Consider the following 56,135-nt stretch of genomic DNA (forward strand, 5'->3'; position numbering starts at 1 on the left):
TGCTGCGCGTAGTAGTCGGTGAAGGCGAGCCCTTCGGCCGCGATGCGGTCGATGTTGGGCGTCCGGTAGCCCATCATCCCGAGATTGCGGTGGCTGATGTTCCAGGTGCCGATATCGTCACCCCAGATCACAAGCACGTTCGGCTTCGAAGCATCCTGGGCATGGGCAGGCCCAGGCATCATCGTAAACGCGGCCAAGCCGACGGCGACCGCCGCCGGCGCCAGGCCGCCAATCAGATTTTTCAGATTCATGAATTCCTCCTCTCGCGGGCGAAGCGTGCATCAAGCTTCGCGATCCCAGGCACCCTGCGCCACCTTGATAGCAGATTGATGACGCAGCGGAAACCGTCGCCACCCCCGGAGCAGGGCGGGCGCGCGAGCAGCCTTCCAGGTGCGCTCAATGCCGCAAATGTTGCAGCGTTGACGCCAGATTTACCGGCGGTTAACCAAACTGCGGCAGCGAGGAGAGGGGTCCCTCGCCTGAGGGAAGCCTGCAATCGGCAGACAAGCGGACAGGCCGGGCGGCATTCCGGACCGCAGTCCTGGATGGGGAGACTATGGAGCTTACGTTCGATCTCGGCCGCGGCGCAGAGGCGCTTGGCCATCGCTTCCTGATCGGCCTTCAGCAGAGCCCTGTCCTGGGCGACCACGACAAGCGGCTGCTGTCACTGCTCCGGCCCGCGGGCGTCGTGCTGTTTCGGGCAAACTTCCTGGCCGGCGCGCCCTACGACGAGTGGCTGGCGAGCCACGAACGGCTGCTCGCCGACGTGCGCGAAACGATCGGCCGCGACGAGGTGCTGGTCTGCATCGATCACGAAGGCGGCGGCGTGCTGCGCCCCCCCGCGCCGGTCACGCCCTTCGCCTACGCCCGGGAATGGCCTGCGCAGGCCGCCGACGTCGGCCGCGCCATGGGCGTGGAACTGCGTTCGCTCGGCTTCAACGTCAACTTCGCGCCGGTGGTCGACGTCAACTCCAATCCTGCAAACCCGGTGATCGGCCCGCGCTCATTCGGCACGACGCCCGACGAGGTTGCCGCGGCGGCGCGGCAATTTCTCGACGCCATGCAGGCCGAGGGCGTGCTGGGATGTCCCAAGCATTTCCCGGGGCATGGCGACGCGGCGGTGGATTCCCACTATTCGCTTCCGGTGATCGACGTCGATCCCGACACGCTCCGCAAGCGCGAACTAGCGGCATTCCGCCATTTCAACGATCCGCGCACCCGCATGATCATGACGGCGCACATCGTGCTCTCGCAGGTCGACCCCGGCGTGCCGGCGACCATGTCGCGCATCATCCTGCAGGATATCCTGCGCGCCGAACTCGGCTTCGGCGGAGTGGTGGTCTCCGACGACCTGGGCATGGCCGCGATTTCCAGCCGGCTCGACCAGCCGGAAACGACCAGGAGCATCGTGAACGCCGGCTGCGACCTGATGTGCATGTGCGCCTACTGGGCGGACACCGGCATCATCCTGCGGATGATCGACCATATCGGCGAGGGCCTGAAGGATGGATCGATAAGCGAGCGGACGATGCACGAGTCCTTCGCCCGCGTGCAGGCGCTGCTGTCGGTCGCGCCGGCCAACAGGGTCGAGCGCCTTAGCGACGAGACTTTCGCCGCGCATGCGTCCCTGGCGCCGCTGCGACCGCGCACCGTTGCCCGGGTCGAGTCCGGCGGTGGCGGCGCCGCCAAGATCTAGGCGCAGCAGACTTCGGGCTGGCGGCCCGGACAGGACCGCCAGCCCGCCAGGGCATCACTTCGCCTTGGCGTCCTCGATGACCTTGAGGTTCTTCTCGCCGTCCGGCGTGTTGGCGACGATCGACGGCCACACGGCCTGCGCCGCCTTGGCGAACTCGGCGCGGTCGGTCTCGACGATCTCGACATTCGCCTCCTTCACCTTGTCGAGGCTCTCGGTGTAGGTGCTGCGGAACGTCGAGATCGAGGCTTGGGCGGCCTCCTTGGCGGCGTCCGCGACAATCGCCTTCTGCTCGTCGCTCAGGGCGTCGAAGCGCACCTTCGACATGACCATCAGCGAAGGCATGTAGTGGGCCTTGGTCATGTTGAGGTATTTGGTGACCTCGGTCATGCGGTCCATCACGAAGGTGTCCGGGGAGTTCTCGGCCCCGTCGACGACGCCGTTCTGCAGCGCCAGGTAGACCTCGGAGTAGGCCATCGGCGTCGGCTGTGCCCCGAATGCCTCGTAGGCCGCCACATAGCTCGGGCTCTGCATCACGCGAAGCTTCAGGTTGCCGATGTCGGCGACGGTCTTGATCGGCTTCTTCGAGGTGTAGACGCTTCGCTCGATGGCCGAGAGGAAGGTCAGGCCGACCAGTCCGCGCGGCTCCATGTAGTCGAGGAAGTGACGGCCGGCGTCACCCTGGAGGACCTTGTCGGCCTCGTCGAGATTGTCGAACAGGTAGGGCAGCGAGAGGATCGCCATCTCCGGCACGGTGTTTTCGAGCGGCGCGCTCGACGTCACCACGAGATCGACGGCGCCCAGCCGCGCCGACTGCAGCATCTTCACCTCGCCGCCGAGCTGGCTCTGCGGGAACAGGCTGACCGTGATGTCACCGTTGGTGCGCGCCTCGACGACCTCTTTGAACTTCTCGGCCGCCTTGTGATAGTGGCTGCTCGGGTTGAGCGTGTGGCCGATCTTCAGTTCCATCTGCTGGGCCTGGGCGGCTCCGCCCACTACCAGCAACAGGGCCGACGCCGCGGCAATGTATCTTGTCTTCAATTTCACTGCTTTTCCTCCTGACTTCATTTGAGCAACATTAGGGATATGCTTGGAACCTGCGTGACGATCATGATGTTCACGATCAGGACGCCCAGAAAGATCAGGAGCGGCTTCGTGAGTTGATCGATGCGCAGTTTCGCGACTTCGCAGACGACGAAGAGGTTGACGCCGAGCGGCGGGGTGACCATGCCGGTGGCGAGGTTGACGATCATGATCATCCCGAAGTGAACCGGGTCGATGCCGTACTGGGCGGCGACCGGGCCGAGTATCGGAGCCAGGATGATGATGGCGGCGAGCGTCTCCATGAACATGCCGACGACGAACAGCAGCAGGTTGACGAGGAGAAGGAAGGTGACGGCCGAACTGGCGACGGCGGAAATCCAGAGGCCGACCTGGTGCGGCACCTGGTTGATCGTCAGCAGGAAGCCGAACGCCGAGGCGAAGGCGACGATCAGCAGCAAGCCGGCCGACGTGAGCGCGCTGCGCATGAGGACCTGTGCCATGTCGGCGAAGCGCATCTGCTTGTAGACGAACACGCTGACGAGGAAGCCGTAGACCGACGCCACCACCGCGGCCTCGGTCGGCGTGAACGTGCCGGAATAGATGCCCCCCAGGATGAGGACCGGCATCAGCAATGCGGGCCCCGCGCCCTTGATCGCGGTGAATACGCCGCGCAGCCATTGGCGGGGGCTGACTTTCGCGACGGTGTCGAACCCCATCAGGTTCGACACGACGATGATCGTTGCGATCAGCGAGAAGCCAATCATCAGGCCGGGCAGCACGCCCGCGAGGAAGAGATCCGCCGCCGACATGTTCATGACGAGCGCGTAGACGATCATCGGCAGGGATGGCGGAATGATCACCCCGAGTTCGCCCGCCGAAGCCACGGCCGCCGCCGCGAACGGCTTGGGATATCCCTTGCGCACCATGGCGGGGATGGTGATCGTGCCGACCGCCGCGGTCGTCGCGGATGAGGACCCGGAGATCGTGGCGAAGAACATGCTGGTCAGGACGGCTGCCGCGCCTAGGCCGCCGCGCACCCAGCCGATGATGGCATTTGCCAGCCCGACGAGGCGTTCGGAAATGCCGCCGGCCTGCATGATGTTGCCGGCCAGGATGTAGAACGGGATCGCCATCAGCGAGAAGCTGTCGAGGCTTTCCATGGAGGATTGCAGGGCGGCAAGAGGCGATATGTCCGCCTCCAGCAACCCCCAGAAGGTGAGGATCGCGAGGGTGACCGCGATCGGCACCGCGATCGTCAGGAGGAGGAAGAAGCCGCCCAGAATCTTGACCATCGGTCGCCCCTACTCGCTCGCCTCGGACCCGGTCTCGACGATGTCGCGGCCGCCGAACAGGCCTTCCAGCAGCAATGCCGAGAGATTGACGACGGCGAGTGCGCTGCCCACCGGCACCGCCAGGTAGACGACGGTCATCGGTATGCGCATGACCGGCGAAGTTTCGATCGATCCCGTCGCCGCGAACTCGACTCCCATCCAGGCAAGCACGCCGAAAAAGGCGATCGTGACCAGTATCGCGGCAATCTTGACGTAGCGTCCGTAGGGGGAAGGCAACGCATGGGGCACGATGTCGACCGCGATCAGCCCCGAATATCGGCAGACCACGCCCGCGCCGACGAACACCACCCAGATCAGGGCGTAGCGTGCGACCTCCTCGGTCCATGGCGCGGCGATGTTGACGCCGAAATGGTCGAGAACGAACCGGATCAGGATCTGGTAGGTCACCGAGATCGTCGCCAGGCCCAGAAGCGCGCCGACGGCGTAGCCGGCCGCCACGTTGACGCGGTCGAGCAAGCCGAGAGCGCGCAGAGCGCGCGCCGGGGTTTCCCGGACGGCTGTCATCGCGCCAACCAGCCGCCGTCGACCGCGACGGAGGCGCCATGCATGTAGTCGGATGCACGCGAGAGCATGAACACGGCGGTGTCGCCGATGTCGGAGGGCTGCCCCCACCGTCCAGCCGGTATGCGGCCGAGGATGGCCTCCGACCTGTCCGGGTCCGCGCGCAGTGCAGCGGTGTTGTTGGTGTCGATATAGCCGGGCACGATGGCGTTCACGTTGATGCCGCGGGCCGCCCATTCGTTGGTCATGAGACGCGTGATCCCGAGCACGGCGCTCTTGGACGCGGTGTAGGCCGCGACCCGCACGCCGCCTTGGAAACTCAGGACCGACGCGATGTTGACGATCTTCGCCCCGCGCTGCTCGGCCAGCGCCCTGCGCGCCAGCGACTGGCACAGGAAGAACATGGATTTCAGGTTGACGTTCATGACGTCGTCCCAGTCCGCCCGGGCCACGTCGACCGCGTCGGCGCGCCGGATGATGCCGGCGTTGTTGACCAGGCCGTCGATCGGACCCGAGGAGTTCCAGCAAGTGTCGAAAGTCGACTGGGCGACCGTTGCATCGGCCAGATCCGCTCGGACGGGCACGAAGGCGCCGCCGATCACATCGACCAGCCGCTCCGTCTCGTCCATGGCCGAGCGGCTGACGCCGATGACGCGGCCGCCGGCGCGGGCTATCGCCAGCGCGATCCCCTGCCCGATGCCGGTGTTCGCACCGGTGACCATCACCGTTCTGCCTTCAAGGCTGAAAGCGGATAGATCGATCAACTTGCCCCTCCCCCGTGGCTGCGGCATCGGCCGCGCCAGTTCCCGGCCGGATCCCGGCCCGGCCGTCGAATTTCAGTTCCGTCGCCGCGGCCAGCCCACCACTTCGGCCTTCGCCAGCGGCGCGGTTCGGCTCTCGATGCCCTGCCTTCGCCCCTCAGGGCCCGACATAGGCGATCGCGTCGATCTCCACCTTCCCCGAGATCATCAGCCTCGACTCCACGCAGGCGCGGGCCGGCATGTGTGCGCCGAAATACTTCAGGAAAATCCGATTGAAGCTGGCGAAGTCGCGCGCATCCTCGAGCCAGACAGTGCATTTCACCACCTGGTCGATCCGCGCGCCGGCTTCCTCCAGCGCGGCGATCAGGTTTAGAATGGTCTGCTCGCTCTGCTCGACGATTCCGCCCGGCACGACCTCGGTGTCCGGTCCGATCGGGATCTGCCCGGCGGCGAACACGTAGTCCCCGGCCCTGACGGCGCGCGAGAACGGCATCGCCCGGTCGCCGGGACCCTTTGTCGCCACGCCGAAACGCTCGATGCCCATCATCCCCTCCATCACCAGACCGCGCCGCGCGCGGCGACGGGAAGAACGTCGACCACCTCGCCCTGGCTGAGGACGTAGACGTTGTCGACCATGTTGGAGACCGCGCAGCAGTGGTTTGGAATGATGTTCACGACCTCGCCGATTTCCGGCTTGCGTTCGCATCGCGACAGATCGATGACGCCATGCTCTTCGGTGACGTTCGAGACGACGGCGTCCGGATACTCGACGATCCGGCCGAAATCCTTCACGTAGTACTGCTCGCGGGTCAGTATCTTCGAACCGGCGTCGACGACGGCGCGGTCCGGTGATGGCCTGCTGACGACCGTGGCGCGCACCTGCAGGGCGCAATCCTCAAGCCTGGCGAGGCCCGACGCCATCATCATCACGTCGTTGTAGACGTAGGTTCCAGCCCGGTACTCCGTCAGCATCGGGAAGTCCTCGATCTTGAGCAGGGCCGGCGACCCACCTCCCGACACGATCGGAACCTCGATGCCCGCCTGCTTGAAAAGCGCCAGCGCTTCGGTGAGGAATACCTTCGCCGCGTCGGTTCCGACCGGAAAAGTCAGGATGCCCTCGAAGCGAACTCCGGGCAGGGTGGCGGCGTACTGTGCGAGCGCCACCGCGGCGGCCGGCGTCTGCACGCCGTTGCGACCGAAGCCGGTATCGCATTCGACCAGGAAGGGCACCACGCGGCCGCGTTCGAGCGCAACCTCGCTGATGCCGCGCAGGACGGCTTCGCTGTCGGCCACGACGGCAAGGCGCTTCACCCGCGCGGAGAGGTCCATCAGCCGCTCGAGCTTCCTGCGACCAACGATGTTGTAGGTGATCAGGATGTCATCGGTGACGCCGGCGTCGATGAAGGCCTCGGCTTCGCTGAGCTTCTGGCAGGTCAGTCCGACGGCGCCCGCCTGGATCTGCATCCTGGCGATCGCCGGGATCTTGTGCGTCTTGATATGCGGGCGGTTGCGGATACCCGCGCCGGCCACGATCGCCTGGACCCGGTCGATATTGGCCTGCACTCGCTCGAGCAGGATCGTCACCGACGGCGTATCGATTTCTCGTGGAAATGTCATGGAATGCACACGCACCTAAAGCGAATTCAAAGGGTTGACGCCAGATCGCCGGGGATAGGCGTACGATTTCGGTTCTTATTATCTTATTATCTGATAATTAGATTCGCGTTGTCAAGCTCACTCAAACGGTATGTCTAGAAAAGATGGCGAAGCTCACCCCGTCCTCCCTGCTCCTCGGCGCGAACAAGAAGTTCAGCCTGTTCGCTCACGTCGTAGAGGAACTGGGAACCAGCATAGTTTCCGGCGAGATCAAGCCGGAGGACCCATTCCCCAACGAAGCGGAACTCGGTCAGCGTTTCCAGGCCAGCCGGTCCGTCATCCGCGAGGCGGTCAAGTCATTGGCCGCCAAGGGATTGCTGGAATCGAGGACGCGGTCGGGCATCCGCGTGCTGCCGCCGCACCGCTGGAACCTGCTCGACGTATCGGTCCTGTCCTGGCGGTACGGCTCGATGCCGCATGAGCTGTTCTTCGACGAGCTCTTCGAAATCCGCTCGATGATCGAGCCGCGGGCTGCGGCCCTCGCCGCGGAACGCGCGACGAAGAAGGAAGTGGCGGCCATCGAGGCCGCGCTCGGTGCGATGGGCGACGCAGAAGCCGACAGCAATGGGGCGATCGAGGCGGACCTCGCCTTTCACCGCGCGATCCTGTCGGCGGCGCACAACCCGCTGCTGCTGCAGATGGGCAACCTTATCGGCATCGGCCTGCTCACCAGCTACCGCATCTCGAGCGAACCCTATGCCGAGATGCTCGCAACGCACGTCGAGATCTTCGAGGCGATCAGGAACCGAGACGCGGGTCTGGCGCAGCAGAGAATGGAGATGCTGCTGCACAACACCCGGACCTTCCAGGCGAGCCACGCCTAGGGCGGCCGGGCGAACGTGCCGGCCGACGGCGAATCCGTCTAGGGTTCCCTGCCGAGCCGGTCGAGTATCGGCGGCAGGCGGGCGCCCGGATGAAGCCGCCTGATCTCCCTGACCACCGCAGCGCCCTCGCCGGGTCGCCCCTCGGCCAGTTGATAGAGCCCCTCGAGGATCATGACCTCGAGCCGCTGCGGTGCGGCTTTGCTCAATGCGTCGATATGAACCCTGGCCGATGTCGGGTCGCCCGTTTGCAGCTGCGCGAAGGCGAGATTGATGCGAGCATCCTGGTCGCTCGGATGCGCCGAGACGACATCCTTCAGCAAGGGAACGGCGTCCGCCAGCCGGCCCTGTCCCAGCAGCAGGCGCGCAAGCTCGACCGCAATCGAGCCGTCGTTCGGATTGGACGCCCTTGCGGCAGTCAGGATCGCCGCCGCCTCCGATGCGTCACCGAGCGCAGCCGCGATTTGCGCACGCGTCAGCCAGATCTGGACCAGTTGGGGATCCATGAGCACCGCTTCGGCGAACGCCGCCTGGGCGGCGGGCCAGTTCCTGCTCGACATCGCCAGCCCGCCGATCGCGATCTGGCCGTCGGGAACGTCCGACTTCGCCCCCATCGAGACGCGCAGTTCGTCCAAGGCCGACGACAGGGATCCGCGCATCTCGCCGGGCAACTGATCGGGCGGTATCGCAGCAAGTTCGAGCGCCGCGGCCACCCGCACCATCCGCGCAGGGTCATCGAGCAGCGGGCGCAGCCGGCCGGCGCGCTCGCCCGGCGGGCTCGTTCGCCACAACCGGACAGAGGCGGCCCTCACCTCGGCGCTTGTGTCCGAAAGGAGGCCTGCAAGCGACACCACGGTGGTGGGGTCGGCCTGGTCGCCCATCGCCTGGATTGCGCTCATCCGGACAATCGCCGGCTTGACCGGGTCGCGTGCGATGGCGACCAATGCGCTCATGCGTTCGGCGCTCAATCCGCTGCCGGCGATTTCGCTGAACAGGATCGCGACACTGCGATCGGCAGGTTTCCTCTCCGGCGCCCATGAGGCGACGGCTGAAGCCGCCCAGGCGTCCGTCTGGCCTGCGTGGCACGACAGGCAGGCGTCGGGCGAGCCAACCTGTCGCGACAATTCCGGATCGGGAACGCGGAAGAAATGGTCCCTGCGGGCATCGACGGTCATGTAGGTGCGCTCGGGCATGTGGCAGTCGACGCATTGGGAGCCGGCCGCTCCCGGTTGATGGTGGTGGTGGTCGGGACTGTCGTAGTCCTTCAGCACCAGCGACGGAAAACCCTCTCGTCCCGTCTCGTTGTGGCATTGCGTGCAGACCGCGTTGCCTTCGGCCACGAGCCGCGCCGAATGGGGCTCGTGGCAGTTGCTGCAGGTGACGCCCCTCTGGTGCATCTTCGACTGCAGGAACGATCCGAGGATGTAGACCTCCTGGTCCTGCTGGCCGTCAGGGAAATAGAGCCCGCCGCCCAGTCCCGAGATCGAGTAGAAGTCCGTAAAATGCGCCCCCGGCGGCGTGCTGTCGGGCGTGAGATGGTCGCGACGGGCATGGCACGGTCCGCACATGTCCTGCTCGATAGCCTGCTTGGAAGTCGACTGCGCTCGCGGAAAGCCGCTTGCCGTGAGGTCCGGCCACGCCCCGAGATCGGCCCAGCCGCCTTTCTGCGCCCATGCGACATGCGCTTGTCCCGGCCCGTGGCACGCCTCGCACCCCACCGTCAGTTCTGCCCAGGCGCTCTGGTAGGTACGGGTCTCGGGCCGATAGTTCTTCCGGAAGTCCGTCTGGTGGCAAACCGCGCACCGCGCCTGCCAGTTCTTGTAGTTGCCCGTCCAGTGCAGCCCGTTTCCGGCCGAGACATCCTGGTCCGGATAGAGGTGGAACCAGCGCTTGCGTTCAGTGTCCCACGCGATGTCGAGCACCTGGAGGCGGCCACCGTCGAGTTCGACGAGATATTGTTGCAGCGGCTCCTTGCCCACCACGTAGCGGATCTTGAACCGGGCGATCTTGCCGTCAGCACCGTCGGTGTCGACGAAATACTCCGCACCTTCACCGTAGAACCGGCTCGTTACCCCCTTGTGCTCGAAGCGGACGTCGCCGAAATCGCCGCGCACGCTCGTCGGATCGGGCTCCAGCAATGCCCAGCCGTGGTGCGAGTCTTTCCAAGCCTCGAATTGCGTTCGGTGACACGTTGCGCAGGCCTGGGAGCCGACATGGGCCGGGCCGTCGACAGGCGGAGCGACCTGCGCTTCGCCCATCTGCGCCACAAGGCAGAAGATCCCTGCCAGTGCCGCCCGCAACCATGTTCCGGACCGCATGGGCGCATCCTTCCGATCAAGTCCCGACAAAAAAGCCGCCCCGCCCATATCGAGCGGGGCGACATCCTTTGTAGTCGGATCAGTTGCCGCTCGGCAATCCGAGGCTAAATCCGTCCTTCGAAAGTTGTTCCTGGACGTATTTGAACCTCTGGTAGTTGGTGATCGTGATCGGCCCGGTATAGACCTCGCTCTGCAGCTTGCGCGGCGGATACTTGAGATAGGTCATCATCAGTTCCTTGACCTGGTCGTTGATCACCGGCAGGTACCAGGTGCGCTCCGTGTAGTTGTTCATGAACATGTCGTAGCGCTCCTGCGGGTCGTCCAGGATGTTGAAGACCTGCGGCACGGTCGCCACGTAGCTTTCCGGACCCTTCCAGCCGAGGTTCGAATCGACTGCCAGGCCACCCGTGGAGGCGCCGTCGTCGCCGCGCAGGTTGAACACCGCCTTGTAGTTGCCGACGCGGGCCGCGCCCGGGGTCAGTTCGTTCTCGGTGAAGTAGAACCAGGCCTTGCGCTCGCTGTCGCCCTTGCCTTCCCACACCGGCGTCATGTCGTAGCTGTCGAAGATGATCGGCTTGCCTTCCCGGTCCTCGGTCGGCAGCTTGATGCCGGCGACAGAGGCGAAGGTCGCCATCAGGTCGAGACCTCCGACAACCGCCGCGCTCTTGGTATCGGCCTTGACGTGGCCCGGCCAGCGGACGATCGCCGGCACCCGGTTGCCGCCCTCGCGCACCGTACCCTTGGTGCCGCGGAACGGCGTGTAGCCGGCATCCGGATAGACGTCCTGCCAGGCCCCGTTGTCCGTCGTCCAGAAGACGATGGTGTTGTCCGAGAGGCCGAGTTCGTCGAGCTTGTCGACCAGATGGCCGATGCGGCTGTCGAGTTCGACCACCGAGTCGGCGTATTTGGTCTTTGAGATCGACTTGCCTTCATAGTCGGGCGCCGGCATGTTCGGCTGGTGCACCTTCATGAAGTTGACGTTGATGAAGAAGGGCGTGCCCGGCTTCTTCGCGGCTTCCTCGAGGAATTCGATGCCGGCCTTTTCGACATAGCCGTCAAAATAGGGGATGCCGACGACACCCTTGTCCGGCGTGTCGACATACTGGCCATTGATCTTGAAGTCCTCTGTCGCCTTCTCGCCGGCCTTGCCGGAAAGCGAACCCTTGGTGACCTTTTCGAACATCTGGCGAAGGTCGGCCGGCATGTCGGGGAACCAGGTCGGGTCGGCATAGGTGTAGGCGTTGAGGTGGTAGAGGCCGACATATTTCATCACGTCGTAGCCCTGGGCGTTGGGCAAGGCGTAGTCGTCTTCGCCCAGATGCCACTTGCCGGTGAAGTAAGTGTCGTAGCCACCGGTCTTCAGCACGGACGCAAGCGTCCATTCGGCAGCCGGCAGGCCGCCGCCCTGGCCCTGGAAGGCCACGGTTGTCATGCCGGAGCGGTTCGGGATGCGGCCGGTCTGCATGGCGGCGCGCCCGGGCGTGCAGCTCGGCTGGGCGTAGAACGAGGTGAACATCATGCCCGCGTCGGCCAGCTTGTCGATGTTGGGCGTCGGCATGCCGCGCGTTTCGCCGCCGAGATAGGGCCCGGTGTCGCCGTAGCCGGTGTCGTCCGAGACGATGAACAGAATGTTCGGCTTTGACTGCTCCTGCGCCAACGCGGGTAGACTGGCGGTCAACGCCAGGCCGGCGGCCAGCAGCCATCCGGACGTTCGTTTCAAGCTCATAGTCGTTCTCCTGCTCTCGAAGTCATTCAGGATGGGTCGAGCCCGAGCATTCGGGTCTCTGGCCTAGCTGCCGGCAGCCGCCGGCCGCCCTTTCGGTTCGTCCAGGAATTCGAGTATTTCGATCTCCAGTTCCCCGATCAGCCTGCGATAGTCGTCCGCTCTCGGAACATCTGCCTCCCACAAGGCGAGCGCTTCAGTCGCCGCTTCGTAGTCCTCGCACACCGCCCGGAATTCGGAATTCGAGGCAAAAAGCCTCCGAATCCGAAACTCGTGCTTCGCGAACTGACGGGCCACAGCGGCAACGCTCGTGTCAGACATCAGTTGAGCCTCGGCTCGACCAACACGGCCGGCATCTTGTCGATGAACACGCGCGCGCAGTAGGTACGAACCTGTTCGTACCGGTGCCGCATGGCCCTTGCGGGCCCGTTGTTTCGGTGACAGCAATACGGGTCAAAGGAGATTGACCTTCCCGTAAGGGAAGGGACCGAATAGAGTCGCCCGGAAGTTCCGCGGCAAGCCTTTCCCTGGCGGCGGTTGGCTGTTTGGCGCCGGTATTCAACGTTGCGCCAATTGATCCAGGTCATCGCGCCGTCGGAAACTGTGCCTATGCTGCGTTTGCCTGACGGTAGCCGGATGGGGTCGTATGCGGTCGAACTCGAATGCGGAAGGCGTCGATGCGAGTCCCGAACCCGCACAGCGAATCCCTCCTGCGGAGGTTCGCGACGAGTTGCAGCGGATCCTTGCAAGCTCCGAATTCCGTGCCTCCACCAGACGCCGCGAGATGCTGCAGTATCTGGTGGAAGAGACCTTGTCCGGGCGGGCGCATGCCCTGAAGGGCTACGCGATCGGCGTCTCCGTCTTTCGCCGGGGCGAGGACTTTGACGCCCAGTCGGACCCCGTCGTGCGGCTGGAGGCGCGCCGCCTGCGTCGCGATCTTGCCAGCTACTACGTCCTTGAGGGTCGCGACAATCCGCTCCGCATTTCCATTCCGAAAGGCCACTACGCGCCGGAGTTCCAGCGCGCCACGCCTCCCGCGCATCAGCCGGGGCAGGCAGCGCCGGTAGGCGAGGCGAGTGAGCCCTCCGGTCACGAAAGCAATCCCGTCGCGCTGAGTGCAGCCCGGCAAAGAAGCGCGTCGGTCGGTAGAAATGTCTGGCTTGCTGCAGGTGCGGCCGCGGTAGTCCTTCTCGCGCTGTTGGTCGGATGGATCGCGGTTCAGCCCGGACCGGTCGCCGACGAGCGGGTCCTGGCCGACGCCCGCGGCCCGAGCGTCATGGTCTTTCCCCTGGTCGCTGCGGGCGAGACCGAAAAGGACGCCGCGCTTGCGGAGGGGCTGGCGAGCCAGATCGTCACGGAACTCTCGCGCTTTTCCGATTTCCGCCTCTACCTGCCTCCGGCCGGCCACGGGCGGGACCCCGAAGAAGATCCGCTGGCGATCGCCAAGCCGTTGGGCGTGTCTTTCGTACTTACCGGTCGCGTCGAATCCGATGGCGCGACGATCAAGATCACGTCAAGGCTGAGCGACGTTGCGACGGGGCGGGTCATCTGGGTCCAGGATTTCGACAGGGCAGCGGCCGTTGAGTCGCTCCTGATGCTGCAGAACGAAGTGGCGGGTGCGATCTCATCGGCCCTGGGTCAACCCTACGGGATCATCAAGACGCAGATCACCAACGGGCTGCCCGACGATTTTCGCCCGAGCATGCCGAGCTACGAATGCGTCCTTCGCGCATTCTCCTATCGCCGCAGCTTCTCGGCAAAAAGCCACGGCCCGGTCTTTGCGTGCCTGAAGGCGGCGGTTGAGCGCGACCCGCAATACGCGGACGCCTGGGCGATGCTGGGCTGGCTCTATCTGGATGCCGGCCGCTTCAACCTGACGGCCGATGCGGCGCGCGCCTACGACCAGGGCCTGGATGCCGCCTCGCACGCCATTCTGCTCGACGGCCGCAATGTCCTTGCCCTCACCGTCCTGGCATCGATCCACCACTACATGGGCAACTACGCGGAGTCGGAGCAGTTCCAGCGCAAGGCGCTCGAACTCAATCCGAACGATCCCGATGTCCTCGCGCAGCTCGGCTGGCGGCTCGCCGCGCGGGGACGCTTCGACGAAGGCATCCCCTACCTGAAGCAGGCGATCGAGCGGACGGTGAACCCTCCCGCCTGGTACTATCACTTCGTGGCCATCGACCACTACCTGCACGGGCGGTATGTTGAGATGCTGGATGCCGCCAAGACCGGAGCGATCGGCGAATCCGGCGCCAGCTGGTCGTTCATCGCGATTGCCTATGGCGCGCTCGGCGACAAGCGCGCCGCCAAGGCGGCGCTCGAGCGGATGGCCGAGGTCGCGCCGAGGACCGCGCGGGACCCGGCGGCGTTCTACAGGTTGCACGGCACCATCGAGAGCACGGTGCAAGCGCTCGTCGAAGGGCTGAGGAAGGCCGGCTGGACCGGACCCGAGGGTTCATAGAACCCATCAAGACCGAAATGGCCCAGGCTGGCGGCGGCGCCGAAGGGCGCCCCGCCTCACCAACCGATCCTCATCAGTGGACCCTGGTCATCTCCAGTCCGAGCATGTCGTAGCGGACGCCGAGGAATCCGCCCGGCATTGTCGATACGGCTTCGGGGAAGACCTCCAGCACATCCTGGGCCATGACGCCCCGATACACCGCGTCGCTCCAGAGATAGCGGAAGGTGTAGAGCGGCAACCCGTTCGGCGCTGAGCCTACCCGTTCGATGTCCCTTTTCAGGCGGACATCGCTTTCCTTCACTTCGGCCGCACTCGCCGCGGCTACCGCCGAGGCTGCCACCCGGGTCAACATCGCGCTCTTCACCAGTTCCGGCTTCACATAGGTCTTCTTCATCTGACCGCTCCAGACATGGTTCGCTCACGGCACTTTTGACGAAGCCGTATCACAATCGGCGATTCGGTGGAGACCTCCCAACCGATCCGTCTCAGTGGACCCTGGTCATCTCCAAGCCGAGCATGTCGTAGCGCACGCCGAGGTAGCCGCCCGGCATCGTCGATACGGCTTCGGGGAAGACCTTCAGCACGTCCTGCGCCATGACGCCCTGATAGACCGCGTCGCTCCAGAGATAGCGGAAGGTGTAGAGCGGCAACCCGTTCGGCGCGGCCCCGACGCACTCGACGTCCCGCTTCAGCCGGATGTCGCTTGTCTTCGACTGAACCACGCTGGCGGCAGCCACCACCTGCGACAGCAAGGCGGACTTGATCGCCTCTGGCTTCACATATGCCTTCTTCATCGACCTCTCCCAGCTATGACCCTAACGAAAGGCGACGGTTATCGCCCTCACATCGTTCTCCGCCGCTGATTCGGCGAAGTTGCACGCGGCCATCCGGACCGATCCGGCTCAATGAACCCTGGTCATCTCCAGGCCCAGCATGTCGTAGCGGACGGCAAGGTAGCCGTTCGGCATGGTCGTGACGGCGTCGGGGAAGACCTCGAGCACGTCCTGCGCCATCACGCCCCGATAGACCTCATCGCTCCAGAGATACCGGAAATCGTAGAGCGGCAGGCCGTTCGAGGCGGTCCCGGCAGGCTTGATATCAGTCTTGAGGCGGATATCGCTGGGAACGCCCTTTAGGCTGCCGGCGCCGTTGGCGGTGACGTTCGAAAGCACCGCGGACTTGCGCAACTCGGGTTTGCAATAAACCTTCTTCATCACCCCTCCGACAGTCTGGCGCGCACGATGACGCTGCGTCAGGCTGACCGATGATGCTGCGCCTGTCAATCGGACCGCACCGGGCCTACTGCAACTGCGGCTTCTTCAGGAAGCTGTTGCGATCCGCCGTCCGGACCCTCAGCCAGGCCTCGCGCCCGTCGCGCACGATGCGCATCGGCACCTCGGAGCCGGCGGGACCGCTGGCCCAGAGCTTTCGGTAGAAGTCGCTCAGGCCGTCGACTTCGCCGTCGCGCACGTCCGAGATGATGTCGCCTTCGCGCAGTCCCGCGCGCGCCGCCGGCCCGCCTTCCGAGACGCTCATCACGACGACCTCGCCGTCGCTTTCAGCGGAGAACGCCCCGAGCCAGGGGCGCGCCGGCTTGTCGACCCGGCCGCGGCTGATGAGGTCGTCGAGGATCGGCCGCAGAAGGTCGATCGGCACCACCATGTTGATGTCGGCGATCTCTTCGCCGCGGCTCATCTGCAGGCGCAGCGAACCGATGCCGAGCAGCCGGCCGTCGGCGCCGACCAGCGCCGCGCCGCCCCAGGACGGGTGCGCCGGCGCGGTGAAGATCGCGTCGTCGATCAGATACTCCCAGTAGCCGGCGAACTCCTGCCGCGCCACGATGGTCGATTCGACCGCCTCGCCGGCGCCGTCGACAAGCAGGGCCGTCTCGCCGACTTCCGCGGCAGAGGCATCGCCCAGTTCCATTGCCGGAAGGTCGAGGCGCTCCAGCGCCTGCACAAGCCCGAATCCCGTTTCCTGATCGTAGGCGAGCGCATGGCCCGCGACGACGCGGCCGTCATGGCCGGTCAGCCAGACTTCCTCGGCCTCGGTGATCAGGTAGCCGATCGTCAGCACCAGCCCGTTGTCGCGGATCACGACGCCGCTCCCTTCACGCCGGTTGCCGAGCGTGCCGGCGGTAAAGGCGTCGTCGGGAATGGTGGTGCGCACGGTCACGATCGACCGCCGGTTCGGTTCAATGGTCATGGGCTCTTCCTGGTATGACCGGCCAGGGGCTCATGCGGCTGCGCCTCTGCCGGTTCAGAAATCCGATCTTATAGCTAGGGCGCAATCCCGCAACCGCAAGGCACGCCGGGCGCGGTCGGGATATTCGCTCGGACATGGCGAGCGCAGTCCCTGCGGTATTTTCGCCGGCATCTTGAAGTGCGTTCCCCAAGGGAACATATGATTTAAATGAACGTTGATATCGGTTCCGTACCGACGCGGGGCCTGTGAGGAAACCATGTCTAGGATGCAATTTTTCACGCCGGTCTGCGTGTCGTCACGCAGCAAGCCGGGCGGTCGCGACATCGAAGATCTGGACGAGGCGCTGCGGTTCCTGCGCGAATGGCCGTCGGATCGGCGCGGCCCCGTCTATCTCGCCGCCTACAATGCCTGTTCGGCCGCGCGCGACGGCTACCTCACCGTCGAGGAAGCCAGGAAGTCCCTGTCGGGCTTTGCCCGCATCACCGGCATCCTGATGCGCGACAGCAGGCGTTCCGCGCCAGGTGCTGCTGCGAAGGAAGCGCCGCGCGTCGCGCACTGATAGGCCCGCGCCCAACCGGCCAAATTCCGATTGGCGGACATGACCCGTCCGCCACGATCCCGGATTGCCGAACCAGCTACATCTGGTCGTTGTAGTAGTCCTTGGTCTGGCCGACCATGCGCGCCAGGTCGGAAAAGCCCGGCACGCCGTCTTCGCCCTGCCGGCTGTTTGCAGCCTGCAGCAACCGGATCGGAAAGCAGATCGCATCCCGGCTGGCAGGAGACAGGTGGTCGACCAGCCTGTCCTCCCCCGTCAGGCTCGCTTCGGCCTTGCGCAAGGCGCGGTCGATTTCGTCGGCGTCGAGCAGGCCCTTGCGGACAAGCGCGCTGTTGACCGAGGCGACTGCGAGCAGCAGGCCCTGAAGCTGCAGGTTGGCGGTGTTCATGGCTGATCCTCCGTTGGCGCATCTCCTGGCGACCGCGCCCGAGGCGCGTCGATTCCCAAACAACCCGCCGCCGCGAAGGTTCCCTGACGACCGGTCCTACTCGGCCGGCTCGACGCCGGCGTAGGCGGCTTCCTCCAGTTCGCGCTTCAACCGCGATTCCTCGTGCGCCTTCGGCGTGACGAAACGGCCGAGCAGCAGATAGGCGACCGGCGTCAGGAACAGCGTCGATGCCGTCGCCAGGCCGAGGCCGCCGACGATCACCCAACCGAGCGCTATCCGCGCCTCCGCGCCGGCGCCCGACGCCAGAACCAGCGGCAGCCCGCCCAGCACCGTGCAGATCATCGTCATCATGACCGGGCGCAGCCGGATGTTGGCGGCCTGTTCGATCGCCTGGCGCACGTCCATGCCGCGGTCGCGAAGCTGGTTGGCGAATTCGACGATCAGGATTCCGTTCTTGGCCATGATGCCGACCATCAGCACCAGCCCGATCTGGCTGTAGGCGTTGAGGCTGGTGCCGGTGAGAAGCAGCGCGAAGACGGCGCAGGCCAGCCCCAGCGGCACGGTCGCCATGATGATGATGGCGCTGACGAAGCTCTCGAACTGCGCGGCCAGCACCAGGAGCACGATCACCAGCGCGAAACCGAAGATCGTCAGCACGCCGCTGTTCGTCTCGCCAAGCGTCGCCGCTTCGGCGAGCGGCAGGATGCGGCTCCCCGGCGGAAGCAGCGGAGTGGCGATTTCCCGGGCCCGCTCGAGCGCGGAGCCGAGCGCGAAATCGTCGCGCAGGTTGGAGGTTACGGCGACCGCCCGCAGCTGCTGCTCGCGCGTCAGCGACGGCGGAACCGCCTTTTCGGTCAACGTCGCGATCGACGCGAGCGGCACGAAGCGCCCGTCCGTGGTGCGCAGGAAGATGTTCTCCATGTCCGTCGGATCGTTGATCGGATTGGAGGTCGAGACGAGCTTCACCGCGTAGCTGCGGTCGTTGATGAAGACTTCGTCGATCTTGTTGCCGTCGAGCATGGCCTGGATCGCGGCCGACATGCCGGTGATGTCGATGCCGAGGTCGGACGCGCGGTCGCGATCGATCGACACGGAAAGTTGCGGCTGCGTCGCGTCGGTCGACAGCCTCGGCGATACGAACCGCGGGTCCTTCTCCATCTCGGCGATCACCTTGGCCGCGGCCTCGCCCAGTTCGGCATAGCTGTTCGAGCCGATCAGCGCGAACTGCAGGCCGCTGCCCGCGCCTCGGATGCGCAGGCTGTTGGGCGTGAACGGGAAGGCGCGCACGCCGGGCACCTGGGCGACCAGCCTGGTGATGTCGGCCATGATTTCCTGCTGCGAGCGCTGCCGCTCGTCCCATGGCGCAAGCGCCATCACCATGAAGGCGCTGTTGACCGACCCGCCCTGCCCCGCATTGGCGAAGGTCGCCTGGATTTCGCCCGCGTCGCGCAGCGGCTGGATGAGCTCCTCGATCCGCTTCAGCTGCTGGGTGGTGTAGTCCAGGCTCACGCCCTGCGGCGCGCTGATTCGCATCAGCGCGATCGAACGGTCCTCGCTCGGCGTCAGTTCCTGGCGGATCAGCCCGAACGCCCCGTAGGCCGCGGCCGCGAACAACACCGAGACGAGGACGACGATCAGCGGCGCATCGAGGCAGGCGTGCAGGCAGCGGCGATAGACGCCGGCGAGCATCCCGCCCACCTTGCTCATCGCGCCGTCGTGGTGTTCGCCCGTGTGCGCCGCCAGCATGCGCGAGGCGAGCATCGGGCAGAGCGAGAGCGCGACCACGCTGGACAGGAAGACGGCGATCGCCAGCACGAAGCCGAACTCGCGGAACAGGCCGCCGGTCTGGCCAGGCAGGAAGGATAGGGGCACGAACACGGCGATGAGCGTCGCCGTCGTCGCCACGACAGCGAAGAATACCTCCTGCGTGCCGAGCACCGCGGCCGCGCGCGGGCCCATTCCTTCGTTGCGCCGGCGCACGATGTTCTCCAGCACGACAATCGCGTCGTCGACGACAAGGCCGGTCGCCAGGACCAGGGCAAGCAGGGTCAGGATATTGACGGAGAAGCCGGCGAGGTAGATCGCCGCCACCGTGCCTACCAGCGCGACCGGCAGCGCCAGCCCGGGTATCAGCGTGGCGCGCGCATCGAGGAGAAACAGGTAGATCACCAGAAGCACGATCGACGCAGCGATGATCAGCGCGATCTCCACCTCGTGCACCGCGCCACGAACGAACACCGCATCGTCGCTGGTCACCTTGATGGTCATGCCTTCCGGCAGGTTCTTCTGGATGTCGGCGACCGCCGCGCGCACGCCGTCGGAAATGTCGAGCGTGTTTGATTCGGCCTGGCGGATGATCCCCATGCCGATTCCGGTCTTGCCGTCCGAGCGCAGCGAAGACTGGCCGATGTCCGGCCCGAGCGTCACCGTCGCCACGTCGCCGAGGCGGTTCTGATCGCCGATCATCAGGTTCTCGAACGCCTCGGGCGACGTCACGTCTGCGGTGGCGCGCACGATGATGTTCTGGTCGGCCGTCGTCAGCGCGCCGGCCGGCGTGTCGAGCGCGATCGAGGCCAGCGCGTTGCGGATGTCGGCGACGGTCTTGCCCAGGCTGGCGAGCTTGGCCTGGTCGATGTCGATGCGGAAGATCTTCTCGCGGTCGCCATAGACGCTGATGTCGGCCACGCCGGGCACCGACGACAGCGTATCGAGGATCTGGTCCTCGATCAGGATCGTCATGTCCTCCACGGACAGCTTGTCGGATGTCACGGCGAGGCGCATCACGGGATCGGAGTTGGCATCGGCCTTCACGATCCGCGGCGCATCGGCGTCGTCTGGAAGCTGGTTGGACACACGGCCGACCGCGTCGCGCATGTCCGAAGCGGCGACGTCGAGATCGACGCCGTCGTTGAACTCGACGGTCACGCGCGAACGCCCGTAGGACGAGGACGAGGAGATCGACTTGACGCCCGACACGCGGGCGACCGCACCTTCCAGTACGGCGGTCAGTTCGCGGTCGATGCTCTCGGCGGTCGCGCCGTCATAGTCGGCGGAAATGGTGATGACCGGCCGGTCGACATCCGGCAGTTCGCGCACTTCGACGCCGAAGAAGGCGGCGAGGCCCGCGACCACGATCAGCGTGTTGAGCACGAAGGCCAGGATCGGCCGGCGCACGAACAGCGCCGTCGTGCCGCTTTCGGGATGATGGCTGCTTGCTTCCGACATGGACGCGGCCCGCCTACGAGCCGCTGCCGGCCAGCGGCGGCGTCGCCGCGTCGGTCGGGGCGTTGCCGGCTATCAGCACGGGGGCGCCGTCGCGCACGGCATGAACGCCTTCCGTCACCACCGTGTCGCCGGGCGCTATGCCGTCGGCGGCCACCAGGACGTTCTCGGTGTTGCGCTGGACGATGCGCACCGGCGTGCGCTTCGCCTTCCCGTCGCGCACCACCCACACGAAGGCGCCGTCCGTGCCCCACTGGATCGCCAGCGGATCGACGGCAGGAAAAGCGTCGCCCGGGAACCTGACCTCGACGCGGAACGACATGCCGGCGCGCAACGTATCCTCGACGTTCGGGATCTCCGCCTGGACGAGCAGCGTCCGGCTCTTGTCGTCGACGCGATTGTCGACGGCGCTGACGCTTCCCTCGAACACCGCCTCGGGCCGCGCGATCGGCGAGGCCGTGAGCGGCCCGCCGACGGTCATGTTGGCCGCGAAGCGCTCCGGCACGTAGAAATCGATCTTGATGCGCGAACGATCGTCGATGGTCGCGACCACGGTGTCCGTGGTGACGTAGTTGCCGGCCTCGACCGGCAGGATGCCGACGATGCCGGCGATGGGCGAGGTGACCGACCGGCGGTCGAGGTCGAGTTGCGCATCGCGCAGCGCCAGCCGCGCATTGCCGACCAGAAGCTCGGCGTCCGTGACCTGCACCTGCGTCGCCGTGTTGGCGCTGCGCAGTGAGCGCATGCGCTCGAGCTTGGCCTCGGCGTCGGCGAGCGCGATCGTGGCGCGGTCGAGCGCGATTTCCTGGACTTCGGAGTCAAGCCGCGCGATGACGGCGCCGGCAGCGACATGCGCACCGGATTCGACGTCGATGCCGGTCACCCTGCCCGACGTGTAGGGCTTCACCGTCACCGAATTGTTGGCGCGGCCGGTTCCGATCGCCGACAGGCGGTCGTTGATGACCGAGCGTCCCACCGGCGCCGTGACGACCGCCGTCTGCGGGCCGCCCTGCATCCGTCCCCCGCCGCCGGGCTGCCGCGCCTCGGCGGGGCTGCCGCCGACGCCCAGGCCCAAGCCCGCGAGCATCTGCGGAGCACCCGGATAGAACTTTAGCCATCCTGCGGCCGCCACGGCCAGCACGATCAGCGCAACGAGGAACTGCTTCCAGACAGCCATGGCTACTCCGGCTTGGATACGACGTCGGTCGCAGTCATCGTTCCAGGGGCCTCCGGCAGGACCCGCCTGCGCGCCTTGACCGACAATCCGGGCGCACGACTGCATTCGCCACCTTATGACGATTTCGCGCTGCCGGCGCACCCGTCATATCATTAAATCTAGGTAACGTTGATGCGATGACCCGCCGACAAGGCGCTGTTCACAAAAGCTTGTTCAGCGGAGGTCTTCCATCTCGCCGATGCGGCGCGCGCTTTCGGTCTCGAGCAGGCGGGTCAATTCGCCGATCAGTGTTTCGGCGATCACGAACAGCGAAGCCGAGGAATCCCAGGGCGACGGCACCGCGGTCCGGCACGCCACCACATGGCGCGCGAAGCGCGCAATCGGCGACAGCCACTGGTCGGTGAACAGCACGATATGGACGCCCCTGTGGTGCGCCTTCTCGGCGAAGCGCAGCAGGCTTTCCTGGTAGCGGCGGATGTCGAAGATCAGCAGGACGTCGCGCTTGCCCATGTCGATCAGCCTGTCGCGCCAGTTGCTCTCCTGCCCGGCGAGGTGCAGCACGTTGGGCCGGATGATCGTCAGGTGCGCCGCCATGTAGCGGGCCACCGGATCGGTGAACCGGCCGCCGATCAGGAAGACGTCGGCGTTGGCCTGCGCCAGCAGCGCAACGATGTCGGCGACCTGCTTCTCGGAGACATGCCGGAAGGTCTCGTGGATGTTCTCCAGCGTCGCCTCGACGGTGGCCGGCACCTTGCCGCGTCTCGATGGCTGCTGGAGGCCGGCGCGCGAGGCCGGCGACTGGAACTGCGCGGCCAGTTCGTCCTGCAGCGCCGCCTGGAACTCCGCGTAGTTCTGGAAGCCGAGCCGCGACACGAAACGCAGGATCGTCGGGGAACTGACGCCCGCCGACTGCGAGAACTCCGCCACCGTCTTCAGTCCGATCACAGGGTAGCTCGCAATCAGCGTCTGCGCTGCACGGCGCTCGCCGGCCGGCATGGTGTCCATGCGGTCCGCGATCAGTTCCGTGACGCCTTGCCTCATCTGCGCCCTCCCTGCGTCAGCTTCCGGACGAAACGTTGTCGGAAACGTTTGACAAAGTCACCAAAGCTGTATGAAATCATCCATCAGAGCGCAACGAAATAATAAATGTATCATACGGTACAGCGCTTCGAGGGGCTTTGAATGCAGAACGCTGGGCAGATGGCGCCCGCCCGGGCAGGCGCAGGGGAGAAAGGCGTGGTTCGCGTGACGAATCGTGCCGGCTCGTCGCCCATCGTGCTTGTCTGCGACCATGCTTCGAACTGGCTACCGCCCGCCTATGGCAGCCTCGGGCTTCCCGACACCGACCTGCTGCGCCACATCGCCTGGGATCCCGGCGCCCTTCCTGTCGCTCTCGCACTGGCCGACCAGCTGGACGCCACCCTGGTGGAAGCTGGCGTTTCCCGGCTCGCGATCGACTGCAACCGGCCGCTCGACGCCCCCGACCTCATTCCTCCGATCAGCGAGACGACGCTGATCCCGGGCAACGCAGGGCTGTCCGAGGCCGATCGCGCCGAACGCGTGGCCCTTTCCTGGCAGCCATTCCACGAGACCATCGAAGAACTGGTCGAAGACCGGATTGCGGCGGGTCGCGACACCTGCCTGGTCTCGGTCCATTCCTTCACCCCCGTCTACAAGGGGGTCGACCGTCCCTGGGAAATCGGCATCGTGCACGACGACGACGAGCGCGTTTCGGCGCCGCTGATCGAGGCGCTCAAGGCCGCAGGCTCCTTCACGGTCGGGGACAACCAGCCGTATTCGCCCGACGACCGCGTCTATTTCACGCTCGAGCGGCACGCGCGGACCCGCGGACTGCCCTGCGCGATGATCGAGATCCGGAACGACGAGATCGCCGATCCGGAGGGACAGCGGCTCTGGGCTGGCCGTCTGTCGGGAATCTTTGCAACGATGGGGTATGAAGGCAAGCGGGCCGGAGCCAGCCTATGAAGAGCCGAAACAGCGGATGGGAACGGAGTTGCGATGCGTGAGGCGATGACAGCCTACGTTCGCGGGGTCGACGCCGTGAACCGCCGGGTCGGGCGTTTCGCCATGTACCTGATTTTTGCGCTGATCGGCGTCCTGCTGTGGTCGTCGCTGTCCAAGTTTGCAGGTTCGCCGGCCCTGTGGACGCTCGAAATGGCGCAGTTCATCATGGTCGCCTACTACCTGCTGGGCGGGCCCTACTCCGTCCAGATGGGCGACCATGTGCGGATGGACCTTCTCTACGCCGGATGGTCGCCGCGGCGAAAGACGGCCATCGATGCCGTGACGGTACTCTTCCTGCTGTTCTATCTCGCCATCCTTCTCTATGGCGGCATTTCGAGCACGACCTACGCGATCGAGTTCGGCGAGCGCGCCCACTCGGTCTGGCGGCCGTATATGTGGCCGGTCAAGCTCATCGCCTCGATCGGCATCTTCCTGATGCTGCTGCAGGCGCTGGCGGAACTCATGCGCGACATCCTCTTCCTGCAGGGCGTCAGCGTCGACCATCCACATGAGGCGGGCCTGTGACCTACGAGCTGATCGCACTCTTCATGTTCGCCTCGATGATGATGCTGCTGATGACCGGGCAGCGCGTCTTCGGCGTGATCGGCGCGGTGGCCGTCATGGCCGCGCTGCCGCTGTGGGGCACCGGAGGCGTGGAGATCGCCTTCGCCCAGTCCATCAAGCTGATGAAGTGGTATCCGCTGCTGACGCTGCCGATGTTCATCTTCATGGGCTACATGCTGTCGGAAAGCCGGATCGCCGACGATCTCTACCGCATGTTCCACGTCTGGTTCGGCCCCGTTCCGGGCGGCCTGGCCATCGGCACCATCGGTCTGATGGTCATCATCTCGGCGATGAACGGCCTTTCGGTAGCCGGCATGGCGATCGGAGCGACGATCGCGCTGCCGGAGCTTCTGCGGCGCGGCTACGACAAGCAGATGATAACCGGCGTCATCCAGGGCGGGTCCAGCCTCGGCATCCTCATCCCGCCTTCCGTCGTGCTCGTCCTCTACGGCATGATCGCCAGGCAGCCGGTCAGCCAGCTCTGGCTCGCCGGCGCCGTGCCCGGCCTGCTCATGGCCGCACTGTTCGTCATCTACATTGCCGTCCGCTGCCACTTCCAGCCGCATCTCGGTCCTGCGCTGACCCGCGAGGAGCGCGCCGAGATCACCTGGAGCCAGCGCTTCGCGCTGCTGCGCGCCGGCATCCTGCCGTTCATGATCTTCTTCCTGATGAACGGCCTCTTCTTGATGGGCATCACCAGCCTGGTGGAAAGCTCGGCTGTCGGGGCGACCGCCGCCATGGGAGCGGCGATCATCAAGGGCCGGCTGACGCGCGAGGTCTTCGAGAACACCGTGCGCAAGACGCTCGGCATCTCCTGCATGTTCATGTGGATCATCCTGGCCGCGCTCTGCTTTGGCGCGGTGTTCGACGGCCTGGGTGCCGTGAAGGCCATCGAGGGCTTCTTCCTCGACCGACTGGGCCTCGACCGCTGGCAGATCCTCATCCTGATGCAGCTGAGCTTCCTGCTGATGGGCACCTTCCTCGACGACACGGCGATGCTGGTCATCGTCGCGCCGCTCTACGTGCCGCTGGTCAAGGCGCTTGAATTCGACCTGGTCTGGTATGGCGTGCTCTACACCATCACCTGCCAGATCGCGTACATGACGCCGCCGTTCGGCTACAATCTGTTCCTGATGCGCGCCATGGCGCCGCCGGATATCCGGCTGCGCGACATCTACCTCTCCGTGATCCCGTTCGTCGCGGTCATGATCCTCACCCTCATCATCGTGATGGTCTTTCCGCAACTGGCGTTGTGGCTGCCCGCCCAGTTCCAGGGCAAGCTGCAAGGTTGAAGTCTAGAACAACAACACCACCAGAGAAGGAGAACAGCATGCTTAGCAGACGCAAATTCCTCACCAAGGCCGGCGTGGCGGGTGCTGCCGCCGGAACCGCGCTGGCGGCGCCTCCGGTCATCGCGCAGGAGCCTATCCGCTGGCGCATGCAGACCTATGCCGGCGCGACGCTCGGCCAGTTCGTCACCCAGCCCTTCGTCGACGCCTTCAACAAGGCGGCGAACGGCGAAATGGTGATCGAGCTGTTCTTCGCCGACCAGATCGTGCCGACGGGCGAGCTCTTCCGCGCCATGCAGGCCGGCACGATCGACGCCGTCCATTCGGACGACGATTCGATGGCGGCCCCGGTGGAAGTCGGCATCTTTGGTGGCTACTTCCCCTTCGCCACGCGCTCGATCGTCGACGTGCCGGTGCTCTTCCAGCAGTACGGGCTGGCCGAGATCTGGCGCGACGCCTATGCCAAGGCCGGCGGCGTCGTCTGGCTTTCCGCGGCGGGCCAGGACCCCTGCAACTTCAACACCAAGAAGGAGATCAAGAGCCTCGCCGACCTGTCGGGCCTGAAGCTCTACACCTTCCCGACCGCGGGCCGCTTCCTCGCCCAGTTCGGCGTGGTTCCGGTTTCCATTCCCTACGAGGACGCCGAAGTGGCCGTCCAGACCGGCGAGCTCGACGGCATGGCCTGGTCGGGCATCACCGAGGACTACACGGTCGGCTGGGCGAATGTCACCGACTACTTCCTGACCAACAACATCTCTGGCGCCTGGATCGGCTCGTGGTTCGCCAACGAGAAGAAGTGGGCTGACCTGCCCGATCATCTCAAGCAGATCTACATGTCGTGCATGGAAGCCAGCCACACCTTCCGCAACCAGTGGTACTGGGGCGGCGAGGCGAAGCTGCGGGCGACCGGCGACAAGCTGGCGCTGCGCTCCGTGCCTGCCGCGGAATGGAAGCAGGTCGAGCTGGCAGCGGTCAAGTTCTGGGACGAGATCGCCGCCGAAAGCGAGACCAAGGCGAAGGTGATCGAGATCTTCAAGCAATACAACGGCGTCATCAACAACGCCGGCTTCCCCTACAGCGAATCCTGATTCCAAAAATGAAACCACCGCTCCCGGCGCAATGCCGGGGGCGGGCTCCAACCCCATCCAGGACAAAGTCAAATGGCCGGCAATCTCACATTCGATCAACTGAAAAAGGCTGCCGCCAGCGGCGAGATCGACACGGTGCTCTGCGCAGCAGTCGACATGCAGGGCCGTTTGATCGGCAAGCGTTTCCTGGCCAGCTATTTCGTCGAGTCCGCTTATGACGAGACGCATGGCTGCAACTACCTGCTCGCCAACGACATCGATATGGAGCCGGTGCCCGGCTACAAGGCGGCCAGCTGGTCGAAGGGCTACGGCGACTTCGTGATGAAGCCCGACCTCACTACCATCCGCCGCGTGCCATGGCTTGAGAAGACGGCGCTGCTGCTGTGCGACCTGCAGGACCACCACACGCACCAGGACCTGCCGCACTCGCCCCGGGGCATCCTGAAGAAGCAGGTCCAGCGCCTGCAGGAGCGCGGCTACCTCGCCTATTTCGCGTCCGAGCTCGAGTTCTACCTGTTCAGCGAAAGCTACGACTCGGCCCGCCAGAAGCACTGGCAGAATCTCGAGACCGCATCGCCCTATATCGGCGACTACCTGATCGGCATCACCACCAAGGAAGAGGACGTGATGCGCCGCCTGCGCAACGACATGCAGGCCGCGGGCATCCCGATCGAGAACTCCAAGGGCGAGTGGGGTCCCGGCCAGGAAGAGATCAACGTCCGTTATGCCGAAGTGCTTGAGATGGCCGACCGGCACGTCATCCTGAAGAACGGCGCCAAGGAGATCGCCGACCAGATGGGCAAGGCGATCAGCTTCATGGCGAAGTACAATTACGGGCTCGCCGGAAACTCCAGCCACATCCACAACTCGCTGTGGAGCGCCGACGGCAAGACGCCGCTCTTCTTCGACAAGAAGGCAGAATGGACGCTGTCCGAGCTTGGCCGGCAATGGTCCGCCGGCCAGTTGAAATACGCCCGCGAGTTCACCTGGTTCCTGGCGCCCTACATCAACTCCTACAAGCGCTTCCAGTCCGGCACCTTCGCGCCGACCAAGATCATGTGGAGCGAGGACAACCGCACCGCAGGCTTCCGGCTGTGCGGCGAAGGCACCAAGGGCATCCGCATGGAATGCCGCATCGGCGGCGCCGACCTCAATCCCTATCTGGCCTTCGCGGCGCTCATCGCTGCGGGCCTTGCGGGCATCGACGAGAAGCTCGAGTTGCAGAAGCCGTTCGTCGGCGACGCATATCAGGCCGCCAGGCTGCCGGAGATTCCCAAGACCCTGCGCGACGCCACCGATGCGATGGCGAAGTCGAAGATGCTGAAGGCCGCGTTCGGCGAGGAAGTCGTCGAGCACTACCTTCACACCGCCCGCTGGGAGCAGCTTGAATATGACCGCCGGATCACCGACTGGGAGCTGCACCGCGGGTTCGAGCGATACTAGCTGCCGCGGCGCGCACGCCTGCGGCGCATGATGACAAGGACATCAGACATGACTGAAACGATAAAACTCAAGTCGCCGATCGACGGCTCGATCTATGCCGAGCGCCCCGTCGCTACCGACGCCGAACTGAATGCGGCCGTCGAGCGCGCCCGCGGCGCGCAGGCGGAATGGGCGAAGACGCCGATCGCAACGCGCGGCAGGTACATGCTCGCCATGCTGGAAGCGCTCGTCGGCATGACCGACGAGATCGTGCCGGAGATCGCCTGGCAGATGGGGCGCCCGGTCCGCTACGGCGGCGAGTTCGGCGGCGTCAGGGAACGCACCCAATACATGGTCGAGATCGCGGAAAAGGCGCTCGCCCCCGTGCCCGCGTCAAACCCGAAGGACGGGTTCCGCCGCTATGTGAAGAAGGAGCCGCTCGGCGTGGTGATGGTCATCGCGCCGTGGAACTACCCATACCTCACCGCTGTCAACACGATCGTGCCGGCGCTGATGGCGGGCTCCACCGTCATCCTCAAGCACGCCGCGCAGACGCTGCTGGTCGGCGAACGCTTCGCCCAGGCCTTCGAGAAGGCCGGCCTGCCCAGGGGCGTCTTCCAGAACGTCGTGCTCAACCACGGCCAGACGGAAAGGCTGCTCGGCTCCGGCAAGATCGACCATGTCAACTTCACCGGCTCGGTTGCGGGCGGGCGCGCCATCGAGAAGGCAGCGGCTGGTACTTTCATGACCATGGGCCTCGAGCTTGGCGGCAAGGACCCGGCCTACGTTCTTCCCGACGCCAAGATGGACCACGCAATCGCCAACCTCGCGGAAGGCGCCTTCTTCAATTCGGGCCAGTGCTGCTGCGGCATCGAGCGCATCTACGTACACGAGAAGGTCTATGACGACTTCGTCGAGGGCTTCATCGCCGAAAGCCGCAACTGGACGCTCGGCAACCCGCTCGACAAGGACGCGGTCATCGGGCCGATGGCGCAGGCGCGTTTCGCCGACCTCATCCGCGAGCAGAAGGCCGAAGCCCTGCGCAAGGGCGCGACCGCCCACATGAACGCCAGGGACGACCGGGACCAGGCCGGTTCGCCCTACCTGCCGGCCGAGGTGCTGACCGGCGTCAACCACCAGATGTCGGTCATGCGCGAAGAGAGCTTCGGCCCGATCGTCGGCATCATGAAGGTGCGCGACGACGACGAGGCTGTCTCGCTGATGAACGACAGCCCCTATGGCCTCACCGCCTCGGTCTGGACTGCCGACACCGACCACGCGATTTCTATCGGCGACCGCGTCGAGACCGGCACCGTCTTCATGAACCGCTGCGACTATCTCGATCCGGCGCTGGTCTGGACCGGCGTCAAGGACACCGGAAAGGGCGCCGCACTCTCGGCCATCGGGTACGACAACCTGACCCGTCCGAAATCCTTCCACCTGCGCGAGAAAGTTTAGGTGTCCGCCATTTCAAAGTGTACCACAGCCTCTAAGCGGCTGAGCGCGTGCCTTTCGTTGGGCCTCGCCATTGTAGCAGCCCCTGCATCCTCTAAGTCGTTGATCGAAGTCTCGAGCGAGACGCTCCGCGATCATTTGGCTGAGTTGTTCGCTGCGAGCGCCTATTGCAATAGTTTTAATCTGCGACACAACATGATCGATATCGTTTGGGATGTTCTAGAATTGCAAGTCAATGAAGACCCTAATAGTGAGACGCAACTAGCACTATTCACCCCATTGTTGGAACATTGGAACGCCAAGTTCCAAGCGGATACTGTCAGTTCCTGCGATGAATCATATTCAAGATACGGTCATGACGGGACCGCAATCCCAGACACGATGTACCGCCGCTAACTCAGCTAATGTTGGCCAAGAAAGAACCGTTGATGTCCAAGCTCGTCTCCAAATGGAACTACCCCACCACCGTCCGCTTCGGCGCCGGCCGCATCGCGGAACTGCCCGATGCGCTGGCTTTCGCCGGCATCAAGCGGCCGCTCTTCGTCACCGACCCCGGCCTGGCGAAACTGCCCTCCACCGCTTCGGCTCTGAAGGTGCTGGAAGACGCCAGGATCCCCCATTCGGTGTTCACCGACGTCAAGCCGAACCCGGTGGAAGCCAACCTCACCGCCGGCATAGCGGCGTTCAAGAAGGGCAAGCATGACGGCGTCATCGCCTTCGGCGGCGGCTCGGCGCTCGATCTCGGCAAGCTGATCGCCTTCCAGGCCGGCCAGACCCGGCCGATCTGGGATTTCGAGGACATCGGCGACTGGTGGACGCGCGCCGATTCGGATGCGATCGCGCCGATCGTCGCCGTTCCCACCACCGCCGGAACCGGCTCCGAGGTCGGCCGTGCCGGCGTTCTCACCAACGAGGCGACACACACCAAGAAGATCATCTTCCACCCCAAGCTCCTGCCCGCGATCGTCATCGCCGACCCCGAACTCACGGTCGGCATGCCGCCCTTCATCACGGTCGGCACCGGCATGGACGCGCTCGCCCATTGCCTCGAAGCCTATTGCGCCACCGGTTTCCATCCGATGGCGGACGGCATCGCGCTGGAAGGCATGCGCCTCGTCTTCGAAAACCTGCCGAAGGCGGCCGCCAACGGCAAGGACATCACCGCCCGCGCCAACATGATGGCGGCCGCGGCAATGGGCGCCACCGCCTTCCAGAAGGGGCTCGGCGCCATCCACTCGCTGTCGCATCCGATCGGGGCGCTCTACGACACCCATCACGGCATGACGAACGCCGTGTTCATGCCTTACGTGCTCGCCTTCAACCGGCCGGCGATCGAGGAGCGCATCGCGCGTGCCGGCGCCTATATCGGCATCAAGGGCGGCTTCGACGGCTTCAGCAAGGCGATCCTGAAGCTCAGGAAGGAACTCAAGGTTCCCCACACGCTGCCCGACCTCATCAAGGGGCTGAAGATGGACGTCAGGCGCAAGGCCGAAATCGCCGCAATGGCGGTCGAGGATCCGAGCACGGGCTCCAACCCGGTCAAGCTGACCAAGCGGGCGGCGCAGACGCTGCTCGACAACGCAATCGCCGGAAAACTCTGAACTTTTCGGCCCTGTCGCTCAGGGGACGAGGGCGGTCGCAAACGGAGGGAGGAAAGCTGACGGAAGGGGCTCAAAGTGTTTAGCCGAGAAATCAACTCGGCGCAGATTGATACGATCTGAAAAAAGGGGTTAACTTTTCGCGCCTTGGGGGATCTGGCAGTCCGACTTTCACGGGACTGTCACATGACAGCGGTACCGCATTCCGAGGCGTCGAATGGCGTCAGTTCAACGGAGAGAACATATGTTCAATTTCACGGGAAAAGCGCTTTCCCTTACGGCTGCGTCGCTGATGGTGACGACGGCCATCGCGTCCGCGCAGTCGATGGACGAACTGGTTGCCGCCGCCAAGGCGGAAGGCATGCTCACCACGATCGCCCTGCCGCACAGCTGGTGCGGCTACGGCGACGTCATCGCCGGCTTCAAGGCGAAGTATCCGGACATCAAGGTCAACGAACTCAATCCTGACGCCGGCTCCGCCGACGAGCTCGAGGCGGTTCGCGCCAACAAGGACAACAAGGGCCCGCAGGCGCCCGACGTGCTCGACGTCGGTCTTTCCTTCGGTCCGGCCGCCCAAGCGGAAGGCCTGCTGCAGCCTCACAAGGTCGCGACCTGGGACACGATCCCGGCCGATGCGAAGGACGCCGACGGCCACTGGTATGGCGACTACTACGGCGTCATGTCGCTGATGGTGAACACCGATCTGGTGCAGAACGTGCCGACCTCCTTCGCCGATCTTCTGAAGCCGGAATATGCCGGCCAGGTCGCGCTGGCGGGTGATCCGCGTGCCTCGAACCAGGCTATCCTCGGCGTCATGGCCGCTGGCATGGCGCAGGGTGCGGCGCCCGGCGCGGACGCTGCCAAGGCAGGCCTTGAATACTTCAAGAAGCTCAACGACGCGGGCAACTTCGTCCCGGTCATCGGCAAGGCTGGCACGCTCGCGCAGGGCACGACGCCGATCATCATCGCTTGGGACTACAACGCCCTGTCGTGGAGCGATTCGCTCAACGGCAACCCGCCGGTCAAGGTCGTCGTGCCTTCCGACTCGGTGCTTGCCGGCGTCTACGTGCAGGCCATCAGCGCCTACGCGCCGCAGCCCAACGCCGCCAAGCTGTGGATGGAATACCTCTACAGCGACGAAGGCCAGCTCGGCTGGCTGAAGGGCTACTGCCACCCGATCCGCTTCAACGACCTCGTTGCCAAGGGCTCGGTGCCGCAGGAGATGCTCGACAAGCTGCCGCCGGCTGAAGGCTACGCCAAGGCCGTGTTCCCGAGCCTCGACGCCGTGAACGCCAACTCCGAGGCGGTCAAGGCAGGCTGGGATGGCGTCGTCGGCGCCAACGTCGTTCAGTAGCAAAACCATCGGTGGACACGAGCCGTGAGGCTCGTGTCCACCTCTTTCCAGGAAGAGGGGACCGCGCAACCGATGTCGCTCGCTTCGTCTTCCGGACGCCGTCTGCCGACCCAATGGCTGGGCGTCGCGCCGTTTTTCCTCTTCGCCTTCCTGTTTCTCCTGCTGCCCGCCGTGTCGATCGTCGTCGGCGCGTTTCGCGGCGCGGATGGCGGCTTTACCTTCGACAACGTCGCCGGTCTCAGTTCCCCGAACATCCGCAATGCCTACTGGGTTTCCATCCGGATCAGCTTCTGGTCGGCGCTGCTCGGCTGCCTCATCGGCTTCGCGATGGCCGCGGCCGTCGTCCTCGGCGGCTTGCCGCGCTTCATCCGCTCGCCGCTCTTGACCTTTTCCGGCGTTGCCTCGAACTTTGCCGGCTTGCCGCTCGCCTTCGCCTTCATCGCCACCTTCGGCCCGGCCGGCCTTATCACCGTCTGGCTGCGCACCGAGTTCGGCATAAACGTGCGCGCCGCCACAGGCTTCAATCTGTTCAGCACCACCGGCCTCATCGCCACCTACCTGTTCTTCCAGGTGCCGCTGATGATCCTCATCATCACGCCGGCGCTGGACGGGCTGCGCCGCGAATGGCGCGAGGCCGCGGAGATCCTCGGCGCGACCTCCGCGCAATACTGGCGCATGATCGCCTTCCCGATCCTCGTCCCGTCGCTGCTCGGCACCTTCGCGCTCCTGTTCGCCAATTCGTTCGGCGCCGTCGCGACGGCCTTCGCGCTTGCCGGCCCGCAGCTCAACATCGCCCCGATCCTGCTGTTCTCGCAGATCCGCGGCGACGTCCTGGGGAGCCCGGGCCTGGGCTACGCGCTGGCGCTCGGCATGATCGTCATAACCGGCATTGCCAACACGCTTTATCTTTGGCTGCGGGCGCGCACGGAGAGGTGGCAGAAATGAAGACCTTCGCTGCCTGGACCGCGTTCCTGCTGGGGTCGCTGATCTTCATCCTCCCGCTTGTCGGCATGACCGAGTTTTCGCTGTCCATGCGGCGCGGCGAATATTCCTTCGACGCCTACGCCTCGGTGCTCGCCGATCCCCAGTTCCGGGAAACCTTCACCTATTCCGTTGTCATGGCGCTCGTCACCATCGTCTTCGGCATCCTGCTCGTGGTGCCGACCGCCTATTGGGTAAGGCTGCGCATGCCCTACCTTCGGCCGTTGGTCGAGTTCATCACGCTGATGCCGCTTGTCATTCCGGCCATCGTCATCGTGTTCGGCTATATCCGCCTCTACAACACGTCGAGCTGGCTGCCGTTGACGGGATCGGACACCGGCACCAACATCCTCTTGATGTTCGGCTATACGGCGCTGGCGCTGCCCTACATGTACCGCGCAGTGGACACCGGCCTGCGCAGCATCGACATCGCGACGCTGACCGAGGCCGCCCAATCGCTCGGCGCGGGCTGGACGACGATCTTCGGGCGCGTCATCCTGCCCAACGTCTTCGTGTCCGTGCTCTCGGGCGCGTTCCTGACCTTCGCCATCGTCATCGGGGAGTTCACGCTGGCCGCACTGCTCAACCGCCCCGCCTTCGGCCCCTATCTCCAGTTGGTCGGCGCCAACAAGGCCTACGAGCCTTCGGCGCTTGCGGTCATCTCGTTTGCCATCACCTGGCTCTGCATGGGCCTCATCCAGATCGTGGTACGGCTTGCCCCCAAGCCGCCCGCGCAGTCGCACTGAACCGGGACGCACCAATGGTCGAACCATTCCTCAAGATCGAGCATGTCCGAAAGACCTTCGGCGCGACGACGGTCGTGCAGGATTTCAACCTCGACGTCGCCGGCGGCGAGTTCATTTCCTTCCTCGGCCCGTCGGGCTGCGGCAAGACCACCGTCCTGCGCATGGTCGCCGGCTTCGAGGAGCCCTCCGACGGCAAGATCGTCGTCGGCGGCAAGGACATCACCCGGCTGAAGCCCAACCAGCGCAACATCGGCATGGTTTTCCAGGCATATGCGCTGTTTCCCAACCTGACGGTGGCGCAGAACATCGCCTTCGGCCTGAAGGTCGCCGGCGCCCCGAAGGCCGACTGCGACAGGCGCGTCGCGGAAATGCTGGAGTTGATCAAGCTGCCGCAGTTCGGCGACCGTTATCCCTACCAGCTCTCCGGCGGCCAGCAGCAGCGTGTCGCGCTCGCCCGCGCCATCGCGCCGAAGCCCAAGCTGCTGCTTCTCGACGAGCCGCTGTCGGCGCTCGACGCCAAGGTGCGCGTGGCGCTGCGCGACGAGATCCGAGCCATCCAGAAGGAACTCGGCATCACCACCGTCTTCGTCACCCACGACCAGGAGGAGGCGCTGTCGATCTCCGACCGCATCGTGGTCATGTATGGCGGCAAGGCCGAGCAGGTCGGCACGCCTTTCGAGATCTACAACCGGCCGGCCACCAAATTCGTCGCCAACTTCGTCGGCACCCTCAATGTACTGGAGGGCGTCGTTACCGATGCCGCGGAAGGCAGGGTGAAGGTCGGCGCCGGCGAGGTCATGCTGAAAGGCAAGCTCAACGGCTCGAAGGCCGGCGACACGCTGTCGCTCGCCCTGCGGCCGGAAGCCATTTCGCTCGGCAAGCGCGACGGACGCGACGCAACCCTCGACGGCAGCATCTCGGACGTCAGTTTCCTGGGTTCGGTCATCCGTGTCCGCGTCGGCATCGGCGGCGATGCGGTGTCGCTCGACACCTTCAATTCGCCGGCGTCGCCACCCCCGAGGGTCGGCGAGAAGGCGCAGATAAGCTTCTCGCCCGACGACGTGCTCGTGCTGCACTAGCCGGCGACGCCAGGCGGGGCGGCCGGGCCCGCGCACAAGCCGCATGCGACCCGGCGCCGTTCAAGGTTGAAATCCGCAGCCGATCCGCGATAGGAGGCGCAATCCGGCTCACGGTCGCCGGAAGGACCTGCGGCGCCGCACGAGCGACAGGAGCACACTTCGTGAAAACCATTACGCTCGACGCGTTGCAGGCGATGGTCGGCCAGGAAAGCGGCCTTTCGTCATGGCGCGAGGTCACGCAGACCATGATCGACCAGTTCGCTGAGGCGACCGACGATCACCAGTTCATCCACTGCGACCCCGTTCGCGCCGCCGCCGAGACGCCGTTCGGCGGCACGATTGCCCATGGGTTTCTGACGCTGTCCCTGCTTTCGACCTTCGCGTTCGAGACCGCGCCCAAACTCGAGGGCGCCGACATCGGCATCAATCACGGCTTCGACCAGGTGCGTTTCGTCGCGCCGGTCAAGACCGGTTCGCGCATCCGCGCCCGGTTCACCCTCGCCGACGTCAAGGCGCGTCCATCCGGCTGGATCCAGGTGACCAACGACGTCTCGATCGAGATCGAGGGGTCCGCCAAGCCAGCGCTCACCGCGCGCTGGCTGACCCTGGCCTTCGTGCCGCCGAAGGACCGCTGAACCGACATCAACCGGGAGATTGGTTACGTGCCGCAGATCTGCATCGTCGTCGAATATGAAACCAATGAAGGCGCCGAGGAGGAGTTCACCGCCCTGGCCATGGATCATGCGCGGCGTACGCTGATCGAGGAGCCCGGCTGCCTTCGCTTCGACGTCACGAAGCCGCTCGACGAAAACGGGCGGCCGATCGCCAATGCGGTGATGCTGAACGAGATCTTCACCGACGAGGCGGCCTTCGCGGCGCATGGCGACAACCCGCGCCTCGCGGTGCTCAGGAACGCCACCGCGCCGCTGGTCAAGTCGCGCAGGCGGGTGGTTTCGAACATCGTCAACGGTCCCGCCGAGGAGACCGGCATGGCGCCTGACCAGCTCAACGCCTCAAACGACGGCTGAAGCCCTGCCGCCCTCGCCGGCCGCCGGGCGGCCGGGCTAGCGGCGCGCCTTCCTTGGTCCGCCGGGGATGGACGATGACGTCGCCGAAACCGGATCGCTGGCCGGAAACGTATCCTCGAGACCTTCTTCCAGTTCCTCCTCGAGTTCGTCGGCGGTGCGCTTCTGCCGGCGCTTTTCGCGCTCGAGCGACCTGACGGCCGGCGACTGGGTCGCGCTGTCGCGCGCTTTCGAATTGCTCATGTCGCATCACCTCCTGCTCCCGGATTACATAGGAGCCCCTGCGCGCCGCGCCAGCCCGCGCACCCGCCCGTCCACATGCCTGAACGGAATTGTCGCCGCCCATGAACCTTTCCGTGGGGTTGGAACACCCATTCCCAACTGGCGAGCACGCCGGTTGCAGTCCAACCCTGGAGGAAGTGAACATGAAACGCCTTGCTATCCTGGTCGCCACGGCGACCTTCGCGGCTTCGATCGGCGCCATGAAGGCTGACGCCAGCCCGCTCAGCGACTGTTACGACGAAGTCATCTCGTCCTGCGGCTATCTCTGGCCCGGCCAGGACTCCGGCGATGCCGGATATTCGAGCTGTATCAGCTCCGGCATGGACCTCTGCGACGGTGCCCACAAGAGCGTCGGCGCCGGCAAGATCAAGGGGTTCAAGGCCGTGAAGCCCCGCGCCAAGCTCAAGTTCCGCGCGAACTGATCAGGATCGACATGCGGGGCGGCGCCATGCCGCTCCGCATTCTCACGACGCCTCGTCGCGCGCCGCTTCGCAGAGAAAGGTGAAAACGTAGTCGCTGAACGAGCGCCAGCATTCGATGCGGAAGGCGTCCTGCGCCGTCCGCAGCAGCACGATCTCCACCTTGCCGAGGATCGTCCTGGAGCAGGCCCCGACCGGGAAAGCCTGCAGCGACAGGTCCTGCGGGCAACCTGCGTTGACGACCGCCGCGGCGCCCGGGCCCGTCACCGAGATCGCGACGTTGCGATGCGACACGGTTGCGGCCGAATGCAGTCCCTTCACCCTGGCGCAGGCCTCAAGCGGATCCTTGGCGCCTTCGTCGATGACCAGCCACTCGTCCGGCCCCAGCCAGAGCGCGACACGGCTGCCCTTCGTCTCCGATGTCTTTGGTGCCCGCGGCAATGGCAGACCGAGCGCCTTGGAAAGCGCCGCGACAGCGTCTGGCCGCGCGCGGAGCGCGACGCGGTGCGCCGGCGGCAGCACGGCCAGCTTCACCTTCGGCGCGGAGAATTCGCGGCCGGCAAGGGCCGGCTCGCGGTCGGCGGTGTGGGCGACCTTAGCCATTGAGACGGCCTCCCTTCTCGTCGAAGAACACCGGCTGGCAGATCTCGACCTCCAGCGTTCCGGACGGCATCGGCACGAAAAGCGTCTCGCCCATGCGCGCGCGCCCGTCGACGACGAGGCCGAGCGCGATGGATCGCCCGCAATTCTCCGACCAGTAGCTCGACGTGACATGGCCGATCATGGTCATCGGGATCGCCTGCTGGGGGTTGGCGACGATCTGCGCGCCTTCTTCCAGCACGTTGCGGGGATCCTTCGTCTTGAGGCCCACCAGTTGCTTGCGTCCGGCGGCCACTAGATCCGGCCGGCTCAGGCCGCGGATGCCGACGAAATCAGTCTTCTTCTTGCCGATCGCCCAGTCGAGCCCCGCGTCGTTCGGCGTCACCGTGCCGTCAGTGTCCTGGCCGACGATGATGTAGCCCTTTTCGGCACGCAGCACGTGCATCGCTTCGGTGCCGTAGGCGCAGGCGCCATGCTTCTGTCCTTCTGCCCAGAGCGCTTCCCAGACCGCCTGGCCATAGTCGGCCGGCACGTTGACCTCGAAGCCGCGGTCGCCGGTGAACGACATCCGGAACAGTCGGGTCGGCACGCCGCAGATTGTCCCTTCGCGCACCGACATGTGCGGCATCGCCTCGTCCGACAGGTCGATGCCCTCGACCAGCGGCGCGACGATCTCGCGCGACCTCGGCCCCTGCACGGCGATCACCGCCCACTGCTCGGAAATCGATGTCAGCCAGACGTCGAGTTCGGGGAATTCGGTCTGGAGGTAGTCCTCCATGTGGTTCATGACACGCGCGGCGCCGCCGGTCGTGGTGGTGACATGGAACCGGTCGGGCGCCAGCCGTCCGACGACGCCATCGTCATAGATGAAGCCATCCTCGCGCAGCATGATGCCATAGCGGCAGCGGCCGACCTCGAGCTTCTCCCAGGGATTGGTGTAGAGCAGTTCCATGAACTTCGCCGCGTCGGGTCCGACCACCTCGATCTTGCCCAGCGTCGACGCATCGAACAGTCCGGCAGCCTGGCGGACCGTGACGCATTCGCGGTTGACCGCCGCATGCATGTCTTCGCCGGCGCGCGGGAAGTACCAGGCGCGCTTCCACTGGCCGACATCCTCGAACACGGCGCCCAGCGCCTCGGCGCTGGAATGCATCGCGGTCCTGCGGGTCGGGTCGAACAGCGGTCCGCGCGCATGGTTCACGATGGCGCCGAAGGTCACCGGCGTGTAGGGCGCGCGGAAGGTCGTGAGCCCGACCTCCGGTATGTCGCTGCCCAGCGCCTCGGCGGCAATGGCGAGGCCGTGCATGTTCGACGTCTTGCCCTGGTCGGTGGCCATGCCGTTGGTGGTGAAGCGCTTGACGTGCTCGATCGAGCGCATGCCCTCGTGCACCGCCTGGCGGATGTCCTTTGCCGTGACGTCGTTCTGGAAGTCGACGAAGGCTTTCACCGTCGTGCCGGCCCCTGCCCCCGGGCCGGCGCCGAGCATGCCGCCCGTCCAGCCCTCGCCTGCCTCGGCCTTCGGCTTTGCGCCCCTGGCGGCCTTGCCCCCGGCATCCCTGGCCGCCTTTGCGCCGGCCGCATAGCCCTCGTTGAGCGACGCTTCAAGGCTGTCCGTCCCGTTGCACGCGCCGACCGAGACGCAGTCCTGCGCATAGGTGCCCGGCAGGAAGCGCCGCGTCGCGTCGTCGAACGCGACCTTGCCGCGCGACTGCGAGAACAGGTGCACCGATGGCGTCCAGCCCGACGACATGATGAGCGCGTCGACCGGGATGCTGCGCTCGCCGCCGCCGCTCTTGGGCTGCACGACGATCGACGACACGCGCAGCCTGCCGCGTGTCCTGACCACGGCGCGGCCATGGTTGATCTCGATGCCCAGCGCGCGCGCCTCGTCGATCAGCGGTCCGCTGGGGTTGTCCCTGAGGTCGACGATCGCAGCGATGTTCACGCCGGCCTTCCGGAGGTCGATCGCCGCCGCATAGGCGCTGTCATTGGCGGTATAGACGCCGACATTCCTGCCCACCGCGACGCCGTAGTGGTTGAGATAGGCGCGCGCGGCCGAGGCGAGCATGACGCCTGGCCTGTCATTGTCGGCGAACACCATCTGCCGCTCTATCGCGCCGGTCGCGATGACGACCCTTTTCGCGCGCACCTGCCAGAGCCGCTCGCGCGGCTGGTCGTGGCCGGGGGCCGCCAAGTGATCGCTGACGCGCTCGGTCAGCCCGACGAAGTTCTGGGCGTAGTACCCGAAGGCCGTGGTGCGCGGCAGCAGGCGCACATTGTCCATCGCCGCCAGCTTCGCGACCGCGGTCTGCGCCCAGCCCCAACCGTCCTGTCCGTCGATCCTGGCGCCGCTTTCGAACCGCAGCGCGCCGCCGAATTCCGCCTGCTCGTCGGCCAGGATGACGCGCAGGCCGCTTTGCGCGGCCGCCAGCGCCGCCGCGATGCCCGCCGCGCCGCCGCCGAGCACCAGCACCTCGCAATGGGCGAAGCGCGAGGAATAGTGGTCGGGATCGGGTTGGTCCGGCGCGACGCCGAGGCCGGCGGCGGCGCGGATGTTCGGCTCGTAGAGGCTCTTCCAGGCCGCCTTCGGCCACATGAAGGTCTTGTAGTAGAAGCCGGCCGAGAAGAACGGCGAGAACAGGTCGTTGACCGCGCCGACATCGAAGGAAAGCGCCGGCCAGCGGTTCTGCGAATGCGCCTCCAGCCCGTCATAGAGCTCCTGCACGGTCGCGCGCACGTTCGGCGTCTTGCGCGCCGCGTCGCGCGCGACGGTGACCAGCGCGTTGGGCTCCTCCGCGCCGGCCGACAGGATGCCGCGCGGCCGGTGATACTTGAACGAGCGCCCGAGCAGGTGGACGCCGTTGGCGAGCAGCGCCGAGGCCAGCGTATCGCCCTCCAGGCCGCCCATCGGCCTGCCGTCGAAGGTGAAGCGGGCGGTTCTCGCTGGCGTCAGCCGGCCCGCGCCGGGGATGCGGAAAGGCTCGGCCATCACGCGTCCTTCTTCTTCGCTGCGGCGCGCTTGCGCGGCTTCTTGACGTTGAGCTGGTCCGGCGGCCGGTTGGCGTAGGCCGCCGGTTCGCTCGACGCCGGACGCTCGATGTCGGGTTTCGGTTCGCCGGCCTTGTAGGTGATCAGGAACCTGTCGGTCACGGTGTCGCGCACGGCGTTGAAGAAGCGCGCGCAGCCATGCACGTGCCGCCAGCGCTCGAAGATCACGCCTTTCGGGTTGGTGCGGATGAAGAAGAACTTTTCGAAGTCCTCGTCGCTGATCGCGGCGATATACGCCGAGCGGGCGATATGCGCCTCGCCGGCATTGCGGAACTCGAGTTCGGGTCGCTCTTCCTCGCAGTAGGGGCAGCGGATGAGAAGCATGGTTTCCGCTCCCTCAGTGCGCGACGGCGGCGGCCGCCGCCTCATCGATAAGCCGACCCGTGCGGAAGCGCTCCAGCGTGAACGGCGCATTGATCCTGTGCGGCTCGTCCCTGGCGATGGTGTGCGCGAAGACGTGGCCCGAGCCCGGCGTCGCCTTGAAGCCGCCCGTGCCCCAGCCGCAGTTGACGTAGAGGCCCTGCACCGGCGTCTTCGCCAGGATCGGCGAGCGGTCGGGCGTGACGTCGACGATGCCGCCCCAGGAGCGCAGCATCTTCATGCGCGTGAACATCGGGAACATTTCGCAGATCGCGTCGAGCGTGTGGGTCAGGATATGGAGCCCACCAGTCTGCGAGTAGGAAACGTACTGGTCGGTGCCGGCGCCGATCACCAGTTCGCCCTTGTCCGACTGCGAGATGTAGGCGTGCACGGTGTTCGACATGACCACGCAGGGAAACACCGGCTTGACCGGCTCCGAAACCAGCGCCTGCAGCGGATAGCTCTCGAGCGGCATGCGCACGCCGGCCATGTCCATGAGGACGGAGGAATGGCCGGCAGCAACGACGCCGAGCTTCTTTGCGCCGATGAAGCCGCGCGTCGTCTCGACGCCGCTCACCGCGCCGCCGGGCGTGCGCCGGATGCCCTTCACCTCGCAGTTCTGGATGATGTGGACGCCGCGTGCCGACGCGCCGCGCGCATAGCCCCAGGCCACGGCGTCGTGCCGGGCGGTGCCGCCACGCCGCTGCAGCGCCGCGCCCACCACCGGGTAGCGCGCATGTTTCGAGATGTTCAGCGGCGGACAGAACTCCTTCGCCTGTTCCGGCGTCAGGAACTCGTTGTCGACGCCGTTCAGCCGGTTGGCGTGGATGTGGCGTTTCAGCACCTGGATGTCATGCACATTGTGCGCCAGCATCATCACGCCGCGCGCCGAATACATGACGTTGTAGTTGAGGTCCTGGGAGAGCCCGTCCCAAAGCTTGACAGCGTGGTCGTAGATCCCCGCGCTCTCGTCGTAGAGATAGTTGGAGCGGATGATGGTGGTATTGCGGCCGGTGTTGCCGCCGCCGAGCCAGCCCTTCTCCAGGACGGCGACATTGGTGATGCCGTGCTCCTTGGCGAGATAGTAGGCTGTGGCGAGGCCGTGGCCGCCGGCGCCGACGATGATGACGTCGTATTCCGGCCTCGGCTCCGGCGAGGACCACTGCTGTTCCCAGCCCTTGTGGCCGCGCATGGCCTCCCTGGCGATGGCGAATACCGAATATTTCCGCATGGTGCGTCGACTGGCCCCGCGAGTATCCGCCGGGACATTCCCGGCGCAGGCGAGGTGTACCACTAGCGAAAAGCCGGTGTCACCCTTGCGCTGTCTGCGACGGTGGTTGCCGCTTTGCGTCATGCGCGAGCGGTGACAGCATCCGTTCCTGTCCGGCAGGTATCGGGTGGTGGCCCGCAGCGGAAATTTGTCATGCCCCGGGAACGGTCGTCACAGGCCGCTCAACCCGAAAGGAAATGACATGTTCTCGCTCACCAACAAGGTCGCCATCGTCACCGGCGCCAGTTCCGGCATCGGCCGGGCGACGGCAAGGCTGTTCGCCGAACAAGGCGCCAGCGTCGTGCTGGCGGCCCGGCGACATGACGAACTTGAATCGCTCGCCGCCGAAATAGCGGAAGACGGTGGCCAGGCGCGCGCGCTTGCCGGCAACGTGCGCGACGAGGCCTATGCAAAAGCGCTGGTCGAACTCGCCACGGGTGCCTTCGGCGGGCTCGACATCGCCTTCAACAACGCGGCGATCGTCGGCGCAATGGGGCCGGTCTCCGACCTGTCGGTCGAGAACTGGCGCGATACGCTTGAAACGAACCTGACTGGCGCGTTTCTCGGCGCGAAATACCAGGTTCCCGCCCTGGTCGAGCGGGGTGGCGGTTCGTTGATCTTCACCTCGACCTTCGTAGGCCACACGGTCGGCATGCCGGGAATGACGGCCTACGCAGCGAGCAAGGCGGGGCTGATCGGGCTGACGCAGGTGCTGGCCGCCGAATACGGACCGAAAGGCATCCGTGTAAACGCCTTGCTTCCCGGCGGCACGGACACGCCGTCCGCCACGTTCAAGACTCCGGAGCAGCGCGGCTTCGTTGAAGGACTACATGCGCTGAAGCGCGTCGCGCAACCCGAAGAGATCGCGCAGTCGGCGCTCTACCTGGCATCGGATGCTTCGAGCTTCACGACGGGCGCGGCGCTCTTCGCCGACGGCGGCGTGTCGATCAACCGCACCTGAGCGACGAGCGCGGAGGGTGCGCGGTCAGGCTGCCGCGCGCCCTCAGCTACGCGCGCCGCGCGACTTTCATATTCGGCAGGAAGATCGTCAACAGCCCGAGCAGCGGCAGGAACGAGCACAGCCAGAAGACATAGTCGATGCCGCGATAGTCGGCGAGCACACCGAGCGCGGCCGCGCCGATGCCACCGAAGCCGAAGGCAAGCCCGAAGAAGATGCCGGCGATCATGCCGACCCGGCCCGGAACCAGTTCCTGCGCGAACACCACGATCGCCGAGAAGGCCGACGACAGGATGAGACCGATCAGGACCGCGAGCACGTTGATCCAGAACAGGTCGGCGTAGGGCAGCGCCAGCGTGAACGGCAGCACGCCGAGGATAGAGAACCAGATCACGGTCTTGGCGCCGAAGCGGTCGCCGAACAGCCCTCCCAGCACCAGGCCGGCGGCCGACGCGCCGAGGAAGGCGAACAGCATGATCTGCGAGCCCTGCACCGTGACGCCGAACTTCTCGATCGCGTAGAAGGTGTAGTAGCTCGACAGCGACGCCATGTAGATGTTCTTGGAGAAGGTCAGGACGGTCAGCACCACCAGCGCGGCGATCACCTTGCCGCGCGGCAGCGGCGGGAACATCGACGCGGGCATCCTGCGGCCGTTGCGGTCGCGCAGGTGCGCCGCATACCAGCCGCCGACCTTCCACAGGACGACGATGCCGACGAGCGAGCCGATCGTGAACCAGGAGACGCTTGTCTGGCCGAACGGAACCACGATGAACGCGGCGAGCAGCGGGCCGACCGCCTGGCCGAAATTGCCGCCGAGCTGGAAGATCGACTGTGCAAGCCCGAAGCGGCCGCCGGACGCGAGCCGCGCGACGCGCGACGATTCGGGATGGAAGATCGCCGAGCCGAGGCCGATCAGCATCGCGCCCAGCACCAGCACGGGATAGCTGTGCGCATGCGCCAGCACGACCAGCCCGACCAGCGACGAGCCCATGCCGACCGGCAGCGAATAGGGCAGCGGCCGCCGGTCCGTGTACATGCCGATCAGCGGCTGCAGCAGCGAGGCCGTGCCCTGGAACGCAAGGGTGAGCAGCCCGATCTGCCAGAAGTCGAGATGGTAGTTGTCCTTCAGCAGCGGGTAGATCGCCGAAAGCAGCGACTGCATCACGTCATTGATGAAATGGCAGAGGCTGACCGCCAGGATGACGGCGATGACGGTGCCATCGACTCTCGATGGCCGGCTCTCGATGCTGCTGTCGGTCACGTCTGGTTCCGGCGATGCGGGGACTGCGCGTGGCAGTTGCACTACGCCCAAAAGACAGTCAAGGTTATGAGGCAGCCGGGGCGAGCTCTGATGCCAGGCGGCCTTCCGGCGCCGCGAGGCACCCGACGGGGCAATCCGCACTCGACAAAGCGCACCGATTCTGCTATCAGCCGCCACAATTCGCGGTGGTAACAGCCGCGACAGCGTTTGGCTATTTGCCAAATCATTGTTTCTTAACACGAAAGCAGGATTGCCCGTGCAGGTACTCGTCCGCGACAACAACGTCGACCAGGCGCTCCGCGCCCTGAAGAAGAAAATGCAGCGCGAAGGCATCTTCCGCGAGATGAAGATGCGCGGGCATTACGAGAAGCCTTCCGAGAAGCGTGCGCGCGAAAAGGCCGAGGCCGTCCGCCGCGCCCGCAAGCTGGCCCGCAAGCGCGCGCAGCGTGAAGGTCTGCTGCCGATGACGCCGCGCCAGACGGCGGCAAATGCGGGTCCCGGTCGCCCGGCGCGCTGACGCCCCTTTTTCGTCCTTTTCCGGCGGTACGGCATTACAGGTGGGGCGATGCGAATCGCCGCCACCTTTCTTTCGTCGCGTCACCGCGATGCAATGATCACGCCCCGGGCCTCGCCAGGTTCGGCATCAGGGAAAAATACGCAATGACTGCAGCCATGGGCGACCGCGAGCCGAAGATGCGCAGCGGTTTGGTCATGGCGGCGCTGTTGGCGGGCCTGCTGGCCTCCGCCTGCCAGAGCACCGGACCGACCGGCGAACTCACCACCATCGATACGGCGCAGGGCTCCGAGCAGAACATTTCGTCGCTGACCGCCGTCATCGACCGCAATCCGCAGGATCCGGAAGCCTACAATGTGCGCGGATCGGCCTATGGCCGCGGCGGCAAGTATCGCGAGGCGCTGGACGACTTCAACAAGGCGATCGCGCTCAGGCCGAATTTCTACCAGGCCTATGCCAACCGCGCCCTGATCCACCGCTTCCTCGGCGACCAGCAGAGCGCGCTCAACGACTACAACCGCTCGATCCAGCTCAATCCGAGCTACGACGCCGCCTATATAGGCCGCGGCAACCTCTACCGGCGGGCTGGCCAGGTGACGCTCGCCTTCAACGATTTCCAGAAGGCGATCCAGCTCGACACGACCGACGCCCGCGCCTACCACAACCGCGGCCTGATCTATCAGAGCCAGGGCCAGCACGCATTCGCGATCGAGGATTTCTCGAGCTCCATCTCGATGTCGCCCAGCGCCCCGGAACCGTATAACGGCCGTGGCCTCTCCTACCTCGCCATGAACGACGAGGACAACGCGTTCGCCGACTTCAACACCGCCATCAAGCTCGATGGCAAGGTGGCCGAGAGCTGGGCCAACCAGGCCCTGGTCTACGAGCGGCGCGGCGAAAAGGACAAGGCCGCGAAGTCTTACCAGCAGGCGGTGCGCCTCGACCCCAACTACAAACCCGCCGTGGACGGTCTGGCTCGCGTCAAGGGCAGCTGACCGGCCGCTTCGGGGCAGCGTTTTTCGATGAGAAAGTGAGGCCAAGATGATCAGGAAGTTCACCCTTGCCGCAGCCGCCAGCGCCATGGTCGCCCTTTTTGCCCCACCTGCCAGCGCCGACAATATCAAGCTCGGACTGCTGACCTGCGAGATCGAAGGCGGCACGGCGCTCATCATCGCGTCGCACAAGGGGCTGTCCTGCACGTTCAAGTCGTCGCGCAGCGGCCGCCGGGAACACTACACCGGCATGATCTCCAAGATCGGGGTCGATGTCGGGGTGACGCACCAGGGTTCGCTGCAGTGGGCGGTGTTTGCGTTGAGCAGCAAGCACAAGGCCGGCGCTCTGGCCGGCGAGTATCTCGGCGCGACCGCCGAGGCCAGCATCGTGGCGGGCGGCGGCGCGAACCTGCTCGTCGGCGGCTTCCAGCGCTCGTTCACCCTGCAGCCGCTGAGCGTGCAGGCGCAGACCGGCCTGAACCTTGCGCTTGCCGTGACCTCGATGAGGCTTTTCGAAGCGACCAAGTAGTCGCGCGACCGGGGTCGCGCCGCAGAAAATGGCGCGATCTCGGAACCTTGAGGGCACGCCGGCAGTTGTTGGCGATAGCTTCAAGGAGATAACGACCATGAAACACCTGCTCATCGCAGCGGCTTCGGCCGCCCTGCTCGGCTTTGCCACTCCTGCCGGCGCCCAGAACGAGGGCATCGAACTCGGCAAGCTCGACTGCAGGGTCGAAGGCGGCGCGGGCTTCGTCATCGGCTCGACCAAGGACGTGCTCTGCACCTACACCCCGGCCGACGCGTCGATGGCGCCGGAGACCTATCATGGTGAGATCAGGAAGATCGGCCTCGACGTCGGCGTCACCGGCGAAACGCTGATGACGTGGGTCGTCCTGGCTCCCAGCAAGGACATCTACGCCGCGGGTGCGCTGGCTGGAAACTATGTCGGCGCGGGCGCCGAGGCGTCGGTCGCCGTCGGTGGCGGCGCCAACCTGCTGGTCGGCGGCTCGGACAAGACGTTCACGCTTCAGCCGCTCAGCGTCCAGGCGCAGACCGGCCTCAACATCGCCGTCGGCGTGACCGACTTCCAGTTGCGCGCTTCGGCGGGCTGACGCCCCTTGCCCGGCATGGCTTGTTGTCGGTCGCGCGAAAGCGCGGCCGGCGACTAACTTCAGCGCAGCAGGCGTTGCTCGAGCCAGCCGACCACATAACCCCGTATTGCATCGACATGCTCGTCGGTCTCGATCGCTCCGGCAAGTTCCGATATGCGCATGGCCGCCGCCAAGAGGAAAATCCGGCGTCTGTCGAGCACCCTGCCCGTTCGCGCTTGGTAGGCGGCAGCCGTGCGAGCCGCGAGATCGGCATCGACAAGTGATATCTGCACGAGTTCCCGGTGCGGCGGACCAAAGCCTGAATCGGCGAAGTCGAAGATTCCCTTCAGCCGACCTTGCTGATGATCGAAGGCCATGTTCCAGCCATGCGCGTCGAAGTAGCCGTAGACCTCGCCGAGCGGATCGGGCGGCAGTGCGCGATAGTCGGCGATGGCGGCCTGCGCGGCCTCCCGCAGATGCTCTGGCAGGTACGGCCACACCGGTGCGAGCGTCGCGTCCGCCGTATCCCACCAGCCGACCGGCAATGCTCCGGCCTCGCGCATGACGGCTGGATCGACCGCATGCATTTCGGCCAGGAAAAGCGCGATGTCGTCCGCCAGCCGACGGCGCGCTTCCTCGTTCAGGCGCGCATAGCCCTGGCCGTCGAGCGTTGCGCCCGGCAGCTTGCCGTGCAGCGAGAAGAGCGGCGGCCCCTGATGGAGGGTCATGTCGGGCACCGCCATGGTGAGCCGCGGACGGACGGCCGCCAAGAGCGACGCCTCGCGCCTCAGCGCCTCCTCGGCATCTTCACCCTCGGGAAATTTCGCGATGAACCGACCACCGACATCGACGGCGATGCTGTGCCAGCCCCTGCCGGCAATTGTGAATGGCATGCCGGCGAAGGAAGGACGGGCGGCGAGGATGGCCGCCCGGTAGGCTTCGGGTACGTTTTCCGGGACCCGAAGACCGATCAGTGATCCATCGCCTTGACGATTTCCTCGGTCATCTTCTTGGCGTCGCCGAGCAGCATCATGGTGCCGTCCTTGTAGAACAGCGTGTTGTCGATGCCGGCGTAGCCGGAGCCGAGCGAGCGCTTGACGAACAGGCAGGTACGCGCCTTGTCGACGTCGAGGATCGGCATACCGTAGATCGGCGACGACTTGTCGTCGCGCGCCGACGGGTTCGTCACGTCGTTGGCGCCGATGACATAGGCGACGTCGGCCTGGGCGAACTCGGAATTGATGTCCTCCAGCTCGAACACCTCGTCATAGGGCACGTTGGCCTCGGCGAGCAGGACGTTCATGTGGCCGGGCATGCGTCCCGCGACCGGATGGATCGCGTACTTCACCTCGACGCCCGCGGCCTTCAGCTTGTCGGCCATCTCGCGCAGCGCGTGCTGCGCCTGGGCGACCGCCATGCCGTAGCCGGGCACGATGATGACCTTCTGCGCGTTCATCATCAGGTAGGCGGCGTCGTCCGCCGAACCCTGCTTCACGGTGCGCTCGATGCCGTCGTCGCCACCGGCGGCCGTCTCGCCGCCGAAGCCGCCGAGGATGACCGAGATGAAGGAGCGGTTCATGCCCTTGCACATGATGTAGGACAGGATGGCGCCCGACGAGCCGACCAGCGCGCCGGTGATGATCAGCGCCAGGTTGCCGAGCGTGAAGCCGAGCGCCGCCGCCGCCCAGCCGGAATAGCTGTTCAGCATCGACACGACGACCGGCATGTCGGCGCCGCCGATCGGGATGATCAGCAGCACGCCGAGCAGCAGCGAGATCGCGACGATCAGCCAGAAGGTGGTGAAGCTCTCGGTCGACACCAGCATGACGATCAGCACGACAAGCGCGATGCCGAGCGCCGCGTTGATGACATGGCGCGCCGGCAGCATGATCGGCTTGCCGGACATGCGGCCGTCGAGCTTCAGGAAGGCGATGACCGAACCGGTGAAGGTGATCGCGCCGATGGCGACGCCGAGGCTCATCTCGACCAGCGCCTGGCTGTGGATGTCGCCGGCGACGCCGATGCCGAAGCTTTCCGGCGCGTACATCGCGGCGGCGGCGACCATGACGGCGGCCAGGCCGACCAGGCTGTGGAAGGCGGCGACCAGTTGCGGCATCGACGTCATGGCGATGCGCCGCGCAGTCAGCGCGCCGACGCCGCCGCCGATGGCAAGGCCGACGACGATCAGGCCGAAGCCGGTGACGCTCGGGGTCGCCAGCGCCAGCGTGGTGGCGATGGCGATGGCCATGCCGACCATGCCGAACATGTTGCCGCGCCGGCTGGTGGTCGGGTGCGACAGGCCGCGCAGCGCCAGGATGAACAGGATGCCGGAGACGAGATAGAGGAAGGAGGCGACGTTCTCGTTCACGTCACTTCTCCTTCTTCTTGTACATGGCGAGCATGCGCTGGGTGACCAGGAAGCCGCCGAAGATGTTGACCGACACGAGCACCAGCGCGACGAAGCCGAAGCCGGTCGCCAGGCCCGAGGCCGAGATGCCGACGGCCAGCAGCGCGCCCACAACGATCACCGACGAGATCGCGTTGGTCACCGCCATCAGCGGCGTGTGCAGCGCCGGCGTAACCGACCACACGACGTAGTATCCGACGAAGATCGCCAGCACGAAGATCGCGAAGCGGAAGACAAACGGGTCGATGACGCCGCCGGAGATCGCGTGCGCGGCGTCTCCCGCCGCGGCGGCCCCGACCTCGACATTGGCGAGCGCGGCGCGCGCCGTCGCAACCGCCTGGTCGAGCTGGTCGAGCGCCTGTTCGAGCGCGGTCTTTTCCATCACCCCTCTCCCCCGGTTTCCGGCTTGCCGGCCTTCTTCGCCGCCGCCTTCTTCGGCGCGGCCTTCTTCGGCGCGGCTTCCGCCGCATCCGTGGCCGGATCGTCGCCGCGGTTCTGGCCCGGCACGATCGCCTTCGGCTTTTCAGCCGGCGCGGCCGCGACATTGGCGAAGGCCGAATGCACCACCTTACCGCCGTCGGTCAGCATGGTCGCCTTGACCAGTTCGTCCTCGCGATTGACCGCGAAGGTCTTGGTCGACTTGTCGACCATGGTCTCGACGAAGGCGTAGAGGTTCTTGGCGTAGAGCAGCGATGCGGACGCGGCGACACGGCCGGGCACGTTGAGATGGCCGACGATCTTCACGCCGTTGGCGGCGGTCACCACCTTGCCGGCTTCGGCGCCCTCGACATTGCCGCCACGCTCCACCGCGAGGTCGACCAGCACCGAACCCGGCTTCATCGAGGCCACCATCGCGGCCGACACCAGCTTCGGGGCCGGACGGCCCGGGATCAGCGCGGTCGTAATGACGATGTCCTGCTTGGCGATGTGCTCTGCGGTAAGCGCCGCCTGCTTCGCCTGATACTCCTTGGACATCTCCTTGGCGTAGCCGCCGGCGGTCTCGGCCGCCTTGAATTCCTCGTCCTCGACCGCCAGGAACTTCGCGCCGAGCGACTGCACCTGTTCCTTCACTGCCGGGCGCACATCGGTCGCCGTCACGACCGCGCCGAGGCGGCGCGCCGTGGCGATGGCCTGCAGGCCGGCAACCCCGACGCCCATGATGAAGACCTTGGCGGCGGGCACCGTGCCGGCCGCCGTCATCATCATCGGCAGCGCCCGGTCATATTCGCCGGCGCCGTCGATCACCGCCTGGTACCCGGCGAGATTGGCCTGGGACGAAAGCACGTCCATCGACTGCGCCCTGGAGATGCGCGGCATGAACTCCATCGCGAAGGCCGTCACCCCGGCGCCGGCCATCGCGGCGACCGCTGCTTCGTTGCCGTAGGGGTCCATGGTGGCGATCACCGCCGCGCCCGGCTTGTAGCCCTTGAGCTCCGCCTCGGTCGGGCGGCGCACCTTCAGCACCAGATCGGCGCGCCCGGCATCCGACGCCTTGCCTATCGAGCCGCCGGCCTTCACGAACTCTTCGTCGGTGATGCGCGAGCCGAGCCCGGCGCCGGCTTCAACGACAACATCGAGACCGAGGCCGGCAAGCCGCTTGACCGTTTCCGGCGAAGCGGCGACACGCGGCTCGCCCGCGATTTCTTTCGGGATGAATACGACTTGGCCCACCGCGCCACTCCTTTCGGCTGAAACCCCGCGCCCAAGGGCGGCCGATGCCGCCCCCGACAAGACCCAGGCTTCGGTCAGTTCAGGTGATGTGCGTCGGCACGTCGCGCAGGGCGAAGCTCAGCACGCCGATGACCACGATGAACAGGATGGTGGCGGAGAAGAAGCCGGCCGTGGTGAAGAAACCGAACGCCATCGCGACAAGCAACGCCACGCACGCGATCGTGCAGTATTTGGCGAGCGCGATGAACGTCTTGTAGGTTTTCTCGTGCTCGGGGTAATCCATCTGCGCGCCCGTCTCAACGGGGCCGGTCGGCGAATGGTCGGCCATGTGATCCCTCCGAATAGCTGTCAGGGGCACATATCGAAAAGCTGCGCCAAGGGCAATGGCAGGATTGGTCCATCCCCTGCGACAAGTGTGTCGACGCCTTGGCTCCGGCGGCATCCGGGACGGCGGCCGTGCGGACTCGGCGTGCTATGGCGCGCAGCCGTCGTTGACGGCCCAGGGGCGGTTGGCCTCGGCATACTTCTTTGCCTCGGCCTCGACCAGCGAGACGATGACCGCCTGGTCGGCCTGCAGCAACTCCGACTGCTTGACGAATTTCGACCCGTCCCATTCGAGCATCCAGGCGCCGGAATGGCCGGTATGGTCTTCGCAGGAGGTCGCGAACGGCGCGATCATTTCGGTGACGCCGATTTCCGCCAGCCGGGCTTCGTCGAGCTTCAGGTTCTCGAAACCCCAGCGCAGTTGCTCGGCGCTGACGATCCGGCTGTCGAAATGCTCCTGCGCCACGCGGATCGCCTCGACCGTGAACATCGAGATCAGGACGCCGCGCTGGTAGAACACCCAGTCGAATTCGCCCTCGCCGATCTCCGTCCTTTTCGGGTCGAGCACGTATTTCTTGATGTCCTGCATCGCCCGCGAGTCGGAAACCGGCGCGCTCCAGGAAAGCGACCGATAGCCCTTGGCGGCCTCGCCGACGCCTTTCAGGTCGCCGTCATGGCCCGACCACCAGATGCCGATGAACCTGTCCATCGGAAAGCCGACCTTCACCGCCTCGGTGATCGCCCCCGCGTTCATCGTACCCCAGCCCCACAAAAGCACGAGGTCGGGGTTCTCCACGCCGATACGCTGCCACTGCGCCGACTGGTTCTGCATTTCCTTGATGCCGACCGGGATCGGCACGAAGGCGAAGCCGTGCCTGTCGGCGAGCGACCGCAGGAGCGGAATCGGGTCCTCGCCATAGGGAGCATCGAGATGCAGAAGCACGATCTTCTTGCCTCTCAGGGCCTCCAGGTTGCCGTCCGAGACATATCTCAGGATCATCGAGACCCCGTCCCAGTACGACGCCGGCAGGTTGAACGCCCATTTGAAGATCTGGCCGTCGGACACCGCGGAGAAACCGTAGCCGGGCGTCAGGATCGGAATCCTGTCGGCGTTGGACCGCGACAGGAGTTGCAGCGCGATCGCCGTCGACCAGGGTTGCGTGACGATCCCCGTCGCCTTCGTCCTTTCGAAGCACTCGACGCCCTTGAGCAGCGAATAGCCGGTCTCGCACTCCTCATAGCCCAGCTTGACGCCGTTGATGCCGCCGTCGCGCTCGTTGATCATCGCCATGTAGTCGCGCTGGCCGTTCATCAGCGGTGCGCCCGTGGAAGCAAATGGCCCCGACCGGTAGGACAGGTTCGGCAGGCTGAGGATATCCTCGGCAAGCGCGCCGGCCGACGCCGACATGAGCGCCAGCGCCGCCGCGACAGCGATGCGGAATGTCCTGCGGGCCATCGGATATCTCCTGTCGCTTCAGCCTCGTCGGGCCGTCCTTACAGGATTGTCACCCGTTAGAGAATGATCCGGAAATGCCTATCCCCCCAGTTGCGGGAACAGGCCGAGCAGCCCGATGGCGATCAGGTAGATCGCCACGATGTAGTTGAGCAGGCGCGGCATGATCAGGATGACGACGCCCGCGATCAGCGAGATCAGCGGCGTCAGCGGAAGGTTGCCAAGGTCCATGGACATCTCCTCTCGATCGTCCGGCCGCCCCTGCGGCCGGTGCGGCGCGACGTCCGACAACGGTGCCGCCAGCAGAAAGTTCAATTGCCGGCAGGCGGGCGCCGCCTGTCGACGGGCCGACGGACGCCGGCCGACTCAGGCCGCTTCGCGATAATATTTCGCCGTAGGGAGGATTGTCAGCGGCGGAAGCTCGCCCCTCGCCGGCTTGGCGAACAGCATGCGCTGCTCCATCGGCGTCGACTTGAAGAACGGAAAGCGCTTCAACTGGCTTTCCCTGTCCTTGTTTGCGTCCGTCCGGAACAGGATGACCCTGTTGTAGACCCCGGGATACGACCTCGGCTCGCTGATCTGCTCGGAATGGTAGATGCGCTTGTAGAAGCCGGCATGGTCTTCGCGCACGGTCGACAGGCCGTAGGGTGCGCGGAAGTGGAAGCACGCCATCGGCGCGAGGCGAAGCACCACGTAGGGGAGTTGCGGGTAGACGCGCGTCCATTCGGGATCGGAAGCGAAGCGGCTCGGACAGATGAAGGTGTCGCCCGCATCGAGCATCGGATAGACGATGTCGCCGAACGCCTTGGACGAGGGTGACAGCGGCGTGGCGGACGTCACGTGATGGATGCGCAGCGTGCTGACCAGTTGCTGGTCGACGTAAATGCCGAAGCGATAGACGTTCGGCGTTTCGTCCAGCTCGTCGTGGATGATGTGGGAGTCGCTGTAGGGGACCATGTCGTTCGACCGGTAGGCCTTGTATCTGAGGCGATAGACGTCCTCGAGATCTTCGCCCTTGTCGCAACGACGGTATTCGGTCCGCTCGAGCAGCGACTCTACTTTACGGACGAAAGATGACGCCTCTGGCGACGCGTTTTCACTTGTCACTCCGGAATCCGTGTCAAGTGTCACCAACTGCGCAATCATGCTCGGCCCCCACGCTGCTCCAAAGAGCGTACGGCACATTCATGAAATATGTAAACTTTTAAATTCCACGAGGTGCATTTACGTCATGTTAACCTTAACAAAACGCAAATTGAGCCGAACAAGCGTAAAATGCCGTTCATTTCCTCGCGGTCAGGGGCGGATCGGAGTGCGCGAAAGCGGCTTCAGCTGACGGCGACGGCGCGACCGGCGTCGCGGATATCCTTGGCGAAGGGCCAGACCGTGCTCGACATCGTGTCGATGCCCGACGCCGTCAGCGCGGCCCCGAACAGGAAGCCCTGGACGAAGTCCGGCTTGACCTGCAAGGCCAGTATCTTCAGCTGCTCGAAGGTTTCCACGCCCTCGATGGTGACCGTCAGGCCGAGCGAGCGCGACAGGCTGACCGTTCCCTTCAGCAGCTCCAGCGAGCGCGAGTTCTGGCTGATGTCCATCAGGAAGCTGCGGTCGATCTTCACCTTGTCGAGCGGCAGCTTGTGCAGGTAGCTCAGGCTGGAATAGCCAGTGCCGAAGTCGTCGAGCGCGATCCGCACGCCGAGCGCCTTCAGTTCCTCGACATACTGCCGGGTGAGCGACTTGTCGTCGAGCAGCGCCGTCTCGGTCACCTCGATCTCGAGGCGATGCGGCGCCAGTCCTGACGTGGCGAGCGCGTTGCGGACCTTGTCGATGACGTCGCGGTTGCGGAAATCCTTGGCGGACAGGTTCACCGACACGCTGATCTGGTCGGCCCAGCGGACGCACTCGCCGCAGGCCGCCTGAAGCACGAAGTGGCTGATCTCGGAGATCATGCCCATCTCTTCTGCGAGCGGAATGAAGACGGCGGGCGAGATCGGCCCGAGGTCGCGGTGCTCCCAGCGGCAGAGCGCCTCGCAGCTGGAAATGCGCATCGTGTCCATTGCCACGATCGGCTGGTAGACGACCCGCAGCGCGCCGGACTCGATCGCCACGCGCAGGTCGGCCTTCATCAGCTGCCGGTTGCGGAACGCCTCGTCCATCGACGCCTCGAACAGCCGCCAGTCGTTCTTGCCGAGTTCCTTGGCCTTGTAGAGAGCCAGGTCGGCCTTGACGATCATGGCGTCCACATCGGTATCGCCGACCCGCGACAGGACCGCGCCGCCACTCGCCTGGACGCGCAGGGCATGTCCGGCGACGTCGATTTCGCCCTGCAGACCGGCGAAGATCCTGTCGATGATGTCCGACAGGTGACTTGCATCGTCGACATGGTCGACGAAGACCATGAATTCGTCGCCGCCGAACCGGCTGACCTTGACGGTATCGCTCGCGAACGCCGCCAGGCGCTCCGCCACCGCGTAGATGAGCCCGTCGCCGACGGGGTGCCCGAGGGTGTCGTTGACGCTCTTGAAGTCGTCGAGGTCGAGTACGGCGAGGCCGCACAGTCGGTCGCGGCTGCCGGTGGACATGATCTCGCCGACCAACTCGTGGAAATAGGCGCGGTTCGGCAGGCCGGTCAGGTTGTCATAGCGGGCCATCGAGCGGATCTTCTCCTCCGCATCGACGCGCTGGGTGACGTCTTCGAAGGTGATGACGCCGAGTTCCTGGCTGCCCTCCCGCGCCGAGAACTCGAAATGCTGGCCGTTCGACAGCGAAACGAGAACCTTGCGGTTCCGCCCTTCGCGCAAGGCGCGCGTCAGTTGCCCCTCGATGAAGGCGCAGTCCTTGGCCGCGAGCATTCCGCCCGCCACGCCGCGCATCAGCATCGAATGGATGGTCCGGCCGAGCAGCGCGTCGGGCGACTTGAACGACATCAGGTGCGCGGCTTCCGCATTGGCCACGACGACGCGGCCGCGCGGCCC

55 protein-coding genes and 2 pseudogenes (1 of these 57 running past the window's edge) are annotated in these 56,135 nt (G+C 65.5%); 23 read left to right on the forward strand and 34 right to left on the reverse strand.

Annotation, left to right across the window (positions count from 1 at the left end; translation table 11 throughout):
- Positions 1-182, reverse strand: a pseudogene (locus ABUE31_RS05505) (arylsulfatase); the annotation flags it as partial.
- A gap of 374 nt (positions 183-556) precedes the next feature.
- On the opposite strand from ABUE31_RS05505, the gene ABUE31_RS05510 reads away from it, so the two are divergent.
- Positions 557-1,696: a glycoside hydrolase family 3 protein gene (locus ABUE31_RS05510; RefSeq protein ID WP_367722536.1), complete on the forward strand. Its 1,140-nt coding sequence runs from the start codon at positions 557-559 to the stop codon at positions 1,694-1,696.
- Positions 1,697-1,750: 54 nt separating this feature from the next.
- Here the strand turns inward: ABUE31_RS05510 and ABUE31_RS05515 are convergent, their stop codons facing one another.
- The 6 genes from ABUE31_RS05515 to ABUE31_RS05540 all read right to left on the reverse strand — a co-directional run bounded on the left by ABUE31_RS05515 (position 1,751) and on the right by ABUE31_RS05540 (position 6,968).
- Positions 1,751-2,734 carry a TRAP transporter substrate-binding protein gene (locus ABUE31_RS05515; RefSeq protein ID WP_367722537.1) on the reverse strand — a complete coding sequence of 328 codons (984 nt, stop codon included), beginning with the start codon at positions 2,732-2,734 and terminating at the stop codon, positions 1,751-1,753.
- 23 nt (positions 2,735-2,757) lie between these two features.
- The gene (locus ABUE31_RS05520) at positions 2,758-4,029 is read right to left on the reverse strand and encodes a TRAP transporter large permease (protein ID WP_367722538.1); all 1,272 of its coding nucleotides are present in this window, start codon (positions 4,027-4,029) and stop codon (positions 2,758-2,760) included.
- A gap of 9 nt (positions 4,030-4,038) precedes the next feature.
- Positions 4,039-4,593 carry a TRAP transporter small permease gene (locus tag ABUE31_RS05525; RefSeq protein ID WP_367722539.1) on the reverse strand — a complete coding sequence of 185 codons (555 nt, stop codon included), beginning with the start codon at positions 4,591-4,593 and terminating at the stop codon, positions 4,039-4,041.
- Positions 4,590-5,312 carry a 2-dehydro-3-deoxy-D-gluconate 5-dehydrogenase KduD gene (gene kduD, locus ABUE31_RS05530; protein ID WP_437344103.1) on the reverse strand — a complete coding sequence of 241 codons (723 nt, stop codon included), beginning with the start codon at positions 5,310-5,312 and terminating at the stop codon, positions 4,590-4,592. The genes ABUE31_RS05525 and kduD overlap by 4 nt, the downstream gene beginning before the upstream one ends.
- A 196-nt stretch (positions 5,313-5,508) precedes the next feature.
- The gene (locus tag ABUE31_RS05535) at positions 5,509-5,895 is read right to left on the reverse strand and encodes a RidA family protein (RefSeq protein ID WP_367722541.1); all 387 of its coding nucleotides are present in this window, start codon (positions 5,893-5,895) and stop codon (positions 5,509-5,511) included.
- Positions 5,896-5,906: 11 nt separating this feature from the next.
- Positions 5,907-6,968, reverse strand: coding sequence for an alanine racemase (locus tag ABUE31_RS05540; protein ID WP_367722542.1), 1,062 nt, complete (start codon positions 6,966-6,968; stop codon positions 5,907-5,909).
- A 143-nt stretch (positions 6,969-7,111) separates the two neighbouring features.
- Here ABUE31_RS05540 and ABUE31_RS05545 point away from each other — a divergent pair, with 143 nt between their 5' ends.
- On the forward strand, positions 7,112-7,831 hold the full coding sequence (locus ABUE31_RS05545) for a FadR/GntR family transcriptional regulator (RefSeq protein WP_367722543.1): 720 nt from the start codon (positions 7,112-7,114) through the stop codon (positions 7,829-7,831).
- Between the two features lie 38 nt (positions 7,832-7,869).
- Here the strand turns inward: ABUE31_RS05545 and ABUE31_RS05550 are convergent, their stop codons facing one another.
- The 4 genes and pseudogenes from ABUE31_RS05550 to ABUE31_RS05565 form a co-directional block, all read right to left on the reverse strand.
- Complete coding sequence (locus ABUE31_RS05550; RefSeq protein WP_367723554.1) at positions 7,870-9,966, reverse strand: tetratricopeptide repeat protein; 2,097 nt, start codon at positions 9,964-9,966, stop codon at positions 7,870-7,872.
- A gap of 3 nt (positions 9,967-9,969) precedes the next feature.
- Positions 9,970-10,194, reverse strand: a pseudogene (locus tag ABUE31_RS05555) (hypothetical protein); the annotation flags it as partial.
- 31 nt (positions 10,195-10,225) lie between these two features.
- Positions 10,226-11,872 (reverse strand): arylsulfatase, encoded by a 1,647-nt coding sequence (locus tag ABUE31_RS05560; protein WP_367722544.1) that lies wholly within the window; start codon positions 11,870-11,872, stop codon positions 10,226-10,228.
- Positions 11,873-11,935: 63 nt separating this feature from the next.
- Entirely contained in the window at positions 11,936-12,190 is a 255-nt protein-coding gene (locus tag ABUE31_RS05565) for a hypothetical protein (protein WP_367722545.1), read from the reverse strand.
- 409 nt (positions 12,191-12,599) lie between these two features.
- Here ABUE31_RS05565 and ABUE31_RS05570 point away from each other — a divergent pair, with 409 nt between their 5' ends.
- Positions 12,600-14,336 carry a tetratricopeptide repeat protein gene (locus tag ABUE31_RS05570; RefSeq protein ID WP_367722546.1) on the forward strand — a complete coding sequence of 579 codons (1,737 nt, stop codon included), beginning with the start codon at positions 12,600-12,602 and terminating at the stop codon, positions 14,334-14,336.
- 73 nt (positions 14,337-14,409) lie between these two features.
- Here the strand turns inward: ABUE31_RS05570 and ABUE31_RS05575 are convergent, their stop codons facing one another.
- The 4 genes from ABUE31_RS05575 to ABUE31_RS05590 form a co-directional block, all read right to left on the reverse strand.
- A complete protein-coding gene (locus ABUE31_RS05575) occupies positions 14,410-14,730 on the reverse strand; it encodes a tail fiber domain-containing protein (protein WP_367722547.1) in 321 nt (106 codons plus the stop codon).
- A gap of 91 nt (positions 14,731-14,821) precedes the next feature.
- Entirely contained in the window at positions 14,822-15,130 is a 309-nt protein-coding gene (locus ABUE31_RS05580) for a tail fiber domain-containing protein (RefSeq protein ID WP_367722548.1), read from the reverse strand.
- A 108-nt stretch (positions 15,131-15,238) separates the two neighbouring features.
- Positions 15,239-15,550 carry a tail fiber domain-containing protein gene (locus ABUE31_RS05585; protein ID WP_367722549.1) on the reverse strand — a complete coding sequence of 104 codons (312 nt, stop codon included), beginning with the start codon at positions 15,548-15,550 and terminating at the stop codon, positions 15,239-15,241.
- Between the two features lie 85 nt (positions 15,551-15,635).
- On the reverse strand, positions 15,636-16,541 hold the full coding sequence (locus ABUE31_RS05590) for a S1C family serine protease (protein WP_367722550.1): 906 nt from the start codon (positions 16,539-16,541) through the stop codon (positions 15,636-15,638).
- A gap of 265 nt (positions 16,542-16,806) precedes the next feature.
- On the opposite strand from ABUE31_RS05590, the gene ABUE31_RS05595 reads away from it, so the two are divergent.
- Positions 16,807-17,100, forward strand: coding sequence for a DUF982 domain-containing protein (locus ABUE31_RS05595; RefSeq protein WP_367722551.1), 294 nt, complete (start codon positions 16,807-16,809; stop codon positions 17,098-17,100).
- 76 nt (positions 17,101-17,176) lie between these two features.
- Here ABUE31_RS05595 and ABUE31_RS05600 read toward each other — a convergent pair whose 3' ends face one another.
- The 4 genes from ABUE31_RS05600 to ABUE31_RS05615 all read right to left on the reverse strand — a co-directional run bounded on the left by ABUE31_RS05600 (position 17,177) and on the right by ABUE31_RS05615 (position 22,925).
- Entirely contained in the window at positions 17,177-17,485 is a 309-nt protein-coding gene (locus tag ABUE31_RS05600; RefSeq protein ID WP_367722552.1) for a hypothetical protein, read from the reverse strand.
- A gap of 96 nt (positions 17,486-17,581) precedes the next feature.
- Positions 17,582-20,710, reverse strand: a complete 3,129-nt coding sequence (locus tag ABUE31_RS05605; protein WP_367722553.1) for an efflux RND transporter permease subunit — start codon at positions 20,708-20,710, stop codon at positions 17,582-17,584.
- 13 nt (positions 20,711-20,723) lie between these two features.
- A complete protein-coding gene (locus ABUE31_RS05610) occupies positions 20,724-21,884 on the reverse strand; it encodes an efflux RND transporter periplasmic adaptor subunit (RefSeq protein WP_367722554.1) in 1,161 nt (386 codons plus the stop codon).
- 213 nt (positions 21,885-22,097) lie between these two features.
- Positions 22,098-22,925 carry a MurR/RpiR family transcriptional regulator gene (locus ABUE31_RS05615; protein ID WP_367722555.1) on the reverse strand — a complete coding sequence of 276 codons (828 nt, stop codon included), beginning with the start codon at positions 22,923-22,925 and terminating at the stop codon, positions 22,098-22,100.
- Positions 22,926-23,084: 159 nt separating this feature from the next.
- Between ABUE31_RS05615 and ABUE31_RS05620 the strand changes: the two genes are divergently transcribed.
- The 13 genes from ABUE31_RS05620 (at position 23,085) to ABUE31_RS05680 (ending at position 36,513) form a co-directional block, all read left to right on the forward strand.
- Complete coding sequence (locus tag ABUE31_RS05620) at positions 23,085-23,870, forward strand: N-formylglutamate amidohydrolase (RefSeq protein WP_437344104.1); 786 nt, start codon at positions 23,085-23,087, stop codon at positions 23,868-23,870.
- A 33-nt stretch (positions 23,871-23,903) separates the two neighbouring features.
- A complete protein-coding gene (locus ABUE31_RS05625) occupies positions 23,904-24,434 on the forward strand; it encodes a TRAP transporter small permease subunit (protein WP_367722557.1) in 531 nt (176 codons plus the stop codon).
- Positions 24,431-25,765, forward strand: a complete 1,335-nt coding sequence (locus ABUE31_RS05630; protein WP_367722558.1) for a TRAP transporter large permease — start codon at positions 24,431-24,433, stop codon at positions 25,763-25,765. Before ABUE31_RS05625 ends, ABUE31_RS05630 begins: the two co-directional genes overlap by 4 nt.
- Positions 25,766-25,803: 38 nt before the next feature.
- Positions 25,804-26,850, forward strand: a complete 1,047-nt coding sequence (locus ABUE31_RS05635) for a TRAP transporter substrate-binding protein (RefSeq protein ID WP_367722559.1) — start codon at positions 25,804-25,806, stop codon at positions 26,848-26,850.
- Positions 26,851-26,922: 72 nt separating this feature from the next.
- A complete protein-coding gene (locus ABUE31_RS05640; protein ID WP_367722560.1) occupies positions 26,923-28,293 on the forward strand; it encodes a glutamine synthetase family protein in 1,371 nt (456 codons plus the stop codon).
- A gap of 48 nt (positions 28,294-28,341) precedes the next feature.
- Complete coding sequence (locus ABUE31_RS05645) at positions 28,342-29,730, forward strand: aldehyde dehydrogenase family protein (protein ID WP_367722561.1); 1,389 nt, start codon at positions 28,342-28,344, stop codon at positions 29,728-29,730.
- 425 nt (positions 29,731-30,155) lie between these two features.
- Positions 30,156-31,328 (forward strand): iron-containing alcohol dehydrogenase, encoded by a 1,173-nt coding sequence (locus tag ABUE31_RS05650; RefSeq protein ID WP_367722562.1) that lies wholly within the window; start codon positions 30,156-30,158, stop codon positions 31,326-31,328.
- Positions 31,329-31,569: 241 nt separating this feature from the next.
- Complete coding sequence (locus ABUE31_RS05655; protein ID WP_367722563.1) at positions 31,570-32,679, forward strand: ABC transporter substrate-binding protein; 1,110 nt, start codon at positions 31,570-31,572, stop codon at positions 32,677-32,679.
- A gap of 72 nt (positions 32,680-32,751) precedes the next feature.
- Entirely contained in the window at positions 32,752-33,624 is an 873-nt protein-coding gene (locus ABUE31_RS05660) for an ABC transporter permease (RefSeq protein ID WP_367722564.1), read from the forward strand.
- Positions 33,621-34,406, forward strand: a complete 786-nt coding sequence (locus ABUE31_RS05665) for an ABC transporter permease (RefSeq protein WP_367722565.1) — start codon at positions 33,621-33,623, stop codon at positions 34,404-34,406. Before ABUE31_RS05660 ends, ABUE31_RS05665 begins: the two co-directional genes overlap by 4 nt.
- A gap of 14 nt (positions 34,407-34,420) precedes the next feature.
- A complete protein-coding gene (locus ABUE31_RS05670; RefSeq protein ID WP_367722566.1) occupies positions 34,421-35,485 on the forward strand; it encodes an ABC transporter ATP-binding protein in 1,065 nt (354 codons plus the stop codon).
- 161 nt (positions 35,486-35,646) lie between these two features.
- Complete coding sequence (locus ABUE31_RS05675; protein ID WP_367722567.1) at positions 35,647-36,120, forward strand: MaoC family dehydratase; 474 nt, start codon at positions 35,647-35,649, stop codon at positions 36,118-36,120.
- Positions 36,121-36,147: 27 nt separating this feature from the next.
- A complete protein-coding gene (locus ABUE31_RS05680; RefSeq protein ID WP_367722568.1) occupies positions 36,148-36,513 on the forward strand; it encodes a putative quinol monooxygenase in 366 nt (121 codons plus the stop codon).
- 36 nt (positions 36,514-36,549) lie between these two features.
- Here ABUE31_RS05680 and ABUE31_RS05685 read toward each other — a convergent pair whose 3' ends face one another.
- Positions 36,550-36,753 (reverse strand): hypothetical protein, encoded by a 204-nt coding sequence (locus ABUE31_RS05685; protein WP_367722569.1) that lies wholly within the window; start codon positions 36,751-36,753, stop codon positions 36,550-36,552.
- A 182-nt stretch (positions 36,754-36,935) separates the two neighbouring features.
- Between ABUE31_RS05685 and ABUE31_RS05690 the strand changes: the two genes are divergently transcribed.
- Positions 36,936-37,214, forward strand: a complete 279-nt coding sequence (locus ABUE31_RS05690) for a hypothetical protein (RefSeq protein ID WP_367722570.1) — start codon at positions 36,936-36,938, stop codon at positions 37,212-37,214.
- Positions 37,215-37,256: 42 nt separating this feature from the next.
- Here ABUE31_RS05690 and ABUE31_RS05695 read toward each other — a convergent pair whose 3' ends face one another.
- From ABUE31_RS05695 to ABUE31_RS05710, 4 genes are read right to left on the reverse strand one after another with little or no spacing between them, the layout of a single operon-like run.
- Positions 37,257-37,814 carry a sarcosine oxidase subunit gamma gene (locus tag ABUE31_RS05695; RefSeq protein WP_367722571.1) on the reverse strand — a complete coding sequence of 186 codons (558 nt, stop codon included), beginning with the start codon at positions 37,812-37,814 and terminating at the stop codon, positions 37,257-37,259.
- Entirely contained in the window at positions 37,807-40,800 is a 2,994-nt protein-coding gene (locus tag ABUE31_RS05700) for a sarcosine oxidase subunit alpha (protein ID WP_367722572.1), read from the reverse strand. Before ABUE31_RS05700 ends, ABUE31_RS05695 begins: the two co-directional genes overlap by 8 nt.
- Complete coding sequence (locus tag ABUE31_RS05705; protein WP_367722573.1) at positions 40,800-41,183, reverse strand: sarcosine oxidase subunit delta; 384 nt, start codon at positions 41,181-41,183, stop codon at positions 40,800-40,802. The genes ABUE31_RS05700 and ABUE31_RS05705 overlap by 1 nt, the downstream gene beginning before the upstream one ends.
- Positions 41,184-41,196: 13 nt before the next feature.
- Positions 41,197-42,450: a sarcosine oxidase subunit beta gene (locus tag ABUE31_RS05710; protein WP_367722575.1), complete on the reverse strand. Its 1,254-nt coding sequence runs from the start codon at positions 42,448-42,450 to the stop codon at positions 41,197-41,199.
- A 241-nt stretch (positions 42,451-42,691) separates the two neighbouring features.
- Here ABUE31_RS05710 and ABUE31_RS05715 point away from each other — a divergent pair, with 241 nt between their 5' ends.
- On the forward strand, positions 42,692-43,450 hold the full coding sequence (locus ABUE31_RS05715; RefSeq protein WP_367722576.1) for an SDR family oxidoreductase: 759 nt from the start codon (positions 42,692-42,694) through the stop codon (positions 43,448-43,450).
- Positions 43,451-43,496: 46 nt separating this feature from the next.
- Here ABUE31_RS05715 and ABUE31_RS05720 read toward each other — a convergent pair whose 3' ends face one another.
- Positions 43,497-44,708: an MFS transporter gene (locus tag ABUE31_RS05720; RefSeq protein ID WP_367722577.1), complete on the reverse strand. Its 1,212-nt coding sequence runs from the start codon at positions 44,706-44,708 to the stop codon at positions 43,497-43,499.
- Between the two features lie 256 nt (positions 44,709-44,964).
- Between ABUE31_RS05720 and rpsU the strand changes: the two genes are divergently transcribed.
- The 4 genes from rpsU (at position 44,965) to ABUE31_RS05740 (ending at position 47,326) form a co-directional block, all read left to right on the forward strand.
- Complete coding sequence (gene rpsU, locus ABUE31_RS05725) at positions 44,965-45,225, forward strand: 30S ribosomal protein S21 (RefSeq protein WP_367722578.1); 261 nt, start codon at positions 44,965-44,967, stop codon at positions 45,223-45,225.
- Between the two features lie 143 nt (positions 45,226-45,368).
- Positions 45,369-46,217, forward strand: a complete 849-nt coding sequence (locus ABUE31_RS05730) for a tetratricopeptide repeat protein (protein ID WP_367722579.1) — start codon at positions 45,369-45,371, stop codon at positions 46,215-46,217.
- Between the two features lie 46 nt (positions 46,218-46,263).
- Positions 46,264-46,743 carry a DUF992 domain-containing protein gene (locus tag ABUE31_RS05735; RefSeq protein ID WP_367722580.1) on the forward strand — a complete coding sequence of 160 codons (480 nt, stop codon included), beginning with the start codon at positions 46,264-46,266 and terminating at the stop codon, positions 46,741-46,743.
- A gap of 97 nt (positions 46,744-46,840) precedes the next feature.
- Positions 46,841-47,326, forward strand: coding sequence for a DUF992 domain-containing protein (locus ABUE31_RS05740; protein WP_367722581.1), 486 nt, complete (start codon positions 46,841-46,843; stop codon positions 47,324-47,326).
- 59 nt (positions 47,327-47,385) lie between these two features.
- Here the strand turns inward: ABUE31_RS05740 and ABUE31_RS05745 are convergent, their stop codons facing one another.
- From ABUE31_RS05745 to ABUE31_RS05785, 9 genes are all read right to left on the reverse strand, one after another.
- Positions 47,386-48,198, reverse strand: a complete 813-nt coding sequence (locus ABUE31_RS05745; protein WP_367722582.1) for an aminoglycoside phosphotransferase family protein — start codon at positions 48,196-48,198, stop codon at positions 47,386-47,388.
- A gap of 77 nt (positions 48,199-48,275) precedes the next feature.
- Positions 48,276-49,673, reverse strand: a complete 1,398-nt coding sequence (locus tag ABUE31_RS05750) for an NAD(P)(+) transhydrogenase (Re/Si-specific) subunit beta (RefSeq protein ID WP_367722583.1) — start codon at positions 49,671-49,673, stop codon at positions 48,276-48,278.
- Position 49,674: 1 nt separating this feature from the next.
- Complete coding sequence (locus tag ABUE31_RS05755; protein WP_367722584.1) at positions 49,675-50,094, reverse strand: proton-translocating transhydrogenase family protein; 420 nt, start codon at positions 50,092-50,094, stop codon at positions 49,675-49,677.
- On the reverse strand, positions 50,094-51,383 hold the full coding sequence (locus ABUE31_RS05760) for a Re/Si-specific NAD(P)(+) transhydrogenase subunit alpha (RefSeq protein WP_367722585.1): 1,290 nt from the start codon (positions 51,381-51,383) through the stop codon (positions 50,094-50,096). Before ABUE31_RS05760 ends, ABUE31_RS05755 begins: the two co-directional genes overlap by 1 nt.
- A gap of 79 nt (positions 51,384-51,462) precedes the next feature.
- Positions 51,463-51,711: an aa3-type cytochrome c oxidase subunit IV gene (locus ABUE31_RS05765; protein ID WP_367722586.1), complete on the reverse strand. Its 249-nt coding sequence runs from the start codon at positions 51,709-51,711 to the stop codon at positions 51,463-51,465.
- 144 nt (positions 51,712-51,855) lie between these two features.
- A complete protein-coding gene (locus tag ABUE31_RS05770; protein WP_367722587.1) occupies positions 51,856-53,163 on the reverse strand; it encodes an ABC transporter substrate-binding protein in 1,308 nt (435 codons plus the stop codon).
- Positions 53,164-53,241: 78 nt separating this feature from the next.
- Positions 53,242-53,391 (reverse strand): DUF3096 domain-containing protein, encoded by a 150-nt coding sequence (locus tag ABUE31_RS05775; RefSeq protein WP_367722588.1) that lies wholly within the window; start codon positions 53,389-53,391, stop codon positions 53,242-53,244.
- 135 nt (positions 53,392-53,526) lie between these two features.
- On the reverse strand, positions 53,527-54,267 hold the full coding sequence (locus tag ABUE31_RS05780) for an N-acyl amino acid synthase FeeM domain-containing protein (RefSeq protein ID WP_367722589.1): 741 nt from the start codon (positions 54,265-54,267) through the stop codon (positions 53,527-53,529).
- Positions 54,268-54,488: 221 nt separating this feature from the next.
- On the reverse strand, positions 54,489-56,135 hold the 3' portion of the coding sequence (locus ABUE31_RS05785) for a putative bifunctional diguanylate cyclase/phosphodiesterase (RefSeq protein WP_367722590.1). It continues 669 nt past the right edge of the window; only the last 1,647 of its 2,316 coding nucleotides appear in the window; its start codon lies beyond the right edge, outside the window — the gene reads right to left on this strand; the stop codon is at positions 54,489-54,491.

The organism is Mesorhizobium marinum, from assembly GCF_040813675.1.
In the GTDB taxonomy this organism is placed as follows: Bacteria; Pseudomonadota; Alphaproteobacteria; order Rhizobiales; family Rhizobiaceae; genus Mesorhizobium_K; species Mesorhizobium_K marinum.

Excerpts from the sequence above, each read along its gene's own strand:
- ABUE31_RS05700 (WP_367722572.1), bottom strand. The coding sequence starts at position 40,800 with ATGGCCGAGCCTTTCCGCATCCCCGGCGCGGGCCGGCTGACGCCAGCG.
- ABUE31_RS05625 (WP_367722557.1), top strand. The coding sequence starts at position 23,904 with ATGCGTGAGGCGATGACAGCCTACGTTCGCGGGGTCGACGCCGTGAAC.
- ABUE31_RS05710 (WP_367722575.1), bottom strand. The coding sequence starts at position 42,450 with ATGCGGAAATATTCGGTATTCGCCATCGCCAGGGAGGCCATGCGCGGC.
- ABUE31_RS05585 (WP_367722549.1), bottom strand. The coding sequence starts at position 15,550 with ATGAAGAAGGTTTATTGCAAACCCGAGTTGCGCAAGTCCGCGGTGCTT.
- ABUE31_RS05535 (WP_367722541.1), bottom strand. The coding sequence starts at position 5,895 with ATGGGCATCGAGCGTTTCGGCGTGGCGACAAAGGGTCCCGGCGACCGG.
- ABUE31_RS05665 (WP_367722565.1), top strand. The coding sequence starts at position 33,621 with ATGAAGACCTTCGCTGCCTGGACCGCGTTCCTGCTGGGGTCGCTGATC.
- ABUE31_RS05580 (WP_367722548.1), bottom strand. The coding sequence starts at position 15,130 with ATGAAGAAGGCATATGTGAAGCCAGAGGCGATCAAGTCCGCCTTGCTG.
- ABUE31_RS05545 (WP_367722543.1), top strand. The coding sequence starts at position 7,112 with ATGGCGAAGCTCACCCCGTCCTCCCTGCTCCTCGGCGCGAACAAGAAG.
- ABUE31_RS05600 (WP_367722552.1), bottom strand. The coding sequence starts at position 17,485 with ATGAACACCGCCAACCTGCAGCTTCAGGGCCTGCTGCTCGCAGTCGCC.
- ABUE31_RS05610 (WP_367722554.1), bottom strand. The coding sequence starts at position 21,884 with ATGGCTGTCTGGAAGCAGTTCCTCGTTGCGCTGATCGTGCTGGCCGTG.
- ABUE31_RS05775 (WP_367722588.1), bottom strand. The coding sequence starts at position 53,391 with ATGGACCTTGGCAACCTTCCGCTGACGCCGCTGATCTCGCTGATCGCG.
- ABUE31_RS05670 (WP_367722566.1), top strand. The coding sequence starts at position 34,421 with ATGGTCGAACCATTCCTCAAGATCGAGCATGTCCGAAAGACCTTCGGC.
- ABUE31_RS05645 (WP_367722561.1), top strand. The coding sequence starts at position 28,342 with ATGACTGAAACGATAAAACTCAAGTCGCCGATCGACGGCTCGATCTAT.
- ABUE31_RS05650 (WP_367722562.1), top strand. The coding sequence starts at position 30,156 with ATGTCCAAGCTCGTCTCCAAATGGAACTACCCCACCACCGTCCGCTTC.
- ABUE31_RS05560 (WP_367722544.1), bottom strand. The coding sequence starts at position 11,872 with ATGAGCTTGAAACGAACGTCCGGATGGCTGCTGGCCGCCGGCCTGGCG.
- ABUE31_RS05690 (WP_367722570.1), top strand. The coding sequence starts at position 36,936 with ATGAAACGCCTTGCTATCCTGGTCGCCACGGCGACCTTCGCGGCTTCG.
- ABUE31_RS05705 (WP_367722573.1), bottom strand. The coding sequence starts at position 41,183 with ATGCTTCTCATCCGCTGCCCCTACTGCGAGGAAGAGCGACCCGAACTC.
- ABUE31_RS05640 (WP_367722560.1), top strand. The coding sequence starts at position 26,923 with ATGGCCGGCAATCTCACATTCGATCAACTGAAAAAGGCTGCCGCCAGC.
- ABUE31_RS05635 (WP_367722559.1), top strand. The coding sequence starts at position 25,804 with ATGCTTAGCAGACGCAAATTCCTCACCAAGGCCGGCGTGGCGGGTGCT.
- ABUE31_RS05685 (WP_367722569.1), bottom strand. The coding sequence starts at position 36,753 with ATGAGCAATTCGAAAGCGCGCGACAGCGCGACCCAGTCGCCGGCCGTC.
- ABUE31_RS05735 (WP_367722580.1), top strand. The coding sequence starts at position 46,264 with ATGATCAGGAAGTTCACCCTTGCCGCAGCCGCCAGCGCCATGGTCGCC.
- ABUE31_RS05620 (WP_437344104.1), top strand. The coding sequence starts at position 23,085 with ATGGCGCCCGCCCGGGCAGGCGCAGGGGAGAAAGGCGTGGTTCGCGTG.
- ABUE31_RS05520 (WP_367722538.1), bottom strand. The coding sequence starts at position 4,029 with ATGGTCAAGATTCTGGGCGGCTTCTTCCTCCTCCTGACGATCGCGGTG.
- ABUE31_RS05765 (WP_367722586.1), bottom strand. The coding sequence starts at position 51,711 with ATGGCCGACCATTCGCCGACCGGCCCCGTTGAGACGGGCGCGCAGATG.
- ABUE31_RS05695 (WP_367722571.1), bottom strand. The coding sequence starts at position 37,814 with ATGGCTAAGGTCGCCCACACCGCCGACCGCGAGCCGGCCCTTGCCGGC.
- ABUE31_RS05595 (WP_367722551.1), top strand. The coding sequence starts at position 16,807 with ATGCAATTTTTCACGCCGGTCTGCGTGTCGTCACGCAGCAAGCCGGGC.
- ABUE31_RS05730 (WP_367722579.1), top strand. The coding sequence starts at position 45,369 with ATGACTGCAGCCATGGGCGACCGCGAGCCGAAGATGCGCAGCGGTTTG.
- ABUE31_RS05745 (WP_367722582.1), bottom strand. The coding sequence starts at position 48,198 with ATGCCATTCACAATTGCCGGCAGGGGCTGGCACAGCATCGCCGTCGAT.
- ABUE31_RS05510 (WP_367722536.1), top strand. The coding sequence starts at position 557 with ATGGAGCTTACGTTCGATCTCGGCCGCGGCGCAGAGGCGCTTGGCCAT.
- ABUE31_RS05540 (WP_367722542.1), bottom strand. The coding sequence starts at position 6,968 with ATGACATTTCCACGAGAAATCGATACGCCGTCGGTGACGATCCTGCTC.
- ABUE31_RS05770 (WP_367722587.1), bottom strand. The coding sequence starts at position 53,163 with ATGGCCCGCAGGACATTCCGCATCGCTGTCGCGGCGGCGCTGGCGCTC.
- kduD (WP_437344103.1), bottom strand. The coding sequence starts at position 5,312 with ATGGTCACCGGTGCGAACACCGGCATCGGGCAGGGGATCGCGCTGGCG.
- ABUE31_RS05605 (WP_367722553.1), bottom strand. The coding sequence starts at position 20,710 with ATGTCGGAAGCAAGCAGCCATCATCCCGAAAGCGGCACGACGGCGCTG.
- ABUE31_RS05660 (WP_367722564.1), top strand. The coding sequence starts at position 32,752 with ATGTCGCTCGCTTCGTCTTCCGGACGCCGTCTGCCGACCCAATGGCTG.
- ABUE31_RS05715 (WP_367722576.1), top strand. The coding sequence starts at position 42,692 with ATGTTCTCGCTCACCAACAAGGTCGCCATCGTCACCGGCGCCAGTTCC.
- ABUE31_RS05655 (WP_367722563.1), top strand. The coding sequence starts at position 31,570 with ATGTTCAATTTCACGGGAAAAGCGCTTTCCCTTACGGCTGCGTCGCTG.
- ABUE31_RS05575 (WP_367722547.1), bottom strand. The coding sequence starts at position 14,730 with ATGAAGAAGACCTATGTGAAGCCGGAACTGGTGAAGAGCGCGATGTTG.
- ABUE31_RS05565 (WP_367722545.1), bottom strand. The coding sequence starts at position 12,190 with ATGTCTGACACGAGCGTTGCCGCTGTGGCCCGTCAGTTCGCGAAGCAC.
- ABUE31_RS05740 (WP_367722581.1), top strand. The coding sequence starts at position 46,841 with ATGAAACACCTGCTCATCGCAGCGGCTTCGGCCGCCCTGCTCGGCTTT.
- ABUE31_RS05590 (WP_367722550.1), bottom strand. The coding sequence starts at position 16,541 with ATGACCATTGAACCGAACCGGCGGTCGATCGTGACCGTGCGCACCACC.
- ABUE31_RS05755 (WP_367722584.1), bottom strand. The coding sequence starts at position 50,094 with ATGGAAAAGACCGCGCTCGAACAGGCGCTCGACCAGCTCGACCAGGCG.
- ABUE31_RS05615 (WP_367722555.1), bottom strand. The coding sequence starts at position 22,925 with ATGAGGCAAGGCGTCACGGAACTGATCGCGGACCGCATGGACACCATG.
- ABUE31_RS05525 (WP_367722539.1), bottom strand. The coding sequence starts at position 4,593 with ATGACAGCCGTCCGGGAAACCCCGGCGCGCGCTCTGCGCGCTCTCGGC.